The 44,195-nt window shown below is 37.9% G+C and carries 43 protein-coding genes and 1 rRNA gene; 10 read left to right on the top strand and 34 right to left on the bottom strand.

The genetic code is table 11. The features are described 5' to 3' along the window. Positions 1 to 272 precede the first annotated feature (272 nt). From MOZ64_RS09910 to MOZ64_RS09885, 6 genes are all read right to left on the bottom strand, one after another. Positions 273 to 1,679, bottom strand: coding sequence for a PTS galactitol transporter subunit IIC (locus tag MOZ64_RS09910; protein ID WP_320326392.1), 1,407 nt, complete (start codon positions 1,677 to 1,679; stop codon positions 273 to 275). A gap of 12 nt (positions 1,680 to 1,691) precedes the next feature. Further along, on the bottom strand, positions 1,692 to 2,348 hold the full coding sequence (locus tag MOZ64_RS09905) for a class II aldolase/adducin family protein (protein WP_320326391.1): 657 nt from the start codon (positions 2,346 to 2,348) through the stop codon (positions 1,692 to 1,694). 12 nt (positions 2,349 to 2,360) lie between these two features. After that, on the bottom strand, positions 2,361 to 3,392 hold the full coding sequence (locus tag MOZ64_RS09900) for a 2-hydroxyacid dehydrogenase (protein WP_320326390.1): 1,032 nt from the start codon (positions 3,390 to 3,392) through the stop codon (positions 2,361 to 2,363). Between the two features lie 17 nt (positions 3,393 to 3,409). Beyond that, positions 3,410 to 3,712, bottom strand: a complete 303-nt coding sequence (locus tag MOZ64_RS09895) for a PTS sugar transporter subunit IIB (protein ID WP_320326389.1) — start codon at positions 3,710 to 3,712, stop codon at positions 3,410 to 3,412. Between the two features lie 249 nt (positions 3,713 to 3,961). Next, on the bottom strand, positions 3,962 to 4,459 hold the full coding sequence (locus MOZ64_RS09890) for a PTS sugar transporter subunit IIA (RefSeq protein WP_320326388.1): 498 nt from the start codon (positions 4,457 to 4,459) through the stop codon (positions 3,962 to 3,964). A gap of 196 nt (positions 4,460 to 4,655) precedes the next feature. Beyond that, a complete protein-coding gene (locus tag MOZ64_RS09885) occupies positions 4,656 to 6,704 on the bottom strand; it encodes a BglG family transcription antiterminator (protein ID WP_320326387.1) in 2,049 nt (682 codons plus the stop codon). A 137-nt stretch (positions 6,705 to 6,841) separates the two neighbouring features. On the opposite strand from MOZ64_RS09885, the gene MOZ64_RS09880 reads away from it, so the two are divergent. Then, positions 6,842 to 7,690, top strand: coding sequence for an alpha/beta fold hydrolase (locus MOZ64_RS09880; RefSeq protein ID WP_320326386.1), 849 nt, complete (start codon positions 6,842 to 6,844; stop codon positions 7,688 to 7,690). Positions 7,691 to 7,755: 65 nt separating this feature from the next. Here MOZ64_RS09880 and MOZ64_RS09875 read toward each other — a convergent pair whose 3' ends face one another. The 8 genes from MOZ64_RS09875 to MOZ64_RS09840 all read right to left on the bottom strand — a co-directional run bounded on the left by MOZ64_RS09875 (position 7,756) and on the right by MOZ64_RS09840 (position 16,151). Further along, positions 7,756 to 8,109: a DUF1667 domain-containing protein gene (locus MOZ64_RS09875; RefSeq protein WP_320326385.1), complete on the bottom strand. Its 354-nt coding sequence runs from the start codon at positions 8,107 to 8,109 to the stop codon at positions 7,756 to 7,758. 2 nt (positions 8,110 to 8,111) lie between these two features. Further along, positions 8,112 to 9,380, bottom strand: coding sequence for an NAD(P)/FAD-dependent oxidoreductase (locus MOZ64_RS09870; RefSeq protein WP_320326384.1), 1,269 nt, complete (start codon positions 9,378 to 9,380; stop codon positions 8,112 to 8,114). Beyond that, positions 9,380 to 10,822 carry an NAD(P)/FAD-dependent oxidoreductase gene (locus tag MOZ64_RS09865; RefSeq protein WP_320326383.1) on the bottom strand — a complete coding sequence of 481 codons (1,443 nt, stop codon included), beginning with the start codon at positions 10,820 to 10,822 and terminating at the stop codon, positions 9,380 to 9,382. Before MOZ64_RS09865 ends, MOZ64_RS09870 begins: the two co-directional genes overlap by 1 nt. 185 nt (positions 10,823 to 11,007) lie before the next feature. Further along, a complete protein-coding gene (locus MOZ64_RS09860; protein WP_320326382.1) occupies positions 11,008 to 11,817 on the bottom strand; it encodes an HAD-IIA family hydrolase in 810 nt (269 codons plus the stop codon). A 107-nt stretch (positions 11,818 to 11,924) separates the two neighbouring features. Then, the gene (locus tag MOZ64_RS09855) at positions 11,925 to 12,497 is read right to left on the bottom strand and encodes a glycerol-3-phosphate responsive antiterminator (RefSeq protein WP_320326381.1); all 573 of its coding nucleotides are present in this window, start codon (positions 12,495 to 12,497) and stop codon (positions 11,925 to 11,927) included. A 109-nt stretch (positions 12,498 to 12,606) separates the two neighbouring features. Next, positions 12,607 to 13,074 (bottom strand): heavy-metal-associated domain-containing protein, encoded by a 468-nt coding sequence (locus MOZ64_RS09850; RefSeq protein ID WP_320326380.1) that lies wholly within the window; start codon positions 13,072 to 13,074, stop codon positions 12,607 to 12,609. A 2-nt stretch (positions 13,075 to 13,076) separates the two neighbouring features. Continuing rightward, the gene (locus MOZ64_RS09845) at positions 13,077 to 15,842 is read right to left on the bottom strand and encodes a heavy metal translocating P-type ATPase (RefSeq protein WP_320326379.1); all 2,766 of its coding nucleotides are present in this window, start codon (positions 15,840 to 15,842) and stop codon (positions 13,077 to 13,079) included. A gap of 12 nt (positions 15,843 to 15,854) precedes the next feature. Beyond that, positions 15,855 to 16,151, bottom strand: coding sequence for a metal-sensing transcriptional repressor (locus MOZ64_RS09840; RefSeq protein ID WP_320326378.1), 297 nt, complete (start codon positions 16,149 to 16,151; stop codon positions 15,855 to 15,857). Positions 16,152 to 16,571: 420 nt separating this feature from the next. Here MOZ64_RS09840 and MOZ64_RS09835 point away from each other — a divergent pair, with 420 nt between their 5' ends. After that, positions 16,572 to 17,381 (top strand): hypothetical protein, encoded by an 810-nt coding sequence (locus MOZ64_RS09835; RefSeq protein ID WP_320326377.1) that lies wholly within the window; start codon positions 16,572 to 16,574, stop codon positions 17,379 to 17,381. Between the two features lie 123 nt (positions 17,382 to 17,504). Here the strand turns inward: MOZ64_RS09835 and MOZ64_RS09830 are convergent, their stop codons facing one another. From MOZ64_RS09830 to MOZ64_RS09815, 4 genes are all read right to left on the bottom strand, one after another. Beyond that, positions 17,505 to 17,948, bottom strand: coding sequence for a hypothetical protein (locus MOZ64_RS09830; protein ID WP_320326376.1), 444 nt, complete (start codon positions 17,946 to 17,948; stop codon positions 17,505 to 17,507). 167 nt (positions 17,949 to 18,115) lie between these two features. Beyond that, a complete protein-coding gene (locus MOZ64_RS09825) occupies positions 18,116 to 18,493 on the bottom strand; it encodes a hypothetical protein (protein ID WP_320326375.1) in 378 nt (125 codons plus the stop codon). A 57-nt stretch (positions 18,494 to 18,550) separates the two neighbouring features. Next, positions 18,551 to 19,117: an HD domain-containing protein gene (locus MOZ64_RS09820; RefSeq protein ID WP_320326374.1), complete on the bottom strand. Its 567-nt coding sequence runs from the start codon at positions 19,115 to 19,117 to the stop codon at positions 18,551 to 18,553. Then, the gene (locus MOZ64_RS09815) at positions 19,114 to 21,246 is read right to left on the bottom strand and encodes a Tex family protein (protein WP_320326373.1); all 2,133 of its coding nucleotides are present in this window, start codon (positions 21,244 to 21,246) and stop codon (positions 19,114 to 19,116) included. Before MOZ64_RS09815 ends, MOZ64_RS09820 begins: the two co-directional genes overlap by 4 nt. Positions 21,247 to 21,298: 52 nt before the next feature. Between MOZ64_RS09815 and MOZ64_RS09810 the strand changes: the two genes are divergently transcribed. From MOZ64_RS09810 to MOZ64_RS09785, 6 genes are all read left to right on the top strand, one after another. After that, positions 21,299 to 21,967 (top strand): PrsW family glutamic-type intramembrane protease, encoded by a 669-nt coding sequence (locus MOZ64_RS09810; RefSeq protein WP_320326372.1) that lies wholly within the window; start codon positions 21,299 to 21,301, stop codon positions 21,965 to 21,967. Between the two features lie 319 nt (positions 21,968 to 22,286). Next, the gene (locus MOZ64_RS09805; RefSeq protein ID WP_320326371.1) at positions 22,287 to 22,895 is read left to right on the top strand and encodes an ECF transporter S component; all 609 of its coding nucleotides are present in this window, start codon (positions 22,287 to 22,289) and stop codon (positions 22,893 to 22,895) included. A 16-nt stretch (positions 22,896 to 22,911) separates the two neighbouring features. Beyond that, positions 22,912 to 23,694, top strand: a complete 783-nt coding sequence (locus MOZ64_RS09800; protein WP_320326370.1) for an energy-coupling factor transporter transmembrane component T — start codon at positions 22,912 to 22,914, stop codon at positions 23,692 to 23,694. Further along, positions 23,691 to 24,521, top strand: a complete 831-nt coding sequence (locus MOZ64_RS09795) for an energy-coupling factor ABC transporter ATP-binding protein (protein ID WP_320326369.1) — start codon at positions 23,691 to 23,693, stop codon at positions 24,519 to 24,521. Before MOZ64_RS09800 ends, MOZ64_RS09795 begins: the two co-directional genes overlap by 4 nt. Next, positions 24,518 to 25,321 (top strand): energy-coupling factor ABC transporter ATP-binding protein, encoded by an 804-nt coding sequence (locus MOZ64_RS09790; RefSeq protein ID WP_320326368.1) that lies wholly within the window; start codon positions 24,518 to 24,520, stop codon positions 25,319 to 25,321. Before MOZ64_RS09795 ends, MOZ64_RS09790 begins: the two co-directional genes overlap by 4 nt. Beyond that, complete coding sequence (locus tag MOZ64_RS09785; RefSeq protein ID WP_320326367.1) at positions 25,318 to 25,872, top strand: CD3072 family TudS-related putative desulfidase; 555 nt, start codon at positions 25,318 to 25,320, stop codon at positions 25,870 to 25,872. The genes MOZ64_RS09790 and MOZ64_RS09785 overlap by 4 nt, the downstream gene beginning before the upstream one ends. 85 nt (positions 25,873 to 25,957) lie before the next feature. On the opposite strand, the gene MOZ64_RS09780 is transcribed toward MOZ64_RS09785, so the two are convergent. From MOZ64_RS09780 to MOZ64_RS09755, 6 genes are read right to left on the bottom strand one after another with little or no spacing between them, the layout of a single operon-like run. Continuing rightward, positions 25,958 to 26,974 carry an alpha-hydroxy-acid oxidizing protein gene (locus tag MOZ64_RS09780; protein ID WP_320326366.1) on the bottom strand — a complete coding sequence of 339 codons (1,017 nt, stop codon included), beginning with the start codon at positions 26,972 to 26,974 and terminating at the stop codon, positions 25,958 to 25,960. A 9-nt stretch (positions 26,975 to 26,983) separates the two neighbouring features. Beyond that, positions 26,984 to 27,712, bottom strand: a complete 729-nt coding sequence (locus MOZ64_RS09775) for an extracellular solute-binding protein (RefSeq protein ID WP_320326393.1) — start codon at positions 27,710 to 27,712, stop codon at positions 26,984 to 26,986. A gap of 24 nt (positions 27,713 to 27,736) precedes the next feature. Further along, positions 27,737 to 28,876, bottom strand: coding sequence for an ABC transporter permease subunit (locus MOZ64_RS09770; protein ID WP_320326365.1), 1,140 nt, complete (start codon positions 28,874 to 28,876; stop codon positions 27,737 to 27,739). Beyond that, a complete protein-coding gene (locus MOZ64_RS09765) occupies positions 28,873 to 29,709 on the bottom strand; it encodes an ABC transporter permease (protein ID WP_320326364.1) in 837 nt (278 codons plus the stop codon). Before MOZ64_RS09765 ends, MOZ64_RS09770 begins: the two co-directional genes overlap by 4 nt. Beyond that, entirely contained in the window at positions 29,709 to 31,289 is a 1,581-nt protein-coding gene (locus MOZ64_RS09760) for an ABC transporter ATP-binding protein (RefSeq protein WP_320326363.1), read from the bottom strand. Before MOZ64_RS09760 ends, MOZ64_RS09765 begins: the two co-directional genes overlap by 1 nt. A gap of 14 nt (positions 31,290 to 31,303) precedes the next feature. Then, positions 31,304 to 31,837 carry a helix-turn-helix domain-containing protein gene (locus tag MOZ64_RS09755; protein WP_320326362.1) on the bottom strand — a complete coding sequence of 178 codons (534 nt, stop codon included), beginning with the start codon at positions 31,835 to 31,837 and terminating at the stop codon, positions 31,304 to 31,306. A gap of 175 nt (positions 31,838 to 32,012) precedes the next feature. Here MOZ64_RS09755 and MOZ64_RS09750 point away from each other — a divergent pair, with 175 nt between their 5' ends. Beyond that, positions 32,013 to 32,882, top strand: a complete 870-nt coding sequence (locus tag MOZ64_RS09750) for a phosphoribosylaminoimidazolesuccinocarboxamide synthase (protein ID WP_320326361.1) — start codon at positions 32,013 to 32,015, stop codon at positions 32,880 to 32,882. 25 nt (positions 32,883 to 32,907) lie between these two features. On the opposite strand, the gene malQ is transcribed toward MOZ64_RS09750, so the two are convergent. From malQ to MOZ64_RS09725, 5 genes are all read right to left on the bottom strand, one after another. Then, positions 32,908 to 34,386, bottom strand: coding sequence for a 4-alpha-glucanotransferase (malQ, locus tag MOZ64_RS09745; RefSeq protein ID WP_320326360.1), 1,479 nt, complete (start codon positions 34,384 to 34,386; stop codon positions 32,908 to 32,910). An 84-nt stretch (positions 34,387 to 34,470) separates the two neighbouring features. Continuing rightward, the gene (locus MOZ64_RS09740; protein WP_320326359.1) at positions 34,471 to 35,223 is read right to left on the bottom strand and encodes a formate/nitrite transporter family protein; all 753 of its coding nucleotides are present in this window, start codon (positions 35,221 to 35,223) and stop codon (positions 34,471 to 34,473) included. 24 nt (positions 35,224 to 35,247) lie between these two features. Further along, entirely contained in the window at positions 35,248 to 36,087 is an 840-nt protein-coding gene (locus MOZ64_RS09735; RefSeq protein WP_320326358.1) for a pyridoxamine kinase, read from the bottom strand. After that, positions 36,084 to 37,313, bottom strand: coding sequence for a hypothetical protein (locus tag MOZ64_RS09730; RefSeq protein WP_320326357.1), 1,230 nt, complete (start codon positions 37,311 to 37,313; stop codon positions 36,084 to 36,086). Before MOZ64_RS09730 ends, MOZ64_RS09735 begins: the two co-directional genes overlap by 4 nt. Positions 37,314 to 37,328: 15 nt before the next feature. Then, positions 37,329 to 38,018, bottom strand: coding sequence for a GTP pyrophosphokinase (locus MOZ64_RS09725; protein WP_320326356.1), 690 nt, complete (start codon positions 38,016 to 38,018; stop codon positions 37,329 to 37,331). A gap of 49 nt (positions 38,019 to 38,067) precedes the next feature. Here MOZ64_RS09725 and MOZ64_RS09720 point away from each other — a divergent pair, with 49 nt between their 5' ends. After that, the gene (locus tag MOZ64_RS09720; RefSeq protein WP_320326355.1) at positions 38,068 to 39,048 is read left to right on the top strand and encodes a Gfo/Idh/MocA family protein; all 981 of its coding nucleotides are present in this window, start codon (positions 38,068 to 38,070) and stop codon (positions 39,046 to 39,048) included. A 62-nt stretch (positions 39,049 to 39,110) separates the two neighbouring features. On the opposite strand, the gene hcp is transcribed toward MOZ64_RS09720, so the two are convergent. From hcp to rrf, 5 genes are all read right to left on the bottom strand, one after another. After that, a complete protein-coding gene (gene hcp / locus MOZ64_RS09715) occupies positions 39,111 to 40,652 on the bottom strand; it encodes a hydroxylamine reductase (RefSeq protein WP_320326354.1) in 1,542 nt (513 codons plus the stop codon). 89 nt (positions 40,653 to 40,741) lie between these two features. Then, the gene (locus MOZ64_RS09710) at positions 40,742 to 41,422 is read right to left on the bottom strand and encodes a TMEM164 family acyltransferase (RefSeq protein ID WP_320326353.1); all 681 of its coding nucleotides are present in this window, start codon (positions 41,420 to 41,422) and stop codon (positions 40,742 to 40,744) included. Further along, positions 41,419 to 42,006 (bottom strand): class I SAM-dependent methyltransferase, encoded by a 588-nt coding sequence (locus MOZ64_RS09705; RefSeq protein WP_320326352.1) that lies wholly within the window; start codon positions 42,004 to 42,006, stop codon positions 41,419 to 41,421. Before MOZ64_RS09705 ends, MOZ64_RS09710 begins: the two co-directional genes overlap by 4 nt. 144 nt (positions 42,007 to 42,150) lie before the next feature. Then, entirely contained in the window at positions 42,151 to 43,983 is a 1,833-nt protein-coding gene (gene glgB, locus MOZ64_RS09700; protein WP_320326351.1) for a 1,4-alpha-glucan branching protein GlgB, read from the bottom strand. A 94-nt stretch (positions 43,984 to 44,077) separates the two neighbouring features. After that, positions 44,078 to 44,191, bottom strand: a 5S ribosomal RNA gene (gene rrf, locus MOZ64_RS09695). Positions 44,192 to 44,195 lie beyond the last annotated feature (4 nt).

Genomic DNA, 44,195 nt, shown 5'->3' with positions numbered 1-44,195 from the left:
ATAATTTAGACTCCAATCTAGAATTTTTTAAAGTTCTTGGAGCAGCTCCAAAAACTCTAATTGAATTCACTAAAATTATCGGAGATTTATTGATGAATTGGAATCCACTGTTTTATCTGACGCTTACGCAAAACTTTACTAAATTCATGATTGATGTGATAACAATTCTATGAATTGGTAAGAATTGGTGATTATTAACAAAAATGCCAATCATATCAAAAATCATGATCGGCATTTTTATTATATTCTAATTAATTCATTGAATTAGTCTTTTATTGCACATTCTTTTCTGCTTGAAGTTCTAAGTATTCATCAAATCGATTTGAATTTTTTCGATATACTACATACCAAATAGCATAGACAACAACAGTTAGCCCAATCCATAACGGATTTTTTGTTAAGAATGCAAGCATGACAAATCCAATCAAAGGTTTTCCTAGGATTACAAATGAGGTAATCATCGCTGATCCTGCAGGTACGGTATATCCTGCATGAACCGCAACTTCTGTAAATAGAGGAGCTGTATATGAGCACATCAATAATCCTAAACCAAAATAAATTGCACTGGTAATAAGTACCTTTGCCATATTTCCATTATGGATAGCAACTAAAACCTCCATTGCATATGGCAATGCAACTAAATCTACAACTGGTAATGTTTGATTACCCGGTAAGAAGAAAGCAATCAAAATAATAATTGGCATAATCAATAAGCCACATGTCAGTGTTGCGGGTTCTCCATATCCCACAGCATCATTAACAGCAATATACCAATTTTGGTCTGTTCTTTTTCCCATGACTTTTCGAGCAGCGTCAGTAATTGGTGCAAATGCTTGTGAAAAGAATCCAGTAATTTTTGGGAATATTGCCATTACAGCTGATGTAGCCACAGCTGCCACAAGAATCGAACCCCAAGCTTCCATGGTCCCTAATTTTGTAATATTTCCTAATAAGCCAATTAAGGCTCCCAACAAAAATCCAATTGTCATAGGTTCGCCTAAAAAACCAATTTTATTTTGTATAGAAGAAGGATTAAATTTTACCTTATTAAGGCCGATTAAGTTATAAATTGGATCCAAAATTGCACCAAATACACCAGATTCTACACTATGCATTGCGATAATCGTACAGTTTGGATATTGGTAGTAGGTGGACCATCTTTTTGCAAACATATCTGATACTAACAAACTATATAAGTTCAATAACACCATACATGCAATGCCAAGTGGATAACTTCCAGTTACGTAAATGACCATGGCACCCCAAACCATATAAGAGTAGTTATTCCATAAATCACTAGCTTGAAAGCATTTCGTCCACTTTACTAAAAATAGAATGGTTTGGATTAAAATACCTAATCCTAAGTAAATCATACCAGCACTAGTAGAAAAAGCTACTAAACTAGCTGCTTGCCAACCAACATCAAATACATTAAGCTTTACACCGGTAACATGTACCATTACATCGCCCATATTTTGGACCAATGGACTAATGATAGGTGTAAAAGATCCAAGCATTAAACTAATACCTTCTAATGAAACTGCTGCATATAAGCCCGACAAAAATGCTTTTTGAGGTTTCACTCGTAGAATCAATGCAATGATACCAATGATGATTGGAACAATAACCGGAGCCCCAAAATTATCAATCATTGATTTTAAAAATTCAAGTACTACCATTTTTAGTCCCTTCTATTTATTTTCTACTTGTCCGTAGTTTTGTTTCGTGTCTTCTAACATAAACTTAGCAATTTGATCATCTAATATATTCACATTACCCATCTGGAATGCGATAAATGCCACTTTTGCACCAGCTTCTAAGATAATCGCATCTTTTAAAGCAGTATCAATGTCGACATCTGCACAAATAGCACCATGATTTCCCATAAGGACAGCTTTATCATCACCTAATGTTTCAGCTGTAACATCTGCTAACTCCTGAGAACCCGGCAAGCAAAATTTCGCACATTTTACTTTTCCGCCCACTAAATCGGCAACTTCACTTGTAATGCACGGCATACCACCATCACGACATGCCCAAGCTGTACAATATGTAGAATGTGTATGGATGATTCCATTTACATCCTTTCTTTTTCTATAAATAGCTGTATGCATTGGAACTTCGACCGATGGTTTTCTCTCCCCATCAATAATGTTGCCATTAACATCTACAACAACTATATCCGATGGATGTAATGTTTCATATGGCATTCCGCTTGGAGTGATACATATATATCCAGTACTAGTATCACGTAAACTAAAATTACCAAATGTTAAAGGAATCAATTTTTCTTTCTGTATCGTTAATGCAACTTCTATTATCTTCTTTCTCTCTTGTTCTAATAACATTCGATTTGTCTCCTATCTAATCATATATTTAGTTTTTCCAGTCATTAACACTTCTCGAAGTTGTTCAATCATAATTTCAGGAGATCTTTCATAAGAATCAATTGTATCTCCTCCTCTATGATTTGTTAAAGTACAATTATCTAATTTCATGATTTCGTCGTCTGGATCCAATGGTTCTTTCGGAAAAACATCAATAGCTGCACCGCGAATCTTCTTTTCTTTCAACGCTTTTGTCAATGCTTTCATATCAACCAAAACTGCACGTGCTGTATTAATTAAATAGCTTTTCTCTGACATTAATTCCAATTCACGCTCTCCTATAATTGGAGGATCATTTGGACCTATTCTTCCGTGTAACGTCACAATATCGCATTTGGATAATAATTCTTCTTTTGATAGTGGAATACAACCTTTATTTTCTATAATTTTAGAATCTACAAATGGATCCGAAACGTATATTTCACAATGGAATGGTTTTAATAAATCCGCAACTAATTGACCAATTGTCCCAAATCCAATAATTCCGATTTTACAACTTCTGATTTCTTTAATTTCACCTGAATTCGGATATTTTTCTCTCCACACTCCATTTTTTAATGCAGTATCTGCTCTAGATATATTTCGCGATTCACATATCATCAATCCTAATGTCAGTTCTGCAACTCCATGTGCATTATGCATTGGACAATGAATAACCGTAATTCCCTTTTGTTTTGCAGCATCAATATCGATGTTTTCAACACCTCCGCGAGCCGAAATAATATATTTTAAATTTTTAGAATTGGCTATTAAATCACCATTAACAGGAGCCATGTGCATAAACAAAACATCTGTATCCATAATTGCATTTTGAATTTCACTAGGTAATTCGTATGCTCTACTTCCTTCTGTTTCAATTTTTCGAATCAATGATCTGGTTTTGACTCGATCTAAATCTTCTTTCCAGCTAAATCCTTCATAACTATCAAATAAGTCAGAGTTTTTTAATACTTTTGCAAATGCTTTTTCACTGACAAACATATCGCCAATTGCAACACACTTCATCAATTCAACCTCCGATCTTATTTACCCACAGATTTTAAAGCTTGTACCATATCATCAAAAAATTTGTCCTCGCCAATACCAGTGATACAGGCAAATGCGTTTACACATGGAATTCCATAATCTCCCTGTGGTAATGGACTTGTATGTGCAATGACATCAAATCTACCCGATTGGGCTAAATTCAAAGCTTCGGTAGGTTTAGCTTCTGTTGCACTTACTGAATATCCTCTTTCTCCCAATCGATCTTTTAGCTTAGATGCAACCATACTACTCGTCACTGTTCCTGAACCACAAATTGATAGAATATTTACTTGTTTCATTATTTAATTCCTCCATTTTCATTTTTACTAAAACCAAGCTCTGCACTTTGATGGATCCAATAAAGTGCTTTTTACCAAATTTCAATATTATTCACGCTTAATAAGTTATAATGAATGCGCTTTCATTATTCTATATAAATTGTATATTTATGTTTGATGTACTTAAAGTTCATTCCCTTTCAATAAATTTTGCAATATTTTCCACATTTGATTTCCCTTATCTTCCAATAATTAATCGCAATTTCAGTCTTATTTTTCACAATTATTAGAACTTCTATTTTCGATTGATAATTCTTTTTCTTTTATCAAATGGATTACTTGATCAGCATCTGTAGATTGATAAATCGCTTCAAGCAGATCTTTATCTTGAATGATTTCAATAATTCGTTGTAATTTCATAATGTGTTCTTTTGGATTTTTTATCGTTAACATCATTACTAGTTTCACATCAACAGGTACATCCAAGCTTCCCATCTGGATAAAACGGACTGGTTTTTTTAAGGTTAATAACGATTCTGTTTCGTGGATAACATGTGGAGGATCCGTATGTGGAATTGCAATCCCAAATCCTTTGACATTTAACCCCGTTGGATAGTCCTTTTCTCGGTCTTTTAATGCTTGAATATATGATTCTTTGCAGTATCCCTTTTCTACTAAAATACCTCCCATTTTTTCAAATACTTCATCTGATGAATTTGCATCAGACTGGAAAATAATTATGTCTTTATTCAAATCTTCCCAAATCATTTTTTTAGCCTTTCTACGATATGTGGTTTTTCATTTTACATGTTCATTTTATTTTGTTAAGCGCTTTCATTAAAGAGTAAAACTATTCATTTTTTTCTGAAATTTTTTGTACATTTAGAAATTCATCAATAAAAAAACTCCACATTATTGTTTTATTCAATTAACGTGAAGTCTTTTAATCATATTTTATGAACCATTACAACATTTGCTCATAGTCATGTAAGATACGCATCATTTCCGATACAGTTTTAGCATTTTCGATTGCTTTTAAGAATTCATTATTACGAAGTAAACCTAGAATATGAAACATTGGCTTTAAATGAGATTCTTTATCTTGAGTTGACAAGCAGCATACAAATTCAACTGGATCAAATAATTCGGATCCAAAGTTTATCGGTTTTGACAAACGAATCAAGTTCATTCCTAATTTTTGTCCTCGATTTGGAGTTTCATGCGGTAAGGCGAACCTTGGGCCAATCACTATATAAGGACCATTATTGTAAACATTTTGAATCATTTGTTCAATATATACATAATTAAAGTATCCTTCTTTTAATAATGGTTCAGCACTTTTTTTCACAGCATCTTCCCATGTCTCAGCTTTAACATTTATCTGAATATGCCCTCGCAATAAATTGTATAGTGCCAATTGATCATTCAGTTCTGGTGAAAATATATTTTGCAGATCCTTGACTACATTCAGATATATTTCATCTTTGTCCAAAGGACTTCTAGCAATCGAGTTTGCTATAATATTTTCTAGATGTAAAAAAGTTTGATCTTTCCCTTTATTTTTCTTCTTTACCTGTATAGAATCTATTTTTTCACCAAGCAAAATACAATCTTCATCATTCAAATAGGGGTGAAGCAATATAGTTTCACAACTATTTTTATCAATTGGTACAGTTGTAATAATTAAATCTATATCACTTAAATCATAAACATTGACTACATGATGTGGTATTACATCTACCACTTTAAAACGAAAGTATCTTTTTAATTTTATCAATAATAATTGCGCCGTGCTCTTGTTACTATCGCACACCAATAAAACATGTAACGAACTTTCTCTTTGTTTACTGCGCTCAATTGCAGCACAAATATGAATAGAAATATATGCAATTTCCTCTTCTGTTATTGGACGATGTATTACTTCTTCTAACATTGAAGAATTTCTTTTAACACTTTGCACAACATCTGAATGATCAATCACGATTTTTTGTAATAACTTATTATTATTTGTTGGGTTTAATAAGATATCCTTAAAAGTTGATTGAAGATGATCAACAAGATTCTGATAAAATTGAAAATCTTTCTGAATTTTCAGATTTAAATCTTTTGCAACAGCATTAATAAAATTATCTGCTGAAATCTGAATGCGTATTAATTGATCATCTATATCGTTTCGTCGTAAATAATTAAAATTATACAAAATATCACTCAACAAATATTCTTCTGTCAAAGAATATTCAAAATTTAATTTTTTTGATAATGTATTCAATATTTCTGAAGCTAACAATTGCATCGATGGATGTCTTAAGATGTAATCAATTTCTACATATCTATCTTTTCTCGATTCATCCAATAAAATTGTTATGTATGTTAATAATCCATTATAGGATTCATCCGTAAAAAATAATGAATCTTTTTTTTCAATGGACTGGATAATAGTTTGCACTATTTCTATCACTTCTTGTTGTTCTGCATCGCGTACACTTTCAAGTTGATTCGAATAAATCTTTGGAAATAAATTTAATAACAAGATTCTTCGATCACTTTCACGTCCTTTAACCAGTAAACCTTTTTTTGACGAAACCAACTTAAGATTAAAGTTCTGTAATACCTCTTTTACAACATTCATGTCATGTAATATTGTTGATCGAGATACGTATAGTGAATCCGCTAAGTTTTGCATTGTTAGCGGCTCATCTACTCGAGCTATCATATAAGAAATCACAAATGCTCGTTCTTCTCTAGATAACTTCATAGAATAATAATCTTGCTTTGAAATTATTCGTTCTACATCTTTAATAATATTATTCAGACAAATATTTCCATGTTCGTCATAGCTCAAAGGTTTACATCCTTGTTCTTTCAAGCAATTCGAAATATTATCCAAATCATATCTTAAAGTACGTTCAGAAACATCGAACTGTTTTGCTAACATGACTAATGTACAAGGTTGATTATATCTTTCGTGGTCAATCAATAGTTCTATGATTTCTAGGCTACGTTTATTTATCATCTAAAATTCTCCTATATATCCTATATTACCCATTAAAAAACAAAAGTGTAACTTTTTTCATCGTTTCATGCAAAATATTACTATTTTTTACATAAATAACATTCCATATAATTATTTTAGAAGGAGCACAATGCAATATGAATATTAAAAAATATAACCATAAAAAAAAGCCAGTTTTCATGTATATTCATGGAGAATGTTTATCTCCCTATAGCTTCAGTACCCAGGTTAAGGAACTAAAAAAAGACTTTGAAATTGTTTTACCATTTTTAGATGATACTTTCATCTCAATCCAACAAAGTGCAGAAGAAATTATCCAATATATTGATAATGAATATAATGGCCACATCGAAGTTCTAGCCGGTTTTAGTTTAGGCGGTCAAATCGTAGCTGAAATATTGAGCAGAAAAAATAATATCTGTGAATTTGCAATTATTGAAGGTGCTCTAATGTATCCTATAAAACTGCATAATTGGAGTGATATAATTGCTTCACATTTACCCATGCTTTCGCATAATGAGTTATTTAATTCATTTATGTATTATTCGAAATACAACGATGCAAAAGCAGAAAAAATATATTATCAGGTAATGCATCATTTAAACACTCAAACAGTATCCAATATGTATAAAGAACTATACAATTATACTATTCCAGCAACCATGAATGATATGTCTGGAAAACTTGCCATCTTAGTTGGTACCAGAGAAGGTAGAGAATATAGAAAAAGTGCAGATATTTTGCACAAACGAATGGATAATTCTGAAATTTTTATGTTAATGAAATATTGCCATGGCGGTCTAAGTTTAGATCATCCAGAAGAATATATTCGCTTTATTAAAAGCTGGGTTCAAGAAAAAGATAAACAATCTCGAATCCAATCTGAAAAGAAAAAGAAAGAACAAGAATTTGAATATATGCCTAATTGGAAACATTTATTAAATTTGTATAAATCAAAAAAAGAAAGTATGACTACTTGTAAATAAACTGAAAAAGGGAGCCATTTTCTGGCCCCCTTATAAAAAGGAGTATATTGAAATATGTATGTATATTAAGCTTGCGCTACATCTTTAGTAATCACAAGATCAGCTCCAGAACCACAAATGTTGGCTTCTACGACATCACCACGATGAACGGGTGCTTTCATTTCTACATGGTTCATTTCTTTCATAATATCAAACATCAATTCTTTGGGTACGTCATGATTGGTTTTGACACTGACACGAGCTTGGGTACCACCCACGATCTTTACACTACTGGTGATGACACGAGTGGGATGGGTACATTCTTTCTTGCCATAAACAGCACCTCTTGGACAACTATTTCCTGTTACTTTATAGTCATTTTCTTCATCGACTTTTAAATGACAGCCACGTGGACAGGTAATACAAATAAGCTCTTTCATTATTAGGCCTCCTCTACGGTTTCCACCGCTAATGTATTGTCAGCTAAGCGATCAACTAACACTTTTGGTAAAACAAGATTCTCCATTTCGGCAGGCACCATATGTTCCCGCTTAAATTGTGCCACTTGATTTCCTTGACCATCTTTGATCAAGATCTTTGCATCGTGCATCGGTGTTCTTACGCGGAATGAAATCTGTACTGATTTTTCAATCGCATCTTTACGAATCTTTTGTGGAACTAAAGCTCCCACATTAACGGCTTTTGTTTCCAATGTCGTTGCACTCTGTGCTTCACCATTCTTTACATATTGACCAGCTGCTTTTCCAGCCACTTCACTTTCGGCCGATACGAAATCAACCAAGTCATGGACATGGACTACATTACCGGCTGCAAAGATACCCGGAATGCTCGTTTCCATATTTTCATAAACGATAGGTCCACTTGTTCCTTTATCAATTTCAATACCTGCTGTTTTGGATAATTCGTTTTCTGGAATCAAACCAACACTCAACAACACAGTATCGACATCGAATTCAATTTCCGTTCCTGGAACTGGATTGCGATCTGGTCCCACTTCTTGAACGATGACCTTGTTGACACGACCATTCTTTCCTTGGATATCCGTAATGGTATGGGCTAAATAAAGAGGAATATCAAAATCATTCAAACATTGGACAATGTTACGATTCAAACCATTGGAATATGGCATCAATTCCACACAACCGACAACTTTAGCACCTTCCAAACTCATACGACGAGCCATGATCAAGCCAATATCGCCAGAACCAAGGATCAATACGCGTTTTCCTGGCATATAGCCTTCAATATTGACATAGCGTTGTGCAGCACCGGCTGTAAAAACACCCGCTGGACGATCCCCTGGAATGGCAATGGCCCCACGCGTTCTTTCTCGACAACCCATCGTTAACACAATAGCTTTTCCTTGAAGAACCATGTATCCATTTTCTTCATTTGTACAATAGACTCGTTTATCTGGAGTAACTTGAATAACCATTGTATCCAATAGATATTCAATATCGGTTTTCTTTACTTCATCAATATAACGTCCTGCATATTCAGGACCGGTTAATTCTTCTTTAAAATGATGCAAACCAAATCCATTATGAATACACTGATTTAAGATACCACCTAATTCTTTATCACGTTCAATGATCAAAACACTTTCTGCGCCATTTTGACGAGCTTGTAACGCAGCTGCTAAGCCGGCAGGCCCTCCACCAACGACAATTACATCATATTCTTTACGCATTATTGAAGACCTCCCTCTTTTGTATGTCCAAATAAAACTTGTGAACCCTTTTTATCTTTGACCACTTCTTCTTGTGGAATACCTAATTCTCGCGCAATGATTTCTTGCACTCTTGGTCCACAGAAACCGCCTTGGCAACGTCCCATACCCGCGTTGCAACGACGTTTGATACCATCAATAGAAACAGGAACGATTGGGCGATGCAACGCATCAATGATCTCACCTTCAGTAATGGTTTCACAACGACAAATGACGCGACCATAGGCTGGATGCTCTTTGATGAAAGCAACTCGTTGCTCATCACTCATTTCTTTAAATCGATATACTTTTCGAGTGGTTACAGGATTTTCTTTGGCTACTGTAAATAAGCCTTTGTCTTGCATCATTCTTGTTGTATCTAGCGCGATCGCATACGCACTAGACAATCCCGGAGATTGCATCGCGGCAATCTGATAGAATCCAGCAACTTGAGGATCTTCACCAATAATAAAGTCTCCATGATCTTTCCGACGAGCTCGTAAGCCGGCAAACGTACGAATATTTTCTCGGAAATTAATGGAAGGAACCGACTTCATCGAAGCCGCCTTTACTTCTGCCAATCCTTGTAAGGTCGTACTGAAATCACCATCAAAGGTTGGATTCGAGTTCGGACCTACGATCAAGTTACCATGGACGGTTGGACTGACCAACACGCCTTTTCCTGCTGCCGTTGGACATTGGAAAATTACATGATTGACCAATGTTCCTTGGCTTTTATCCAACAAGTAATACTCACCCTTGTTCGGAACAATTTCATAATCTGGCTTTTTCACCATGCCATAGACTTTATCACATTCTACACCCGCTGCATTGACAACCAATTTGGCTTCAAATGTATCCGTATCCGTTTTGACCACAAAATGATCATCTACCTTTTGGATAGCTTTTACTTCTTCATTTAATTTGACTTCCGCGCCATTTTTTACCGCTGTCTCCGCACAAGCAATCGCAATATCCCATGGATCCACAATACATGCAGTAGGCGCATATAAAGCAGCAACCGCATTATCCGCAATATTTGGTTCCATTTCATGTAATTCTTCTTTACCAATGATTCTTTGATCGGGAACACCATTTTTCACACCACGATCATATAGTGTTTGAAGCATAGGCTTCTCTTCTTCACTAAAGGCAACAACCAAAGAACCAATATTTTTGATACGAACATCAAGGTCCTTGCACAATTGCGGTGTAACCTTATTTCCCCATACATTATATTTTGCCATCAATGTGCCTTCCTTCGCATCATATCCAGCATGGATAATGGCACTATTCGCTTTGGTCGTACCATCGGCTACATCATTTTCTTTTTCCAGCAACAACACGCTTCCTTCATACTTACTGAGTTCAAATGCCAATGTCGTACCAGAAACGCCACCGCCAACAATGATTACATCATACATATTTCATACCCTTCTTTCTCAATCAAAAAAAGAGAGTATACGAAAAACAATTTCTTGTTTCATGTATACTCTCTGATCTCATACATTGATTTACTTTTTACAACGACATTATAATGGGCTATTTCCCATATGTCAACAGAATTCCCGTACAATCTTTTTCAAAAAATGACGAAAAATGATGCTCTTTACAATAAATCCGCTAAGACACCAATATTGTCTACGATGATATCGGGTTGATGTTTACTGCTTGGTACATCTTCAATCTTGGTTTCACCACTTAATACCAGGATGCTGACAACATCGGATCCATCAGCGACCGCAATATCGGTATACATCCGATCGCCAACAATCGCAATTTGTTCCGGTCTTAAGCCCGTTGCCTTCACGATATAATCCAGAGTTCGATGGCTTGGTTTCCCAAAGAATTCCGGATAGACCCCGGTACTGGATTCCACACATCGGGCGATACTGCCACAATCCGGAATAAATTCGCCGCCTTCAACCGGACAATTCAAATCAGGGTTGATACCGTAATAGGTCTTGCCATGGCGAACAAACGTACATAACTTTGATAGTTTGTCATAGGTCAATGTGGTATCGAACCCAAGAATCACCACATCAGGATCTTGATCATCCAGTGTCCATCCGGCTTTCTCAAAAGCTCGCAACAAAGCCGGTGTTCCCACTACATATAATTTCGCTTTCGGATGATGTGCATCCAGATATTCCAAGATCACATCGGTCGAGACCATCATCTGTTCGGGTGTGATATCAATTCCCATTTTTCCCAATTTTGTTGTATAGGCATCCAAATCCTTGGATGAATTATTCGTAAAGAAATAATAATTACGACCTGTATCTTCCACTTTATCTAAGAATTTATGTGTATAAGGGAATAAATCATTTCCTAGATAGATGGTTCCATCCATATCCAAAATGAAAGTCTTGATTTCTTTCATCTTTTCTTGGATCTCTTTTAAATCGGTCATTGCCATAAGCAGTTCCTCCAATATTTATTTATTTTTCCAAATTGATTATATAAAGCATTATATTTTGTTGTCAATGATATTTTTATTGCTTTTTATTTTATTTTGTAAAAGTATTACATATCCCATATATCTTGACGAGTGGTCGATACCGCAATGGCACCATTGCGTAATGAATTGATCACATCTTCTTTGACTGTGACCAAACCACCACACATGACCGGAACGGTTGAATGTTTTGTGATATAACGAATGATCTTTGGCTGTAAGACACCCGGTAAGATTTCGATTGCATCTGGCTGTATACGTGTATGCGACTGTTTGATGATATTTTGTAAAGCCATGCTATCGAGCACAAAATATCGATGGATCGTATACAACCCAATCTTTTTGCCATATTGGATCAAATTCAATTTGGTTGTGATGATTCCATCGGCATGTGCCACATTTTTAATATAATCCAATACCGAATCATCATTGGATAAACCATCGATCAAATCCACATGTACAATGGCCAAACGACCACTCAATTTGATCCGCTCCACTAATTTTGGTAAAGAACAAATATTCCCATGTAAAATAAAGATAATGCCTACTTCGGTACGTAATGCAGCTTCCAAGCCAGCCTCATCTTTAATAGCAGCAACAATTGGATTATCTTCAAGTACTTCTATAAAATGTCTGTCCATAAAATTTCACACCTCATAGACATTGTATCATGACTGTTTTCGTTAAAAAAATAGCCTTATGATTCTGTTTCATATTCTAAAAAAGTTGCCAGCTAAGGCAACTCTACAATTATTCTAGATGATATCCCGCTGCAATGATTGCTTCTACGGCTTTGCTGAATGTTGGTTTGTTGGCATTAAAGCTAACTGTCTTTGTATCCAGATCGACTTGTACATTGGATGTACCCTCTACATTTTTTACTGCTTCGGTGATGGTTGATACACAATGTTCGCACATCATATCTGGTACTTGTAAAAAATGCTTCTGGTCTTGGCCTTGCCAACCGACTGGTTCATATCCAGCATCACTGACGGCTTGTTTCAATTCGACCAAACTGGTTCCTTCTGCCATTTGGATCGCAGCGGTTCCCTTTGTGATATCCACATTTGCTTCTTTGACACCAGGTACACGAACCAAGGCATGGTGAACCGTTGCAGCACAATGGTTACAAGCCATTCCCTCGATCAACATGGTTTTTTTCACTAATTTTTCATTCGTTTCTTCTGTATTCTTTTTCTTTTTACCAAACAATCCCATAATTATGCCTCCTTGATTGTATATCCTGCCTTTTCAACCGCTGTTTTTAAAGCATCCATTTTCACATCTTTTTCCATAGTAACTTCTGCTTGTGCCTTATCGAGATCAACATGTACATGATTGACACCAACTACCGATGTCAATGCATCATTCACTCGTTTTACACAATGTTCACACATCATTCCTTCGATTGGCAATACAACGGTTTCTGTTGAACGCTCGATCGATACAGGTTCATATCCAGCTTCGGTGATCACTGTATTTAATTCCTTGTCAGTCACTGTATCATCCACTTTAAATGCAGCTTTGTTGGCTTCGACATCCACACAAACATGAGATACCCCCGAAACACTTTCTAAAGCTTGGGTAACTCTAGCTTTACAATGATCACACATCATACCATTGATTCTCATTGTAACGGGTTGTCCATGTGGTTCATTCACAATCGGTTCAACCTCTGCTTGGATTGGTTTTGGTGCTTCTTCTTTGGCAACGACCTTTTCCTTAAAGAAACGCAATCGCCATGCATTTGTACATACACAAACGGAACTCAATGACATAGCCAACGCACCAAACATTGGACTCATGGTCCATCCGGCAATGCCCATTGCCATAGGAATACAAATCACATTATAGAAGAAGGCCCAAAATAAGTTTTGATGCACATTGCGAATCGTTGCCTGGGAAAGATCAATAGCCGTATTGACATCCAATAGGCTATTCTTCATTAAGATCACATCGGCAGAATCCACCGCAATGTCTGTACCTGCACCAATCGCAATTCCCACATCTGCACGAACCAAAGCTGGAGCATCGTTGATGCCATCACCAACCATAGCCACAAAACGACCTTGATCATGTAACGCACGTACTTTTGCTTCTTTATCTTGTGGTAAGACATCACTGATAACTTCATCGACACCCAAACGTTTTGCCACGGCTTGTGCTGTTTGTTTCTTGTCACCCGTTAACATCACCACATGAATACCTTTTTCTTGAAAGGCTTGAATCGCTTGTAAAGATGTCGTACGAACGGTATCCGCTACCGCTAAGATACCTAAAACGACATTATCATCAGCAACGATCATAGGTGTCTTGCCTTCATTGGCGAATGCCGATAAAGTTTCTGTCACTTTTTCATCAAAAGCAATCTGTTCTTCTTTCATAAAAGCAACATTGCCAATTCGATACGACTTTCCTTGAATCGTTCCCTTTACGCCTCGACCGGTCACATTCACAAAATTTGTCACCGTATCCAAAGATAATCCTTTTTCTTTGGCCGCTTGTACAATGGCTTGTCCCAAAGGATGCATGGATCCATTTTCAATGGAAGCACTCAATTGTAACAAGGCCTCATCTTTCCGATGGGAGAAGTTTTTCAGATCTTGTAACGTAGGCTTGCCTTCCGTGATCGTACCTGTCTTATCCAAAACAATCGTATCGATGTTATGTAGATTTTCTAAACTGACGGCCGATTTCAACAAGATGCCATAACGAGCTGCTTTTTCGGTACCCACCATGATTGCCATTGGCGTGGCCAAACCCAAGGCACAAGGACAACTAATGACCAATACACTGATGCCATTATTGAGTGCATGTTGGAAATCACGCGAATAGATCATCCACCCAACAAAGGTCAAAAGGGCAATACCCATGACCACAGGTACAAAGATACCCGCTACTTTATCCGCAATACGCGCAATTGGCGCTTTGGACGTACCCGCTTCATCAACCAATCGCACAATTTGAGCCAATGTCGTATCATCACCCACTCGGTTGGCACGAAATTGAAACGTACCATTTTCATTGATGGTAGCCGAGATGACATCATCCCCCACTTGTTTTTCCACTGGAATACTTTCTCCAGTGATGGCACTTTGATTCAAATAACCAACACCTTGAATGATCGTACCGTCCACTGGTACTCGTTGTCCTGGTTTTACAACAACGATATCGCCTGCCACAATGGAATCACTCGCCACTTCTACTTCTTGTCCATTTCGAAGCACAATGGCATTTTTGGGTGTCAGATCCATTAATTTGCCTAACGCATCCCCCGTTTTTGCTTTGGATTTCGATTCCAAATATTTACCAATTGAAACCAACGTTAAGATCATTGCGGAAGAATCAAAATATAAGGCATGTCGAGCTTGTTCCACCAACATCCTTTGGCCATGTCCAAAACCATATGCCATGATAAACGTCATAGCCAAGGCATAGACATAACTCGCACTCGAACCCAACGCCACCAATGTATCCATATTGGGTGCTTTTCGAATCAATCCTTTAAATCCATCCATATAAAAATGTCTTTGAATAAAGATGACATAGGTTGCCAATAAGGCCTGGATGATCGTTGTGATCATGGCATTTTTGGGACCCGATAAAATATTTGGCATTGGCAAATGCAACATTTCGCCCATCGCAATATACATCAAAACGATCATCAATACGATGGATTGGATCAACCGTTTTTTAGCCGCTTGACTCTGTGCTTCCACACGTGCTTGACGCGCTTCCCAATCCGACTTCATTGAAGACTTGCCTACTTCTTTTTGCACCTTTGGACTGGCTCCATACCCAATATGTGCAACCGCATCACAAATCTGTTTTTCATTGACCGCCGATTCATCATATTCCACATTCATCCGATTGGCCAATAAAGAAACATCAACAGTTTGTACACCATCCAACTTGGCAACCGCCTTGGTGACATTGGCTTGACAAGCTGCACAACTCATCCCAGTTACATCAAATATCTCTTTCATTCCATCACTTCCTTATTTTAAACGCTTCACCAAATTCATGACCTCATCCATGATTTCGGTATTTCCTTCTTTTATGTCTTCCGTCACACACGTTTCCAAATGTTCCTGAAGAATCGTGTATCCAAAGGATTGGAGTGCTTTTTCGACGGCAGCAATCTGAATCAATACATCACCGCAATATCGGTTATCCTCTAACATCGATTCAATCCCATTTAATTGACCCACGATTCGATGAATCCGGTTTTTTAATTGTTTTAGATTCGCTTCCGAACGTGGTACATGTTTATGTTTTGGTTCACAACAAGTCATCTTTTTACCTCCTGTGCACGCTTATATTATACCCTGTGGGGGTATATGTCAAACAAAACACCATAAAAAAAGATCAGAAGTTAACAACGTGTAACTTCTAATCCATTTGTTTATGAACGAAGAGAAGAACAACGATACATAAATAGTCATAGCCATAAATCGTTGTTTACGAGCTTACCTTACGGATGTCTCAATTCAATCACTTATCTTCTCTTCAATGAAATTATATCCCTTCTAAACAAGCTATAGAATCTTTCAATTTTATAAAAAATACAAAAGCATTCACAAGTTTATATTAAAAAAAGGAGTGCCATTCAATTTTATTGATTCTAATATGTTTAATTTTTCTTTTGTAAAAGTATTGGCATTGTTATAATAGGGTTAATAAGAGCAGAGAGAGAAAGGGAGGTTTTACGTTCTATGTTCAAGAAATTTTTTACATTATTTATTTCTGCATTTTTACTAGTATCCGTTGTTGCTTGTAGTAACACATCTTCACAATCCAAAAAAAAGGAATATGTAAGTAAAGATGAAATCAGCAATGTTTTTGAAGATCCGGATTCATACAGTGGTAAATATATCAAATTATCTGGAAAAATATTTAATGTGAAGAAAAAAGACGGAGGATTAAATGGTTACCAAATTTGTTACGATATCAAAAATAACAATCAAGATTTTTTTGTATCCTTGAAAAGCACTCCAAAATTCAATAATGATGATTATGTTACAGTTGACGGAATGATCAATGGTACTCTTGAAGCAGAAAATAATTTAGGTAATAAAATTACTATGCCAGAAATATCTTCTGCTAAAGTCAAAAAAAGTAGTTATATGGATTTAGTTGTTCCTGCTAAAAAAACAATCTCACCAAATGCTAGCCAAGAAATTAACGGTATTAAGTTGACAATTGATAAAATTGAATATGCTGAAGAAGAAACACGTGTATACGTCACTGTGGTAAACAACAGTGGAGATACTTTTGATTTGAATAATTATGATATCAAGCTAACAATGAATGGAACTCAAATTGAGCAGGATAACAGTAGTTTATCACAGTACGAAGGAGACTATCCGCAATTATCCTATGAAATTCTGAATGGTATTACTAATTCTGGAATTTTAGTATTTCCTAAAATGGATCAAAATAATTTTACTTTATTAGCAGATGGATATACTGATGCCAATTTTGATGAAATTAATTTTGAAATCCAAGTGAATGTTGAACAATAAAAATAAATAATAAAAAAGCAGTTGTAATGGAATGATCAAGTATCTATTCGTTACAACTTTTTTTACGGTTATCCGAAATTTTGATATTCGGTTATTCCCCCATTTATATCTACTCTTCGAACTTTATAAAAAATACAACAACATGGCGATGTAGGCACATGTCTTTGGTACCATCAACATGCCAATCATCGGATGTTTATGCGACTCTATTGTAACGGGTAAGTAACAACCAAAGGAAATCAAGATGGATACCACCATGTACCAATTGGATACTTTCGCAAATACATAAACAACCAATAAACCGGTAATGAGGAATATACCATTTCGAAGTAAAGACAATTTCATTGGTGCATCGGGTTGTCCCCATTGGTTTTTGGGCAACAAACAAATCACGATACGTAAAATGGCTGTGATCCAGATCAAAACAAGGATCCAATGGGAAACCGACAAAGCATAGGTTTCTTGCCATATATAATACAAAAGAATATAGAAAACAGTCATGGTGATCGATGAGATCTGTAAACCTCGATTCATTCTTTGTTTCACAGTATCATCCGGTGTTTTCAATAAGCTTTGCATCCTGGGAAGCAAATGAAACGCATCCCCGAAACATAGGACCCAAGCCCAAATGGCACACAATATTTGACCACGACACAAGAATAATGCACCCGCAAGGAGCGCAAAACATAAATAGGCACCATCAAACAGCACTTCAAACTTTTGTGGTTTTATTTTTATCCCTCATCCTTTATGGCCGGCTTTTGATCATTGACCGTACGAATCGCTGCATAATGCGTATGCGATAAATATTCAAACGCTACGCTATCTCCTTTTTTCAAGCCATTGGTATCCCCACGATATAGAACACCACCTACTTTAAAATCCGTTCCCGTCACAGATTGTATGGTACCTGTTTTTACTTTATAGTTTTGAGAAAAAACTTGTGGCATATCGAATATATAATTGTGCATAAAAATAACTTCCAAAACCAATGCACATCCAAAAACAATGGGATAGACACGTTTGGCTTTTCGAAAGAAAATCAATAAAAGCAACAATCCCACAAATACGATCAAATAAATGGTCAAATACAACATATATCGATGTAACATACGTAATCCCCCCTAACTGTTCATATGAACAATCCAATTTACTTCATAAACATGGATTTATTCCGATTGACTGGTTTCAATTTTTTTTGTGGTCCATTGATCAATGCAAGCTTTGAGATCCTTTAAATACGCAGAAAACTGAACTTCCTTTTGACCATAGGTATATTGCAGATCATATTCTAAAGGCAACCATGTATCAATGGAACTTTCATTATGACTGATCACCGCTTCTAAGCGATCCAATGCTTTATACAGTTTGGCTTCCACGCTTTGTTGCGCTTCCATTTCGCTGATCAGATCCTGAAACATCTGCTTTTCTTTTTTTGGAAATGTATCGATCCAAGCTTGATAGCGATTTTTTTCCGTTTGTCTCTGATCATTCGTTTTCTGAAAGGTAGGAATATCCCCAGTAAAAGCCTCACCAAGATCATGAATCAAACACATACGAATGACTCGATCCATATCACAAGCCAACTCATCTTCCAAAAGCAGGGCCATCAAGGCCATCCGCCAACTATGTTCAGCCACACTTTCTTGTCGACCCGTTTCGAAGAAACAATGTCTCGTCGTCTCTTTTAAACGACCTGCTACCTGGAGGATCGCAATCAATTCTTCGGGTTTCATCGTGGTTGCACCAAAGAAAGTTGTACTTTGCCTTTTTCTTCGTCGATCCGATAGACCCACACCGTCACAATATCACCAACCGCAACCACTTCACTGGGATGATGGATACGATGATTGGCCATCTTAGAAATATGGATCAAACCATCTTCATGCAGACCAATATCCACAAAAGCGCCAAAATCAACGACATTGCGCACGACCCCTTCCAATTGATCGCCTACATGAAGGTCTTCCATGGTCAATACGTCTTTCTTTAAGATGGGGCCGGTACTATTTTCTCGATAATCACGCAAGGGTTGCTGAATCGCATCACAAATATCTCGCAGCGTATAATCGTCACCTTTTAAAGAAGCGTTTGCCTTTTCTATGACTTCTTTAGCTTTAGGTGTACCCATATCGGATGTTGTCAATTTCAATTGCTTCAACAATTGACGAGCCAAATCATAGGATTCCGGATGGATGCTGGTACGATCCAATGGTTCCTTGCCATCTTCGATTCGTAAAAAACCTGCACTTTGTTCAAATGATTTCGGACCAATCTTCGGAATTTTTTTGATTTGATCTCGACTGTTGATCTTTCCATTTTCTTCGCGATACGAAACGATGCTTTCAGCCATGGCATGGGATAAACCCGACACATTTTCTAATAACGATACACTGGCCGTATTGATGTTCACGCCCACTCGATTGACGGCTTTTTCAACGACAAAATGCAGACGCTCCTTCAATTCTTTTTGTGGCAAATCATGTTGATACTGACCAACCCCAATGGATTGTGGATCAATTTTGATCAATTCCGATAATGGATCCAACAAACGCCGCGCAATGGAAATGGCACTTCGCTGTTCCACATGCAGATCTGGAAATTCTTCGATGGCCAATTTGGAAGCACTATATACACTCGCCCCCGCTTCCGAAACGATCGAATACACCACGGGCAAATGATATTCTTTGATGACATTGGCCACAAACGCTTCACTTTCTCTAGAAGCTGTGCCATTGCCAATGGCCACGATATCGACATGATAATTCGTACATAATTGCACAAACTTTCGCTTGGCTTCGGATAGTTTTTGATTGGGTTTGTGAGGATAGATCACATCAACACACAAAGCTTTTCCTGAAGCATCAATGATGGCCAATTTACAACCTGTACGAAAAGCTGGATCAAACCCCATGATGGTCTTATCTTTTAACGGAGCCTGAAGCAATAGCTTTTCTAAATTCATCGAAAACACATCCATGGAACTGGTTTGTGCTTTTTCACTCAATTGTGAACGAACCAACCGCTCCAGGGATGGAAGTGTCAATCGTTTTAAACTATCTTGAATGGCTTGTTCTATATATATAGCACAAGGATTATGCGGATAGCGTACAAAATGACGATTCGCCCAATTTTGGATATAGTCTTCGTTACAAGTCACGTGCACCGTGATGACTTTTTCTTTTTCCGCTCGATTGATTGCCATGATCTGATGATTGGCGATGCGATCGATCCGACTTGAAAAATCATAATACATACGATAGACCTTCTTCTCATCTTCGGCATCTTTTTTCATTTGCGTTTCGATTCGACCATATTTCATCATGGAAGTAAAAATGGTATCGCGAAGCGCACGATCTTCACTGAATTGTTGCGCCAAGATATCCATAGCTCCCTGCAAAGCCGTTTGCCGATCTGGTATTTCCTCATTCAGATACGCATCAATTTCTTGTTCCTGCCAGTCTTTCGGACAAGCTAAAATACGTTGGGCCAATGGTTGTAAACCACGTGAAATCGCTATGCCTGCCCGCGTTTTTTTCTTTTGTTTATAAGGACGATAAATTTCTTCAAGCTCAGCTAGTTTGGTACAAGCCAAGACGGAAGCCTTGATTTCCGGACTCAATGAGCCCACCGTCTCGATCCGATGCAAAACTTCTTCTTTCCGCTTTTCCACATTTTGACGATAGGTATATTGTTCTTCGATGACACGAATTTGTTCCTCATCCAAGTTTCCCGTTCTTTCTTTACGGTATCGCGCAATAAAGGGAACCGTACTGCCTTCTTCCAACAAGGACAAGACGGCTTCCACTTGTTTGGGTTGAATATCCAATTGAGAAGCAATCGCCTCGATAATTTTTATATCCATATTCTATTCTCCATTTTCTGCACTTTATTATATAATAAATCCAGGTGATTTTATGTTTTTATTTTATGGCCCAAGAATCCTATTATTTGCCGCTGTCGTGCCTGCCATCTTCTTATTGATCAAAGTCTATCAACTGGATCGCATGGAACGAGAACCTCTTGACTTGATCATCCAATTGGTTGTGTATGGCATGGTAGCGACCGCCTTGGCAGCATTGATCGAAGATGTACTCATGAATCAGGCAACTTCAAAATTCATTGCCTATTTTGGTGTAGTTGGTTGTACCGAAGAAGGCTTAAAATATCTCTTTGTGAATCGGGGTACATGGAAATCGCGCGAATTCAATTGCATGTTTGATGGCATTGTTTATTGTATTTCCGTTTCTTTAGGCTTTGCCCTGATGGAAAACATTCTCTATGTCTTCAATTATGGCTTGAATGTGGCATTTGTACGCGCTCTGACCGCCATTCCCGGACATGCTTGTTTCGGCATCTTCATGGGGGTTTGGTACGGCATGGCAAAGAAAGCCGAAGGCCGCGCCCAATATGCGCAAGCCACGCTTTATCGAATTCTAGCCTTCCTTGTTCCTGTATTGATTCATGGAACTTATGATTATCTGGCTACATCCGATAATTACTGGTTCTTCTTATTTATCATTCTTTTATTCTTCATCAGTTATCGTTTGGTCATTCATCAATCGCAAAACGATCAATATATTTAAGTCCGATGGCAATCAGCCATCGTTTTTTTTAGCCTTTAAGTTATAAAAATTATTTATATATAGAAGATATCCAATCTGTTTTTTTCGTTTTTGATAAAAAATTTATTTATATGTATAATTTTTGACTATAATTCCATTAAAAAACTACTATATCCAAACAATTGACGAAGTCCCAATCAATGATTAAGATGAGAACCATACTAGAAAGGAGCACTCAATTAAATGATCTTTAACTATCGTCATGCGACCAATTGTTGGATGTGTTGTTGTTCCATACAAACAAATAAATAAATAGAAAAAATAGAAAGAGAGAAATACTATGTCAACCACAAACACAATTCAACGTCAAACGAATACATCTGCCTTTTCAACCTATGCCCTACTTTTAATTCCTGTTGGTGTAGCCATCAACTTTATTGGCGGCCAACTCAATGACCTATTAAAACTCCCCCTTTATTTAGATACGATTGGTACCTTATTATCAGCCATCTTAGCCGGTCCCATTGTCGGCCTTACGACCGGGGTCTTGACCAATATTGTGGCTGGTATCATCAATCCAGTCAATTTTGCCTTTATTCCCGTTAACTTAGTTGTCGGCTTGATTGCAGGTTACTTATCCAAAAAAGACTTCTTTTTAACACCATTGAAAATCGCTATCTCGATTGTCATCATTACTTTGGTTTCCATTATCGTTTCCGCTCCCATTCTTGTATTTGCTTTTGGTGGCCTGACCGGAAATGGAGCCAGTGTCATTGCTTCGGTCTTATTGGCTTCTGGCCAAAATATTTGGACTGCCGTGATTGGTACCAATGGTGTATTTAACTTTTTGGATCGCATTCTTTCCATCTTGGTAGTCTTTGCGATCATTCGTGTATTGCCAAAGAAAACACTGATTCAATTCCAGCTTGGCGAAAAATATATCAAATAGAAAAGGAGAGGATTTTATGTGGATCGAACTAGTACAAATACATAAAAAGAATCGAATTGCGGGTAGCCACCCGCTTACGAAATTATGGATCGTTGCTATCTATATTCTCGCTTATTTGCTGCTGATGACGATCCACACGAACACCTTACCTCTTGGCGGCCTTGTTTCTTATGGTTTCCTCCTTATTCTTGTCTTTTTGTCCGCCATTGGTCCACTTTTTATCAAAAAAAGTGGACCCATCTATTTTCTCGTTTTGATCATCTTACTATCGCAAACCCTTTTGATTCGTGGACAAACACCCATTGGTCATTTTTTTATTTTTACGATTTATTTCGAAAGCATAAGAAAAGGGTTCACTTTATCTTTGAGCCTATTAAATATTTCTGGTATCTTATTGTGGTTTTTCTTGACCACACAAAATGAAGAATGGATCTATGCATTGGAAGAAAAAGGCATGAATCGAAAAATATCTTTTGTGTTATTATCCACATTTCAAACCATCCAACAATTACGACTACGCTCCACCCGGATCTTGGAAGCCCAACAAGCACGTGGCTTAGAAATTCATGGTTCTTTGATCCAACGCGCCAAAGCGTTTTTACCCAGCTTGATTCCCATTATCCTTAGCGCTTTATCCGATAATGGCGATCGAGTCTTATGTCTGGAAGTCAAAGGCTTTCATTATCAAGGTCCCCATACCCAGATCATCGTAATCCGAAAAAATGGATATGAAAAATATCTTTTGTTGGGGGGATGCCTATATCTATGTCTTGTATGCGGGGTGGTGATTTTCTTATGAAACCATGTATTCAATTAAAAAATGTCAGTTATCAATATCCTTTTAGCCAACAATACGCGATTGCCCATGTTGATTTATCTCTATATGAACACCAATTCTATGCCATTACCGGATTGAATGGTTCAGGAAAATCCACATTGGCCTCCATTCTGCGTGGTTTCATTCCTACTTTTGCGAAAGGTTGCTTTGAGGGTGAAGTCTTTTATGATGGCATCCCTGCCAATGAAAAAGATATACATGAATTATCCTTAGAAATTGGCTATGTTTTTCAAGATCCTTTCAATCAAATCAGTGCCGTAACCGAAACTGTTATTGAAGAAATCGCGTTTGCACTTGAAAATTTTGGCCTGGACCCCACCGAAATTGATGCACGCATCGATGAAGCCCTCACCAAAACCAATCTACGGGATCTAGCTTTTCATCATCCCTATGATTTATCGGGTGGTCAGCAACAACGATTGGCCATTGCCTCTGCCTTGGCTTTACATCCTCGCATCTTGATCTTCGATGAACCAACCAGTCAAATTGATCCGCTTGGCCGACAAGAAGTTTATCAAATCATTCACACATTAAAAAAAGAAGGCCAAACCATTGTATGTATCGATCACGATGCCGATTTAATGGCTCAATTTAGTGATGAAATCATCGTCTTACAAGCTGGTCAGATCATTGCCCAAGGCGCACCCAAAGATATTTATTCCCAAGAGATTGAAGGCTTAGCCTATCCAACCATGACACAATTGGCACAGGCCCTTCATTTAGAAAAAAATACGTATCCCGTTACTTTTGAACAAGCTGTCCAGTTGTTTAGAAAGGAGTATTTATGATCCAGATCAATCATGTGAATTATGCCTATGATGGGGTTCATCCTGTCTTAAAAAATATTGATCATACCATTGCTTCCGGGGCAAAAATTGCGATTCTGGGTCAAAATGGATCAGGGAAAACCACCTTGGCAAAAAACATCAATCGGTTGTGTCAGCCGCAAAGTGGTACTGTGCTCATTGATGGGCAATCCACGCACCATGCGACCATCGCCCAAGTTTCTCAAAAGGTGGGCTATATCTTCCAAAATCCCAACGATCAATTGTTTAATAATCGTGTCGAAAAAGAAATTCAATATGCTTTGTATCGCCAAAAGTTACCCGAAGGTGAAATCCAAGAACGCACACAAGCCGCATTGGAACTTTGTCAATTGACAGCGGTTGCCCAACAACATCCGTATGATCTATCCATCACGATGCGTAAATTTGTATGTATTGCCGCCATTGTTGCGATGCATCCTAACACGATCATCCTTGATGAACCGACAGCCGGCTTAGATCAAAAAGAAAGAGCTTTATTGGCTCATATCTTAGATGTTCTCCACGACAAACAAGTCACGACATTGACGATCACACACGATATGGATTTTGTCGCCAACCAATTTAATGATATTCTCGTAATGGCGCATGGCCAAATTGTATTTGAAGGCCATCCAACCGATTTCTTCTATGATGAAAAATTATTAAAGGAAGCACATATCGAACCGCCATTGATCGTTCGCCTCATGCAAGCTTTAGCCGTTGATCAAAAAATCATTACCATTGATCAAGCCCAAGCCTATTTTGGAAAGGAGATCCAATGAAAAAGATCCTTTTTGTTTCCCATTGTATTTTAAATACCGCATCCAAAGTTGTGATGGATGATCGTGTATCCTTACGCCAAGAGGAAGAAGTTCGCCTATCCTTCCTTAAAAAAGCTTTAGAACAAGGGGTTCAATTCATTCAATTGCCTTGTCCTGAATTTACTTTGTATGGATGCAAACGATGGGGCCATGTATCCAATCAATTCGATAATCCTTTTTTTCGCAAACATTGCCAAGAACTCTTATATCCCTATATCCTCCAAGCGAAAGAATATCTCAATGATAAACGAAAATATCAAGTTCTTGGCTTTGTGGGAATCGATGGTAGTCCAAGCTGTGGCGTCAAATACACCTGTTCCGGACAATGGGGTGGCTCGTATCAAGATGGAAATACCTGGGCAAAAAAAGTAAGTACCGTCAAATTGGTCAAAAAAGAAGGCATCTATATGCAAGCATTGAAACAATTATTAAAAGAAGAAGATCTATCGCTTCCTGTCATTGGTCTTTATGCACCGGAAAAAGAACGCTTGTTTGCCTTGCTTGATGAATGATCACTACACAGAGAAAATGCCAGATACCCTTTATGCATAGGATATCTGGCATTTTTATCCAAAACTTGGATCCTTCCTTCTTGTTTTAAAGGCGAATCATGTCTTCATGGATGGAGCTAAGATCTTTGGCACCACACATTTCCATCGTATCTTTTAATTCTGACCCCAATTGATCAACCAAGGCTTGGATGCCTTCTTCTTGGGCACCATAGACCATATTGACAAATGGTCGTGCAATCAATACGCCATCCGCACCTAAGGCTAGAGCTCGGAACACATCGACACCCGTACGAATGCCGCCATCCACTAAGACGGGAATACGTCCATCGATGGCTCGCACAATTTCGGGCAATACTTCAGCCGTTGGCGCACAACCATCCAAAACACGACCACCATGATTGGATACCACAATGGCACTGGCCCCTGCACGCCATGCTTTATAGGCCCCTTTCACACTCATGATGCCTTTGACAAGGAAAGGTAGCGGTGTTTTTTCAATAATGGATCGAAGTTCTTGTTCCGTCTTTCGTCCGGCTGGTGGTACGACTCCTTTTAAAAAGGGTAAACCAGCTGCATCTACATCCATCGCTACCGCAAATGCACCTGCTTCTTTGACCATCTCTAATTTTTCCAGATAGACTTTCTCATTCCAAGGCTTGATCGTAGGTATGCCTATACCATCATTTTCCTTGATGCTTTGACAAGCCACTTTCATCGTATCCGCATTCATCCCATCGCCAGTAAAGGCAGCAATGCCTGCTTGATGACAACCCGAAACAAGAATATGATTGTAAGCTTGATCATCGTATTTATCCCCATAGTGCAATTCTACATGGCCAACCGGACCGGCAAAAATGGGATATTGAAATGTCTTGCCAAAGAAAGAGAAGGTCGTATCGGCCTCAACATTCTCACATAAGGTATCCATATTTAACGCAATGTTTTGCCATGCCTCATAATTATGCATGGCAACCCTGCCTGTCCCTTTCGCACCGGGTCCAGGCATCGTATTTCGACAAGCCCTGCCATCACAAACAGGACAAGATTTACACTTGGTTCCCATTTGAGTACGGGCTTTTTCTAACACTTCTTCTACTTTCATAATAACCTCTTATTCTGCATTGGAAGCAATGACCTTGATCTCGCTCCATAGCTCCGCAATGACTTTTCGTGTCTTGGCATCATAACCAAACACTTCATCTTGGGAATACTTGGTTCGTGGTGTATACGCATTGATGCCCTTAAATGTCGTTTTCGCTAAGTGGTTTTCGACTTTGAGATTCGGAGATGTATACCCCACAAATTCGGAATTTTTCTTTGCTTCTGAATAATTCGTAACAAACTTCATAAATTCCATGGCTAACTTTGGATGACTTGCATTTTTAGGAATGACCATCGCATCGGTCCAGATGTTGGTTCCTTCCTTTGGCATAAAGAATCCCATATTCTTATTTTCACTCATGATATAAGCAGCATCACCGGAATAGACCAAGCCAAGTGCTTTTCTAGCGTTGGCCATATTATCGATGATCTCATCCGTAACAATTTCCGGTTCCATGGTCGTCACACATTGACTCAACCAATCCTTGGCTTGATTGAGTTGTGAAGTATCTTTTGTGTTCATGGAATAGCCCAATGCTTTCAAAGCCATCATGACCGAATCACGTTCCGAATCATAAAGATAAATATCGCCTTTATACTTCGTATCTAAGAAAATATTATAGCCTTCCGATTCTAAGTCTGCCAAACTAACTTTTCGTTTATCATAACTAATGCCGACACTGCCCCAGAAATAAGGAACACTATAGTCATTGTTTGGATCAAAAGATGCATGTAAGATATCGGGATTGATCTTTTCAAATGTTTATTTCATCTTCTTTTGATCAATTTTTTGCAGCAAATCTTCTTGGATCAATCGCTCGATCATATAGTCACTAGGAATCAACAAATCATAGTTTTCCCCGTTGGCCACTTTGATATACATTTGTTCGTTGGAATCAAAATTGTCCATCACCACCGTGGCTCCAGTTTGATCTTCAAAATCACTCACCATTTCATCACTAATATATTCTCCTGGCAAATAGATATGTAGCGTTTGTCCCGCATACGGTTGATTACCAACGCGATGCATACCAAACAACGATACCACCAAAGCAACGATCACAACACCTGCACCAACCCATTTTGGCCAGCGTTTCTTTGGCTGCATGGTCATGGATGTTTCCGTCTCTTTTTTTCGAACCAATGGCACAATATTGATGATCAACAAAAGGATCGTAATCAAGATGACCACAATGGTCGAAATCGCATTGACACTTGGATTGACTCGTTTGGACATCGTGTAGACCATGATACTCAAGTTCTTTACGCCTTTTCCGGTCACAAAATAAGAAATGATAAAATCATCAAAGGACATCGTAAATGCGATCAAAGCTCCCGAAACGATTCCCGGTGTGATCTGAGGTACGATTACTTGGGTAATAGCTTGAAATGGGGTCGCCCCGAGGTCCATGGCAGCATCCGCTAAATTGGGATCCAATTGGCGAATCCGCGGCATCACAGAAAGGATCACATAGGGAATACAAAACGCAATATGTGCCAATAATAAGGTCACAAATCCTTTTTCCACGCGAAATGTGATAAACAACAACATCAAGCCAATGGCCGTTACGATATCAGGGTTCATCAATGGAAAATCATCCACCCGTGTGATAAATTGTCGCACGCGTTTGGTGGATTGCGACAAGCCAATGGCTGTCATCGTGCCAATAATGGTTGAAATGATGGTAGCCAATACCGCCACAATAATGGTGATATACAAGCTGGACATCATCCCGTGACTTTGCAGCATGGCCCGATACCAACGAAGTGAAAATCCTGTAAAGTGCGTCAAGGACTTACTGTCATTAAAGGAGAAGATCACCATGAATACAATGGGTAAATAGAAAAAGATCAATGAAAGGATCAATAAGATCTTGCCTACATATCGTTTCTTTTGTTTCATAGACGATCTCCTTGGACAGCACCTTTTTTCTCAATATTTCGAACCAACATCATCAGAAGCATCATGATCACGGCCATGATCATACTAATGGCAGATCCAAAATTCCATTCACCAACGGTAATAAATTGATTTTCGATCACATTACCAATCAAGAAGAATTGGCCGCCTCCCAATAATTTTGGAATGAAGAAACTCGATACGGCCGGCAAGAAAACCAAGGTGATACCACTCACTACACCACTCAGGGATAATGGAAAAATGATATGGATAAAGGTTTGCACCTGATTGGCACCAAGATCATTGCTGGCTTCCAATAAAGACTTATCCATTTTGGATAAAGCGGTCTGGATCTGTAAGATCATAAAGGGCAAAAAGTTATAGACCATGCCTAAAAGAACGGCTTTTTCCGTATATAAAAGTTCTGTATGGATCCCAATCAAGCCCAAGAGCCAGGAAATGATACCATCAGGAGCCAATAGACCGATCCAGGCATAGGTACGAACCAACATATTGATCCACATCGGTAAAGTGATCAAAAGAATCAAGAGATTTTGTTTCTTTTCTTCACTATTGGCAATGTAGTACGCAATGGGATACCCCAGCAACAAACAAATGATGGTTGTTTTTAGGGCAATGATCAACGAACGCCACAAGATCAAGACAAAGTCAGGGTCAGTAAAAAAACGAACATAATGATGAATGGTCAACTGAAAAGGAACGATACTGTTGCCATCTGACATGAACGAATACATCGCAATCAGAAGCATCGGTACCAACAGCATCAATACGCTCCAAATCAAATATGGAAGGACCAATTGACGAAACTTTTTCATTAGAATCCCATCTTCTCCATCACATGGATATCTTCTGGATAGAAAGTTAAACCGACTTCTTTCCCTTTCTGTGCATAATCCGTGGTATGGATCTTAAATTCATGGCCTTCCGTCGAGAATGTCACCCGATAGATGCCTTCTTTGATGTTTTCGGGATCAAAATCATAATCCACATACAAATCAATCGTTTCCTCTTCGTTGTCCAATTTCCATGCTTGGGCATTGGCCCATGTTTTTAAATCGGTATCCAATGTTTGACTTTCCTGGATCTCATCTGCGGTCTTAAAGAAATTAAAGGCACTAATGGCTTCATTGGCCTTTTTATTTTCCACCACTCGTTGGTCAATGACCCAAATTTTACGTGTAATCGATGTTTTATTGCTCGTTGAAAACGTGATGGTGTATTCCCCTATCTTGTTTTCAAGATTGGTCTCCACGGAATTGATGGAAATCAATTCATCGGTTTCGGGATCCCACGCTTGAGCATCTGCACGCGCAATCATTTCTTTTTCATCTATATCTTTCATATCTTCCAGATCCACATAAAAATCATTGGCAGAAATCTTTTCCTTGCCATCACTGCTTGTGACTTCATTGAAACTTTGCACATGCATATTCACATTGACCGATGTACCTGGTACCGTCTCAACCATGATCTCATAATGCACGCCCTTAAACAGCACCGATTCAATGGTTCCTGTCATCTTGCCTTGATCCACATCCACGATATCAATATCTTCGGGACGAATCACGACATCAACAGGTTCATTGGGTTTAAAACCAACATCGACACAATCAAAGACGATATCATCAAATTTTACTTTTTTATCTTCCAACATGACCCCATTCATAATATTGGATTCCCCAATAAACTGGGCCACATATTTATTGACCGGTTCATTGTAGACATCTTCGGGACTACCGACCTGTTGGATCTCGCCCTCTTTCATGACCACGATCTTATCGGACATTGTCAATGCTTCTTCTTGATCATGAGTCACAAAAATAAAAGTGATTCCTACTTCTTGTTGAATATTTTTTAATTCATACTGCATTTCTTTGCGCAATTTCATATCCAATGCACTCAATGGTTCATCCAACAACAAGACCCGTGGCTCATTGGCCAAGGCCCTGGCAATGGCAACACGTTGTTGTTGTCCACCCGACAACAAGGTCACATCTCGTTTTTCAAAGCCTTCCAAACCAATCAACTTCAACATACGCATGACCTTTTGATCAATGACATCTTTTGACATTTTGGCAATTTTTAAACCATAGGCAATATTGTCATACACATTCATATGTGGAAATAAGGCATACTTTTGAAATACCGTATTTAATTCTCGTTTATACGGTGGTAGATCTTTGATATCGATCCCATTAAAGATGATGGATCCTTCATTGGGGTCTAAAAACCCCGCTAAGATACGCAATAAAGTGGTCTTGCCACAACCTGAAGGCCCCAACAAGGTCACAAACTCATTTTCATAAATATCCAAGTCGATTCCCTTTAAAACGACTTGATCATCAAAGTTCTTCACAATATGACGAAATTCAATGATTTTCTTCTTCTCTTCCATAAACTTTCTCCCTCTTAAAATATAGGTGGTGTGCTGATCCATAAAACGGCAGCATCTCGATCAGTGGCATTTTCTAAATAATGGGTATGTTGACCCGAAATATAGAAGGTTTCATACCGCTTGATCGTTTCCATTCGATCGCCATAGTGCAACTTGACACGTCCATATAAGACATAGCCAAATTCTTCACCGGCATGTGATTCGATCTGACGGGTACATTGATGCGGATGAAGCACCACCTGTACCGGCTCCATTTGATTCTTCTGTGCATTGGGAACGATCCAATGAATGGTTTCATTGGTTTGTGCATCCACAAACACATCTTCCTTGCGAAAGACGATTTGTTCCTCTGGCTGTTCAGAAAAAAATTCCTGTAAATTTGTCCCCAAAGCTTCTAAGATATCTTCTAATGTCGAGATATTGGGACTGGTCAGATCTCTTTCCAACTGTGATAAAAATCCCTTGGTCACTTCGGATCGTGATGCCAATTCAGAAAGAGTCAACCCATTTTTGAGTCGTAATTCTTTCAATTTTGAACCAATTTCCATAGATCCCCTCCCGTTTCTTTAATTAAACATATTGTTTCATTAATTAAACATAAGAAGTATAATATAAGAAATGAAAAAAAGATAGAACTTTATAAAAACTTTACGAGAAGAATCTCTCATTGAAGTTTTTCATGCATTTCGCTATCATAAAAGACGACAGGAGGATATAAACATCATGAAAGAATTCAAACCTATAAAAGCAGGAAAAGTACGTGAAATTTACGACAATGGCGACTCCTTGATCATGGTTGCGACCGATCGAATTTCCGCCTTTGACGTTATTTTAAAGAATAAGATCACCAAAAAAGGAACCGTTTTGACACAAATGTCCAAATTTTGGTTTGACTACACAAAAGATATCGTTCCCAATCATATGATCTCCGTGGATCCAAAAGATATGCCAGCTTATTTCTCCCAACCTGCATTCAATGGCAATTCCATGTTAGTCAAGAAACTAAAAATGATTCCGATCGAATGCATCGTTCGTGGTTATATTACCGGTAGTGGTTGGGCAAGCTATCAAAAGAATGGCACCGTATGTGGGATCCAGTTACCAGCCGGATTAAAAGAATGCGATAAACTGCCAGAACCGATTTATACCCCAAGTACGAAAGCGGATCTTGGCGATCACGATGAAAACATCAGTTACGAACAAAGTATCGATGTATTAGAAAAAGCCTTTCCAGGACATGGACAGGAATATGCCAAAAAGATCAAGGAGTATACGTTAAAATTGTATACAGCTTGTGCCGACTATGCCCTATCGAAAGGCATTATCATTGCGGATACAAAGTTTGAATTCGGATTGGATGAAAAAGGAACCATTGTTTTAGGAGATGAAATGTTGACACCAGATAGTTCTCGTTTCTGGCCTGTCGAAGGCTATCAACCAGGACAAAGTCAACCCTCTTTTGATAAGCAATTTGTACGCGATTGGTTAAAAGCCAATCCAAATAGTGATTATCATTTACCACAAGATGTCATTGATAAGACCATTGATAAATACAAAGAAGCCTATCATTTATTAACTGGCAAAACATTATAAAAAGTTGGAAGAAATTCCAACTTTTTTATCGATTCGCCTTTTTGATCCATTCCTTTGTCTTTTTGATCTCATCGGGAAAGGTCTTAAAATCTTTTAATTTCCAAATCCAATTTTGATCGCTCAATGTACTCGGTACATTGATGCGTGCTTCTTCTTTATATCCGCAAATATCCCAAATAGGCAAGATTACCAGATCAGCTTCACTATCCAATAGGAAGTGACAAACCATATCGTTAAATTTACGATGTGTATATCCACGTTTTTTAAAGAAGCGTCGTAAACTGATCCGATGATTGTTGGAAAAATGCGCATAGGATTCATTGATCGTGGCATTATCATGAGTACCCGAATATAACACGACATTTTCACGAATCGGTTTACGCAATAATTTTGTTTCCAGTTGGAAAACTATGACTTCCATGCCCGGAATATCAAATTCTTTTTCCAGATCATAAACACGGGAAACAATGTCGCCACCTAGATCTTCCGCAACCAATTGTATATTGGGACAAGCCGTTCGTATCCGTTTTAATATATCTTCACCCGGTGCATCGATCCAAGTGCCAATGCGGGCGGTATCACTATCCGCTGGGATCCGCCAATAATTCGCAAAAGCACGAAAATGATCAATACGAATGATATCAAAACAACGATGCATCCACGACATTCGTTTGACCCAGAATGCATAGTCATTCTTGCTCATATGTTCAAAATTATACGTAGGCATGCCCCATCGTTGCCCATCTTCACTAAAATAATCTGGTGGACATCCTGCTACAAATTGAGGATTGCCTTTTTCATCCAACATGAAATCAGCACGATTGCTCCATACATCGGCACTATCCAAATCGACATAGAAAGGAACATCCCCCATGATGGAAACCCCTTTTTGATGTGCATAGACACATAATTCGTTCAGTTGGCGATAAAACATAAATTGCAGAAATTTGATATATGCCAATTCATCCGCATAGTCACTCAAATCGATGCTATGTTCACCTTGAAACCAATCCCGATAGGCTACCGGCCAATCCTGCCAATGCGTTGTATGATGGATCGTCGCAAACAAATAGAAATGCGCCCAATCATTGAGCCAAAAAGCTTCTTTCTCAAATTGTTCATAGTCCTGTCGGAATGCATCAAAATGTTTTTTAAACGCACGAAACGCACGACGAAAATAGACTTCTTTAAATTCGCGTACTTTATCATACTCCACCCGATTTTTAAATTTGTTGCAGTTCACGATGGAACTTTGTGTCAATAAACCAACTTCACACAATCGATCAATATTGATATAGATAGGATCCCCCGCAAAACTAGAATACGATTGATACGGTGAATGCGATCTTCCGGTATATTGAATGGGCAAGATTTGCCAAACTGTATAACCGGCATCCGCAATGACATCAATGAACATCTTGGTTTTAGCACCAAGATCACCAATTCCCTGATTGCCAGGGGCACTAAATAGTGGACATAATATACCTGCTTGACGTTCCTTCATATTTGTAAGCTCTTTCTTATCCTACTATATCATATTTGTTGATGGTTTCATATAAAAAAACGTCAATATCAACAAGATTGACGTTTATCGTTCTTTCGAAGCTAAATAATAAGGAATGGCCACAAATAGTATGCCACCAACCATGTTGCCCAAAGTCACAACACATAGATTATAGATACAGCCACTCAACAAAACACCCTTACTGCATAAGGCAACCATAAAGACGGTCATATTGGCGATACTGTGTTCAAATCCACAAGTGAAGAAGATCAACAAGCACCAGAATATCATGATGAGCTTGCCCGATTCCGATTTGCATTTTATGCCACACCATGTCGCAATACAAACTAAAGTATTACACAATATGCCCTTCATAAATAACGAAAGCCAAGGAGCTTGGGTCTTAAGACTGGCTGCTGCCTTAAAGGCTTGTGCCGTGGCACCTGTATTTAAGCCTGCCAGATGAAATAAGATACCAAGTACCATGCCGCCCGCTAAGTTGCCAAACCAACATAGGATCCAAAATCGCACAACATCTCGAAAAGATACTTTTCTTTTGAGCAATCCGGCGCTCAGCACCAAATTATTTCCGGTAAAAAGTTCAGCCCCCGCAATCACGACCAAACTGAGTGCCGATCCAAAACAAGCACCCATCACCAATGATCGTGCTGGTAAGCCGTTCAAAGCACCGCCAACTGTAAAACTCAATAAAATCCCAAAGCCAATAAAAGCACCAGCCATCATGGACATCACAAACATGCCAATCGGATTCTTTTTCAAGAACTGGATCTTGTTCGCTGCAATGTTTGCGACTGTTTCATATTCTTCTTTAAACATTGTTCCCTCTTTCTTTTTTCTTTATTATATTCGATTGCATCCTTTTTTTATGTTGCCTAAATCACATAGTGTCGATTCAAAATCAACCCCATACCACACTCGATCTGGATCTTGCATGGTCACATCGATCGTATGCGCCGTATGGTCCGATGCCAATTGAAACGCATCTTCCATGGCATAGCCTTGTACCAAAGCACCCACCGTTGTGCTCGCAAATAAATCGCCCGTACCATAAAAAATGGCATCGTAGTGTTTGTTTTGATAAGAAAAATACGAATGACCATCAAATCCATAGACACCTGTTTTTCCTGGCGATAGCGAAACCCCGGTAATGACTGCATGTTTTGCTCCCATTTCAATCAATCGATCCAACATCGATCGAATATAACCAACATCATATTTGGATTGATAGGGCATATGCGTCATATAAGCCGCTTCCGTTACATTGGGCACAATGATATCGGCTAAAGAACACAATGTCGTATTTTCTTGCACATACGCCTCATCAAATCCAGCATATAATTTGCCATGATCACCCATGACCGGATCAATAAAGATCAATGGATCATCGTCTTCAAATGAATGAATGATTTGTTTGACCAATTCAATTTCTTTAAAAGAACCCAAATACCCGGTGTAGATCGCATCAAAATGAATATCTTGTTGCTTCCACGTATCGACAATAGCCATCATATGATCGGTCAGATCATAACTTTTAAACGTTGGAAAAGCCGTATGACACGACAATAAAGTTGTCGGCAAGATGGCACATTCCACCCCCATGGTCGATAAAACCGGCAACGCAATCGTGATGGAGCATTTGCCAATACATGAAATATCTTGAATGGTTAGTACACGTTTCATTTGGTTTCCTCTAAGAATCGATTTAAATATTTCTTATCACCAGTCTGGCTGGCAATCCACTCAAATTCGGTTTGGATGATATCTTTCATGACCCATGATGGATAAAAACGATCCAATCCTTTGCAACAATGATCCCATAAATAGGTTGCGAGCGTATCATAAGATTCTTTTTTATTCTTTAAACAAAAATAACGATAAATAGGTTGATAAATTTTTTGATCTTGTGGCACTTGAATTTGTTCCTTTAATTCCGCCGGCAATTTCATCGGCGTGATCGTTGCCATATGATTTAAAAAGATGATTTCTGGGAAATAATACAGATCATCATTCATAGCTCGTCGAAAATAATGCCATGCCTGTTCATAATTCTTTTGGATGAAATAATGTAAACCAACCACATGATAAAATTCATACACATATTCATCTTCGTGATCTTCCTGAATGATGGGATTTTCTAAGACTTGATTGGCATACCTCTCAAAAGCCGATGGTTGGATCTTCATCACAATGAACAAACGCGTGATCTGCGTATGAAAAAGCAGGCGATCATTTTTTCTTTTATAGGCTTGCTCCAACACACTTTGACAATACACCGATGCATCATAATAGTCTTCCCATTGAATCAATAATTTTAAGATCCAAAATTGATTTTGTAGCGCTTTTAAGTTCCTTAATCCATATCGTTCCAACCATTTTTCATCGATTCGATTGGCTATATGATCATGAATATATTTTAATAGGAAATAGCCACAAATTTCTTGTGTATAACTGTCCAACATGGGAAAACGAACAATCAAAGCGGCAAACGTTTCGGCATTCAGTTCAACATCCAATATCCAATTCAAACAGTCATATTCAATGGATTCCAATGCATATTCTTTCACATCTTCCATGTCTTTTAGATATTTTTGCACTCCCTGATAAAAAGCAGGCATATTTTGTCTTTCTAACAGTCGCAAGATATCCCGTTTATCTGCTAAGCAACGAGACAGGATTCGATCATCATAATTGAATTCATAGCCCAACTTGCGCAAAAAGAATTCATAGATGTCACTATCAAACAATTCCTTATTTTGCACCAACAATTTGAATTTTGTTTTGGAACAAATGCCACTCACAAATTCATCCACTGTATAATCAGGATCCTGTCGCATTCGATTCTTTAATTGAAAGCGAATAAAAACACCCAATCTTTTTTTATCCGCATTGGCGATTCCCAATAACACAGTATGCGCCCCCTCCTAATTTTCCTTCTTTAATTCATCATGGACACGATTCATACGATCATCCAATTCTGCACTGCGATCCGCACAATACATCATTTCATTCGATAATCGCTTCAATTGCTCATCGTTTAAATTCTTTTTGTAACGTAATTTATGTTCTAAGCTCGCCCAAAAATCCATTGCGATCGTACGCAATTGAATTTCAACGGGCATCTTCTTTGGCCCGTTTTCGGTAAAAATAGGTACTTCAACAATTAAATGCAAACTACGATAGCCATTTTCTTTGGGATGTTTGATATAATCTTTCTTTTCGATCAAATGAATATCATCCTGACTTAAAAGACAATCCGCTAACGTATAGATATCATCCACAAAGGAACAAACCACACGAACGCCAGCTACATCAAAAATATTCTTTGAAATGCTTTCCAGTGAAAAGGGTAAATGTTTGCGATTTAATTTGCCAATGATACTATCCCAAGATTTTAATCGAGTATGGATCGATTCAATGGGATTGCCATCGTATTTTATGGAAAAGCGGGCATTCAATACATTGAATTTTGTTTCAATTTCCATGATGGCGCATTCATAATTCGTTAAAAAATCTTGGACGGGATCCAAGTTTTCATGCGCAAAACGTAAAAATTCATCAATACTGTCCTGTTGATTGATCAATATCGGTGTTTGTTTATTTTCATTATTCATACTTCCAACTTCCTTGTATAATAAGTGTAACACAAAAGGAGGACAGAAAATGAAGGTTGCGATGATTGGTACGGGATTTATTGTCCATGAAGCCCTGAAATGTATCAACGATTTACCCATAGATGTAGGCGCTATTTATGCCAAACATAATCTGCAAGCAGCCAAACAACTACAAGCTCAATATCAAATTCCCCATGTCTATTCCGACTATGATCAACTGCTACAAGAAACCGATTGTGATGTGATCTATATTGGTTTAGTCAATACCGCTCATTATTCTTATGCCAAAAAAGCCTTGCTTGCTGATAAACATGTGATTATTGAAAAACCATTTTGTATCAATGCCAAACAATCCAAGGAAATCATTACTTTAGCAAAACAAAAACATGTCTTTGTGTTTGAAGCCGTACGACCTCTTCATACCCCAAATTATCAACAACTTCGAGAAGATATTCATAAGATTGGTCAAATCAAATGTATCCAGTGTAACTACTCACAGTATTCTTCCCGTTATGATAGATATAAAAAACAAGACGTATTACCGGCATTGGATCCAAAATTCTATGGTGGCGCTTTGTATGACATCAACGTCTACAATCTCAACTTTGTGGTATCCTTATTTGGGAAACCAGATACCGTTTCTTATCATGCGAATATAGGATTCAATGGGGTCGATACATCGGGTACCGTCCTACTTACATATCCTGATTTTTATGCCGTCTGTACCGGCGCAAAAGATGCTGAAAGTCCAGCCTATGCGATCATACAAGGCGATCATGGAACAATCAATCTAGATGGCGGCGCCAATTTGATACAAGGCTATCATTTATGCATTCGAAATCAAGAAATACAAGATGTCTATTTAAATACCCAATCCAATTGGATGGCCCATGAATTCTTAGATTTCAAAGAGATGTTAGAAACAAACAATGTAACAAAAATGGAAAGCTATTTAGAGATATCACAAAACGTGATGGAGACCTTAGATCAAGCCATTGCCACCATTCCTTATGGTCAAAGAAAACAATGAACCGGAATTTCCGGTTCTTTTTTTAAAAAAACAGGAGCATTTGCTCCTGTCATATTATCTATCTATTTGGATAGAAGTTTTTTCAAATCTTCTTCTGGTGTACTGATTGGGCCAATTTGGTATTGATCCACTAAAACCTGTAATACATTTGGAGAAACAAAGGCTGGAAGAGTTGGTCCAAGCAAGATATTTTTGATGCCCAAATGAAGTAAAGTCAATAATACACAAACAGCTTTTTGTTCATACCAAGAAAGGATGAAGGAAAGTGGCAACTCATTGACATCACAATCAAAGGCATTGGCTAAGGCAACAGCAATTTGAATAGCACTGTATGCATCATTACATTGACCAACATCCATGATGCGTGGGAATCCAGCAACTGTTCCTAAATCTAAATCATTGAAACGATATTTTCCACAAGCCAAAGTCAAGACAATAGAATCTTTTGGTGTTTGTTTTACTAATTCCGTGTAATAGTTTCTTCCGGCTTTCGCACCATCACATCCACCTACAAGGAAGAAATGACTAATTTTTCCTGCTTTCACGGCTTCAACGATTTCACCGGCATGATCCAATACGAAATTATGGCCAAATCCAGTTGTTACTTCATGACCACCATTGATACCTGTCATTTCATGGTCTTCTTCATAACCACCCAATTCTAAGGCTTTTTCAATCAATGGCGTGAAATCTTTCTTTTCATCGATATGAGTCAAGTCTGGGAATGATACCACATCGGTTGTAAAGACACGATCTTTGTAAGATGGTCGAGGTGGCATCAAACAGTTGGTTGTAAATAGGATCGGAGCTGGAATTTGATCAAATTCTTTTTGTTGATTCTGCCATGCCGTACCAAAATTTCCTTTTAAATGAGAATATTTTTTCAATTCTGGATACGCATGAGCTGGCAACATTTCTCCATGTGTATAAATATTAATTCCTTTATCTTTTGTTTGTTCCAATAATAATTTCAAATCTTTTAGATCATGACCGGTAACAACGATAAATGGTCCTTTTTCAATGGTCAATGGAACCGTCGTAGGTACAGGATTTCCATAACTTTCTGTATTGGCTTGATCCAATAAAGCCATACATTTTAAGTTGATTTCTCCTGTTTTTAATACCAATGGTAATAATTCATCTCCACCTAGATCTGATCCAATTGCAGCAAGACCTTCGGCAAAGAAGTGATTTACATCGTCATCATGATATCCTAACATGGCGGCATGATGAGCATAGGCTGCCATACCACGAAGTCCAAATAAAATCAAAGATTTCAATGAGCGAATATCTTCATTTCCGTTCCATACTTGATTGAGATCAAAGATGTATGGCGCATTGGTTTTTTCAATTTGTTCCTGAATCGATGCGGCATCAAAGTTTACATTGGTGATGGTCATAAATAAACCATCGATCACTGTATTCCATACCGTTTCTGAAACATTTTCTTGATCCTTGATCGTACTGGATAGACCAATCAATGCACCAGTTAATTGATCTTGTAAACGTGCTACTTCGGCTGATTTTCCACAAACTCCGGCTCTACCCACACACCCTGTACATCCGGCAGTTTGTTCGCATTGAAAACAAAACATTTCATTCATTAGAATTTCCTCCCTGTTTTTCACACTTATCTTACACAAGAAAGAATAGAAAGTATGTTGTTTTTACAACAAATATAAAAAATGCATGATCATTCCGATTCATGCACTGTTTTCATATTTTTCGATTCCTGATCTTTGTGTTTTTGTTTATACCAAGTACTGGCATTAAACCATATATTCAATGTCATCAACGAAAAACAAACAACCGATGTCAAATACACAAAAATGGTCCAAGAATACCCAATATAAGGAATCAAAGCTCGATAAAAAGGTAAATTAAATTCCACTTTGGGATTTAAATAAAATAAATTGATGCCGGCAAAAGGATAAACAATTCGATTAATAAAGTAAGCAATCAAACAAAACGCAAAATATAAATACGTAGATTGTTTAAAATCATTCCAATCTTTTTGGGTTTGCATCCAAATATGACCGGCTACCCAACCAACAAAAATAATATAAATATGCCAAAAATACGAATGGATATTAAAAATGATCCGAGGCCAAACTAAAAAAGGACATCCCAATAATCCGGCCCATGCACCGACCGTAGAATAGGTCATCAAATAGCACAACATCCGATTTTGATATTTCGTTTTACCATACCCAATCGCAAAGCACAAATACATCGGTATACTACAAATTTGAAAAGGAAAATGCCACCATAAATAATGACCAACCACATATGTCAAATAGATTTGTTTCCAAATTTCCAGTACGCACAAGATCCATGCACTGAAACGAAAGAAGTGGACTTGTTTCTTTGTCATACTACATCATCACTACTTACCCTTAACACCCAATATCCTTTTTCACGTTTTATGCGTGAGACCGAATATTTCTTTGCCAAATAATTCTGTGCACTTTCTGCTCCATGTTGTTTTCGCATAACGATCCATAGATGGTTGGTGCAATGCGCCATGGCTTCATCAAACAATCGATAAATCGTCTGTTTTCCCGCACGAATCGGTGGATTTAAAACAATACAATCGTATAAACCCGATCGTACGCCATCTTCGCAACATACATGACCCGATAAACCATTCTTTTCAAGATTTCTACGCGTTAGTTGTACAGCTTTTTCATTCACATCGACACATGTCAGATCACAATGCCAGAAAGTCCCTAATACGACACTGACTGGACCAATTCCACAACCAAGATCCAATACATGCTCACAAACAACTTCATTCGCAAGAATGGTCTCTAATAAAATACGTGTGCCCGTATCCAATCGTTCTTTTGAAAATACACCACTATTTGTTTCCAGTGTAAAAGAATGATCTTGTATCGTAAAAGAGAATGTGCTTGGTTGATCTTTTTGCGATGTATCATTTTCAAAATACTGTACCATATGTACATTATAAACGAATAAAACATTTGTTACAAACACATCACAAAAGTCATATCCCAATCAAAAAATAACATATTTCCAAGAAAATACTATAAACAATCTTCTAAACGTAACTAAAAAAGACCGATTTCTCGGTCTTACTCATTATTTTTTCTTCACTTCAAAAATGGTGGCACCCAAACTAGGTACATTACACTCGATCATGAATGGCTTGCCATTGCGCGATAAACGAACCGCATGACATTTTTGTGGTGTATCATCCTTGTAGTTGCCATTGTATTTTGGCCATTCTGTATTCACAATTTCATGATATTCACCCATACAAGGCACACCAAATTGTTGATGATCATATGGATTTGTCGAGAAATTTAAAATGATGACATAATCCTTATCCGTACCTTTACGCAAATAAGAGAACATATTATGGGTGGCATTATCCGCATCGATCCATTCAAACGATTCTGGGGAATAATCATTTTTCCAGAATGCATCATTTTCAACATATAACTTTGCCAAGTCTTGGAATAAATGATTGAAGGCATCGTGCATTGGATATTTCAATAAGAACCAATCACAACTCTTTGTTTCATCCCATTCACGCAATTGACCAATTTCATTTCCCATGAAATTTAATTTTTTGCCCGGATGCGTAAACATGTAAGTATAAACGGCACGTGCTTGAGCAAATTTATCTTCATAACTACCCCACATCTTATCCACGATGGTCGCTTTTCCATGGACAACTTCATCATGCGAGAAGACATTCATAAATCGTTCCGAATAGAAATAGGCCATAGAGAAAGTAATGGAATTTTGATGCCACTGACGATAAATTGGATCCTTCTTACAATAATTTAAAGTATCGTTCATCCATCCAAGATCCCATTTATAATCAAATCCTAAACCACCATCTAAAGTAGATCGAGTGACATTTGGAAAATCAGTAGAATCCTCGGCAATCAACATGATCTTACCATTATGTTCTTTATGCAGATTGAAATTCATACGTCTCATGAAGTTGCAAGCCCCTTCATTGACACCATTGCGCTTATCGCCTTGCCAGAAGATCGCATTGGAGATGGCATCCATACGCAAACCATCAAAATGATAGACATCGATCCAGAAATTGGCAGCGCTCATCAAGAAACTACGTACTTCTTCTTTCCATAGATCAAAATTATAGGTATCCCATTGCGAATAGGCATCAGCAGGTTTGGCATATTCATATAGTGGCGTACCATCATACATGGCCAAAGCATAATTATCCTTCACAAAATGAACCGGTACAAAATCCATGATCACGCCAATTCCGGCATTGTGTAAAGCATTCACAAAATGCATGAGTTCATGGTTGGTTCCATAACGAGACGTGCTCGAAAAATACCCAGTACATTGATAGCCCCATGAACCATCAAATGGATATTCACACAATGGCATCATTTCGACATGGGTAAAATGATGTTTTTTACAATGCTCGATCAAATCTTGTTCAATTTCATGATAATGAACAAACGTTTCGGGATCTTCGTCGGGTTTTTTCCATGAGCCCACATGGATCTCATAAATATTGACCGGTGAATCAAATCCTTTATTTCTTTGTTTTAACCATTTTTGATCGGTCCATTCATCATAGGATAGATCCGAAATGATACTAGCCGTATTGGGTCTTAATTCGCTATAAAAAGCATAGGGATCCATCTTATCGACAATGGTGCCCGTAGCTTGGGTAATGCGGTATTTATAAGAATGACCAGGTTTGGCATTGGCTACATCCACTTCCCAAATGCCTTGTTGGTCTTTAGTCATGATATCGCTTTCGTCATCCCAATTATTAAAGGTACCGATGACTGAAATCGACTTCGCATTTGGTGCATATACCGCAAAATGAACGCCGGAATCCGTTATATGTGCACCAAATATATGGTATGCTTTGATTTCGTTTCCCTCGAAAAAAGCCTGAACTTTCTTTTGATCCATAAGAAGTCCTCCTTAAACAAATTTATTATATTATAAATGATAGTTTTTTGAAATAATGAAAGGGCTTAATCTTTTCAAAAAATCCAAAAAAAAGACCCGGCAGCGTGCTAGGTTCGCAGGGGCAGGCCCAACTATCTTCGCCGCGGGAGTGCTTAACTTCTGTGTTCGGGATGTCAACAGGTGTATCCACTCCGCTATCGCTACCGGATCGT

It is taken from the genome of Absicoccus intestinalis (assembly GCF_033971885.1).
Classification (GTDB): Bacteria; Bacillota_I; Bacilli_A; order Erysipelotrichales; family Erysipelotrichaceae; genus Absicoccus; species Absicoccus intestinalis.
The sequence above is the reverse complement of the archived record's forward strand: the minus strand, read 5'-3'. Positions and strand labels throughout refer to the sequence as shown.

Excerpts from the sequence above, each read along its gene's own strand:
- MOZ64_RS09800 (WP_320326370.1), top strand. The coding sequence starts at position 22,912 with ATGTGGATCGAACTAGTACAAATACATAAAAAGAATCGAATTGCGGGT.
- malQ (WP_320326360.1), bottom strand. The coding sequence starts at position 34,386 with ATGAAGGAACGTCAAGCAGGTATATTATGTCCACTATTTAGTGCCCCT.
- MOZ64_RS09865 (WP_320326383.1), bottom strand. The coding sequence starts at position 10,822 with ATGTATGATGTAATCATTGTTGGCGGTGGCGTTTCTGGTACGACATTG.
- MOZ64_RS09910 (WP_320326392.1), bottom strand. The coding sequence starts at position 1,679 with ATGGTAGTACTTGAATTTTTAAAATCAATGATTGATAATTTTGGGGCT.
- MOZ64_RS09780 (WP_320326366.1), bottom strand. The coding sequence starts at position 26,974 with ATGAAAGTAGAAGAAGTGTTAGAAAAAGCCCGTACTCAAATGGGAACC.
- MOZ64_RS09755 (WP_320326362.1), bottom strand. The coding sequence starts at position 31,837 with ATGGAAATTGGTTCAAAATTGAAAGAATTACGACTCAAAAATGGGTTG.
- MOZ64_RS09860 (WP_320326382.1), bottom strand. The coding sequence starts at position 11,817 with ATGGCAATGACCGATTTAAAAGAGATCCAAGAAAAGATGAAAGAAATC.
- MOZ64_RS09905 (WP_320326391.1), bottom strand. The coding sequence starts at position 2,348 with ATGTTATTAGAACAAGAGAGAAAGAAGATAATAGAAGTTGCATTAACG.
- MOZ64_RS09725 (WP_320326356.1), bottom strand. The coding sequence starts at position 38,018 with ATGAATAATGAAAATAAACAAACACCGATATTGATCAATCAACAGGAC.
- MOZ64_RS09845 (WP_320326379.1), bottom strand. The coding sequence starts at position 15,842 with ATGAAAGAGATATTTGATGTAACTGGGATGAGTTGTGCAGCTTGTCAA.
- MOZ64_RS09705 (WP_320326352.1), bottom strand. The coding sequence starts at position 42,006 with ATGGTACAGTATTTTGAAAATGATACATCGCAAAAAGATCAACCAAGC.
- MOZ64_RS09790 (WP_320326368.1), top strand. The coding sequence starts at position 24,518 with ATGATCCAGATCAATCATGTGAATTATGCCTATGATGGGGTTCATCCT.
- MOZ64_RS09810 (WP_320326372.1), top strand. The coding sequence starts at position 21,299 with ATGTTTTTATTTTATGGCCCAAGAATCCTATTATTTGCCGCTGTCGTG.
- MOZ64_RS09820 (WP_320326374.1), bottom strand. The coding sequence starts at position 19,117 with ATGAAACCCGAAGAATTGATTGCGATCCTCCAGGTAGCAGGTCGTTTA.
- MOZ64_RS09765 (WP_320326364.1), bottom strand. The coding sequence starts at position 29,709 with ATGAAAAAGTTTCGTCAATTGGTCCTTCCATATTTGATTTGGAGCGTA.
- MOZ64_RS09785 (WP_320326367.1), top strand. The coding sequence starts at position 25,318 with ATGAAAAAGATCCTTTTTGTTTCCCATTGTATTTTAAATACCGCATCC.
- MOZ64_RS09815 (WP_320326373.1), bottom strand. The coding sequence starts at position 21,246 with ATGGATATAAAAATTATCGAGGCGATTGCTTCTCAATTGGATATTCAA.
- MOZ64_RS09750 (WP_320326361.1), top strand. The coding sequence starts at position 32,013 with ATGAAAGAATTCAAACCTATAAAAGCAGGAAAAGTACGTGAAATTTAC.
- MOZ64_RS09795 (WP_320326369.1), top strand. The coding sequence starts at position 23,691 with ATGAAACCATGTATTCAATTAAAAAATGTCAGTTATCAATATCCTTTT.
- MOZ64_RS09895 (WP_320326389.1), bottom strand. The coding sequence starts at position 3,712 with ATGAAACAAGTAAATATTCTATCAATTTGTGGTTCAGGAACAGTGACG.
- MOZ64_RS09825 (WP_320326375.1), bottom strand. The coding sequence starts at position 18,493 with ATGTTACATCGATATATGTTGTATTTGACCATTTATTTGATCGTATTT.
- hcp (WP_320326354.1), bottom strand. The coding sequence starts at position 40,652 with ATGAATGAAATGTTTTGTTTTCAATGCGAACAAACTGCCGGATGTACA.
- MOZ64_RS09770 (WP_320326365.1), bottom strand. The coding sequence starts at position 28,876 with ATGAAACAAAAGAAACGATATGTAGGCAAGATCTTATTGATCCTTTCA.
- MOZ64_RS09740 (WP_320326359.1), bottom strand. The coding sequence starts at position 35,223 with ATGTTTAAAGAAGAATATGAAACAGTCGCAAACATTGCAGCGAACAAG.
- MOZ64_RS09805 (WP_320326371.1), top strand. The coding sequence starts at position 22,287 with ATGTCAACCACAAACACAATTCAACGTCAAACGAATACATCTGCCTTT.
- glgB (WP_320326351.1), bottom strand. The coding sequence starts at position 43,983 with ATGGATCAAAAGAAAGTTCAGGCTTTTTTCGAGGGAAACGAAATCAAA.
- MOZ64_RS09840 (WP_320326378.1), bottom strand. The coding sequence starts at position 16,151 with ATGACTTGTTGTGAACCAAAACATAAACATGTACCACGTTCGGAAGCG.
- MOZ64_RS09760 (WP_320326363.1), bottom strand. The coding sequence starts at position 31,289 with ATGGAAGAGAAGAAGAAAATCATTGAATTTCGTCATATTGTGAAGAAC.
- MOZ64_RS09735 (WP_320326358.1), bottom strand. The coding sequence starts at position 36,087 with ATGAAACGTGTACTAACCATTCAAGATATTTCATGTATTGGCAAATGC.
- MOZ64_RS09890 (WP_320326388.1), bottom strand. The coding sequence starts at position 4,459 with ATGATTTGGGAAGATTTGAATAAAGACATAATTATTTTCCAGTCTGAT.
- MOZ64_RS09710 (WP_320326353.1), bottom strand. The coding sequence starts at position 41,422 with ATGACAAAGAAACAAGTCCACTTCTTTCGTTTCAGTGCATGGATCTTG.
- MOZ64_RS09870 (WP_320326384.1), bottom strand. The coding sequence starts at position 9,380 with ATGCGTAAAGAATATGATGTAATTGTCGTTGGTGGAGGGCCTGCCGGC.
- MOZ64_RS09875 (WP_320326385.1), bottom strand. The coding sequence starts at position 8,109 with ATGAAAGAGCTTATTTGTATTACCTGTCCACGTGGCTGTCATTTAAAA.
- MOZ64_RS09900 (WP_320326390.1), bottom strand. The coding sequence starts at position 3,392 with ATGAAGTGTGTTGCAATTGGCGATATGTTTGTCAGTGAAAAAGCATTT.
- MOZ64_RS09835 (WP_320326377.1), top strand. The coding sequence starts at position 16,572 with ATGTTCAAGAAATTTTTTACATTATTTATTTCTGCATTTTTACTAGTA.
- MOZ64_RS09850 (WP_320326380.1), bottom strand. The coding sequence starts at position 13,074 with ATGGGATTGTTTGGTAAAAAGAAAAAGAATACAGAAGAAACGAATGAA.
- MOZ64_RS09885 (WP_320326387.1), bottom strand. The coding sequence starts at position 6,704 with ATGATAAATAAACGTAGCCTAGAAATCATAGAACTATTGATTGACCAC.
- MOZ64_RS09720 (WP_320326355.1), top strand. The coding sequence starts at position 38,068 with ATGAAGGTTGCGATGATTGGTACGGGATTTATTGTCCATGAAGCCCTG.
- MOZ64_RS09855 (WP_320326381.1), bottom strand. The coding sequence starts at position 12,497 with ATGGACAGACATTTTATAGAAGTACTTGAAGATAATCCAATTGTTGCT.
- MOZ64_RS09880 (WP_320326386.1), top strand. The coding sequence starts at position 6,842 with ATGAATATTAAAAAATATAACCATAAAAAAAAGCCAGTTTTCATGTAT.